Annotated in this window: 57 protein-coding genes and 2 pseudogenes (2 of these 59 only partly in view); 32 read left to right on the top strand and 27 right to left on the bottom strand. The window is 71.6% G+C overall.

Going from position 1 to position 54,308, the window contains the following annotated elements; genetic code table 11:
• Positions 1-1,115 carry the 3' portion of a GNAT family N-acetyltransferase gene (locus ACIQ9E_RS06310; protein ID WP_403702692.1) on the top strand. Its footprint begins 103 nt before the window's first position, so the window shows 1,115 of its 1,218 coding nt (coding positions 104-1,218); its start codon lies off the left edge, out of view; its stop codon occupies positions 1,113-1,115.
• Between the two features lie 28 nt (positions 1,116-1,143).
• On the opposite strand, the gene ACIQ9E_RS06305 is transcribed toward ACIQ9E_RS06310, so the two are convergent.
• Positions 1,144-2,595, bottom strand: coding sequence for a glycoside hydrolase family 26 protein (locus ACIQ9E_RS06305; protein ID WP_403702689.1), 1,452 nt, complete (start codon positions 2,593-2,595; stop codon positions 1,144-1,146).
• A 184-nt stretch (positions 2,596-2,779) separates the two neighbouring features.
• Between ACIQ9E_RS06305 and ACIQ9E_RS06300 the strand changes: the two genes are divergently transcribed.
• Together ACIQ9E_RS06300 and ACIQ9E_RS06295 are read left to right on the top strand one after the other, a co-directional pair.
• Complete coding sequence (locus tag ACIQ9E_RS06300) at positions 2,780-4,168, top strand: ATP-grasp domain-containing protein (protein WP_403702960.1); 1,389 nt, start codon at positions 2,780-2,782, stop codon at positions 4,166-4,168.
• Positions 4,169-4,226: 58 nt separating this feature from the next.
• On the top strand, positions 4,227-5,495 hold the full coding sequence (locus tag ACIQ9E_RS06295; RefSeq protein ID WP_403702686.1) for an NAD(P)-binding domain-containing protein: 1,269 nt from the start codon (positions 4,227-4,229) through the stop codon (positions 5,493-5,495).
• Between the two features lie 50 nt (positions 5,496-5,545).
• Here ACIQ9E_RS06295 and ACIQ9E_RS06290 read toward each other — a convergent pair whose 3' ends face one another.
• Positions 5,546-5,815: a hypothetical protein gene (locus tag ACIQ9E_RS06290; protein WP_403702683.1), complete on the bottom strand. Its 270-nt coding sequence runs from the start codon at positions 5,813-5,815 to the stop codon at positions 5,546-5,548.
• Positions 5,816-6,137: 322 nt separating this feature from the next.
• Between ACIQ9E_RS06290 and ACIQ9E_RS06285 the strand changes: the two genes are divergently transcribed.
• Positions 6,138-6,716, top strand: coding sequence for a DUF4352 domain-containing protein (locus tag ACIQ9E_RS06285; protein ID WP_403702680.1), 579 nt, complete (start codon positions 6,138-6,140; stop codon positions 6,714-6,716).
• A gap of 45 nt (positions 6,717-6,761) precedes the next feature.
• A complete protein-coding gene (locus tag ACIQ9E_RS06280; RefSeq protein ID WP_403702677.1) occupies positions 6,762-7,271 on the top strand; it encodes a DUF5949 family protein in 510 nt (169 codons plus the stop codon).
• Between the two features lie 21 nt (positions 7,272-7,292).
• Here ACIQ9E_RS06280 and ACIQ9E_RS06275 read toward each other — a convergent pair whose 3' ends face one another.
• Positions 7,293-8,564: a cytochrome P450 gene (locus tag ACIQ9E_RS06275; protein ID WP_403702674.1), complete on the bottom strand. Its 1,272-nt coding sequence runs from the start codon at positions 8,562-8,564 to the stop codon at positions 7,293-7,295.
• Between the two features lie 221 nt (positions 8,565-8,785).
• Between ACIQ9E_RS06275 and ACIQ9E_RS06270 the strand changes: the two genes are divergently transcribed.
• The 3 genes from ACIQ9E_RS06270 to ACIQ9E_RS06260 all read left to right on the top strand — a co-directional run bounded on the left by ACIQ9E_RS06270 (position 8,786) and on the right by ACIQ9E_RS06260 (position 10,786).
• Positions 8,786-9,286, top strand: a complete 501-nt coding sequence (locus ACIQ9E_RS06270) for a hypothetical protein (RefSeq protein WP_403702670.1) — start codon at positions 8,786-8,788, stop codon at positions 9,284-9,286.
• Positions 9,287-9,414: 128 nt separating this feature from the next.
• Positions 9,415-9,885, top strand: coding sequence for a tyrosinase family oxidase copper chaperone (locus ACIQ9E_RS06265; protein ID WP_403702667.1), 471 nt, complete (start codon positions 9,415-9,417; stop codon positions 9,883-9,885).
• A 40-nt stretch (positions 9,886-9,925) separates the two neighbouring features.
• Complete coding sequence (locus tag ACIQ9E_RS06260; RefSeq protein WP_403702957.1) at positions 9,926-10,786, top strand: tyrosinase family protein; 861 nt, start codon at positions 9,926-9,928, stop codon at positions 10,784-10,786.
• An 87-nt stretch (positions 10,787-10,873) separates the two neighbouring features.
• On the opposite strand, the gene ACIQ9E_RS06255 is transcribed toward ACIQ9E_RS06260, so the two are convergent.
• Positions 10,874-11,128 carry a chaplin gene (locus ACIQ9E_RS06255; RefSeq protein ID WP_403702665.1) on the bottom strand — a complete coding sequence of 85 codons (255 nt, stop codon included), beginning with the start codon at positions 11,126-11,128 and terminating at the stop codon, positions 10,874-10,876.
• A gap of 164 nt (positions 11,129-11,292) precedes the next feature.
• Here ACIQ9E_RS06255 and ACIQ9E_RS06250 point away from each other — a divergent pair, with 164 nt between their 5' ends.
• Entirely contained in the window at positions 11,293-11,538 is a 246-nt protein-coding gene (locus ACIQ9E_RS06250) for a hypothetical protein (RefSeq protein WP_403702663.1), read from the top strand.
• A gap of 451 nt (positions 11,539-11,989) precedes the next feature.
• Here the strand turns inward: ACIQ9E_RS06250 and ACIQ9E_RS06245 are convergent, their stop codons facing one another.
• Positions 11,990-13,606, bottom strand: coding sequence for an amidohydrolase family protein (locus tag ACIQ9E_RS06245; protein WP_403702660.1), 1,617 nt, complete (start codon positions 13,604-13,606; stop codon positions 11,990-11,992).
• A gap of 16 nt (positions 13,607-13,622) precedes the next feature.
• Entirely contained in the window at positions 13,623-14,900 is a 1,278-nt protein-coding gene (locus ACIQ9E_RS06240) for an amino acid deaminase (protein ID WP_403702657.1), read from the bottom strand.
• Between the two features lie 254 nt (positions 14,901-15,154).
• Here ACIQ9E_RS06240 and ACIQ9E_RS06235 point away from each other — a divergent pair, with 254 nt between their 5' ends.
• From ACIQ9E_RS06235 to ACIQ9E_RS06205, 7 genes are all read left to right on the top strand, one after another.
• Positions 15,155-16,141: a sugar kinase gene (locus ACIQ9E_RS06235; protein ID WP_403702954.1), complete on the top strand. Its 987-nt coding sequence runs from the start codon at positions 15,155-15,157 to the stop codon at positions 16,139-16,141.
• Positions 16,138-16,890, top strand: coding sequence for an IclR family transcriptional regulator (locus tag ACIQ9E_RS06230; RefSeq protein WP_366254833.1), 753 nt, complete (start codon positions 16,138-16,140; stop codon positions 16,888-16,890). The genes ACIQ9E_RS06235 and ACIQ9E_RS06230 overlap by 4 nt, the downstream gene beginning before the upstream one ends.
• Positions 16,891-16,944: 54 nt before the next feature.
• Positions 16,945-17,355, top strand: a complete 411-nt coding sequence (locus tag ACIQ9E_RS06225) for a RidA family protein (RefSeq protein WP_006346964.1) — start codon at positions 16,945-16,947, stop codon at positions 17,353-17,355.
• An 819-nt stretch (positions 17,356-18,174) separates the two neighbouring features.
• Positions 18,175-19,659: a GntP family permease gene (locus ACIQ9E_RS06220; protein WP_403702951.1), complete on the top strand. Its 1,485-nt coding sequence runs from the start codon at positions 18,175-18,177 to the stop codon at positions 19,657-19,659.
• Between the two features lie 188 nt (positions 19,660-19,847).
• Complete coding sequence (locus ACIQ9E_RS06215; protein WP_403702653.1) at positions 19,848-20,492, top strand: CatB-related O-acetyltransferase; 645 nt, start codon at positions 19,848-19,850, stop codon at positions 20,490-20,492.
• Between the two features lie 52 nt (positions 20,493-20,544).
• Positions 20,545-20,898: a VOC family protein gene (locus tag ACIQ9E_RS06210; RefSeq protein ID WP_403702650.1), complete on the top strand. Its 354-nt coding sequence runs from the start codon at positions 20,545-20,547 to the stop codon at positions 20,896-20,898.
• 130 nt (positions 20,899-21,028) lie between these two features.
• On the top strand, positions 21,029-21,286 hold the full coding sequence (locus ACIQ9E_RS06205; RefSeq protein WP_403702647.1) for a hypothetical protein: 258 nt from the start codon (positions 21,029-21,031) through the stop codon (positions 21,284-21,286).
• Between the two features lie 142 nt (positions 21,287-21,428).
• Here ACIQ9E_RS06205 and ACIQ9E_RS06200 read toward each other — a convergent pair whose 3' ends face one another.
• From ACIQ9E_RS06200 to ACIQ9E_RS06175, 6 genes are all read right to left on the bottom strand, one after another.
• Entirely contained in the window at positions 21,429-22,565 is a 1,137-nt protein-coding gene (locus ACIQ9E_RS06200; RefSeq protein WP_403702644.1) for a serine hydrolase domain-containing protein, read from the bottom strand.
• Positions 22,566-22,897: 332 nt separating this feature from the next.
• Entirely contained in the window at positions 22,898-23,569 is a 672-nt protein-coding gene (locus tag ACIQ9E_RS06195; RefSeq protein WP_403702642.1) for a nucleotidyl transferase AbiEii/AbiGii toxin family protein, read from the bottom strand.
• The gene (locus tag ACIQ9E_RS06190) at positions 23,566-23,934 is read right to left on the bottom strand and encodes a hypothetical protein (protein WP_403702639.1); all 369 of its coding nucleotides are present in this window, start codon (positions 23,932-23,934) and stop codon (positions 23,566-23,568) included. Before ACIQ9E_RS06190 ends, ACIQ9E_RS06195 begins: the two co-directional genes overlap by 4 nt.
• Positions 23,935-24,471: 537 nt before the next feature.
• Positions 24,472-25,119 carry a hypothetical protein gene (locus ACIQ9E_RS06185; RefSeq protein ID WP_403702636.1) on the bottom strand — a complete coding sequence of 216 codons (648 nt, stop codon included), beginning with the start codon at positions 25,117-25,119 and terminating at the stop codon, positions 24,472-24,474.
• Entirely contained in the window at positions 25,112-25,327 is a 216-nt protein-coding gene (locus tag ACIQ9E_RS06180) for a hypothetical protein (RefSeq protein WP_403702633.1), read from the bottom strand. The genes ACIQ9E_RS06185 and ACIQ9E_RS06180 overlap by 8 nt, the downstream gene beginning before the upstream one ends.
• A complete protein-coding gene (locus ACIQ9E_RS06175) occupies positions 25,324-25,626 on the bottom strand; it encodes a hypothetical protein (protein ID WP_403702631.1) in 303 nt (100 codons plus the stop codon). Before ACIQ9E_RS06175 ends, ACIQ9E_RS06180 begins: the two co-directional genes overlap by 4 nt.
• A gap of 543 nt (positions 25,627-26,169) precedes the next feature.
• Between ACIQ9E_RS06175 and ACIQ9E_RS06170 the strand changes: the two genes are divergently transcribed.
• The 3 genes from ACIQ9E_RS06170 (at position 26,170) to ACIQ9E_RS06160 (ending at position 28,591) form a co-directional block, all read left to right on the top strand.
• Entirely contained in the window at positions 26,170-27,255 is a 1,086-nt protein-coding gene (locus ACIQ9E_RS06170) for a tetratricopeptide repeat protein (protein ID WP_403702629.1), read from the top strand.
• 167 nt (positions 27,256-27,422) lie between these two features.
• Positions 27,423-27,899 carry a hypothetical protein gene (locus ACIQ9E_RS06165; protein WP_403702948.1) on the top strand — a complete coding sequence of 159 codons (477 nt, stop codon included), beginning with the start codon at positions 27,423-27,425 and terminating at the stop codon, positions 27,897-27,899.
• A gap of 74 nt (positions 27,900-27,973) precedes the next feature.
• The gene (locus tag ACIQ9E_RS06160; protein ID WP_403702627.1) at positions 27,974-28,591 is read left to right on the top strand and encodes a GNAT family N-acetyltransferase; all 618 of its coding nucleotides are present in this window, start codon (positions 27,974-27,976) and stop codon (positions 28,589-28,591) included.
• Here ACIQ9E_RS06160 and ACIQ9E_RS06155 read toward each other — a convergent pair.
• From ACIQ9E_RS06155 to ACIQ9E_RS06135, 5 genes and pseudogenes are all read right to left on the bottom strand, one after another.
• Positions 28,512-28,904: pseudogene (locus tag ACIQ9E_RS06155) on the bottom strand (transposase family protein); the annotation flags it as partial. The gene ACIQ9E_RS06160 and the pseudogene ACIQ9E_RS06155 sit on opposite strands and share 80 nt — an antisense overlap.
• Before the next feature lie 35 nt (positions 28,905-28,939).
• Positions 28,940-29,353, bottom strand: a complete 414-nt coding sequence (locus tag ACIQ9E_RS06150; protein WP_403702624.1) for a hypothetical protein — start codon at positions 29,351-29,353, stop codon at positions 28,940-28,942.
• 264 nt (positions 29,354-29,617) lie between these two features.
• Complete coding sequence (locus tag ACIQ9E_RS06145; RefSeq protein WP_403702621.1) at positions 29,618-30,373, bottom strand: class I SAM-dependent methyltransferase; 756 nt, start codon at positions 30,371-30,373, stop codon at positions 29,618-29,620.
• A 723-nt stretch (positions 30,374-31,096) separates the two neighbouring features.
• A complete protein-coding gene (locus tag ACIQ9E_RS06140) occupies positions 31,097-31,312 on the bottom strand; it encodes a hypothetical protein (protein WP_366254845.1) in 216 nt (71 codons plus the stop codon).
• Positions 31,309-31,620: a hypothetical protein gene (locus ACIQ9E_RS06135; RefSeq protein WP_403702618.1), complete on the bottom strand. Its 312-nt coding sequence runs from the start codon at positions 31,618-31,620 to the stop codon at positions 31,309-31,311. Before ACIQ9E_RS06135 ends, ACIQ9E_RS06140 begins: the two co-directional genes overlap by 4 nt.
• Positions 31,621-31,867: 247 nt before the next feature.
• On the opposite strand from ACIQ9E_RS06135, the gene ACIQ9E_RS06130 reads away from it, so the two are divergent.
• From ACIQ9E_RS06130 to ACIQ9E_RS06115, 4 genes are all read left to right on the top strand, one after another.
• Positions 31,868-33,178, top strand: a complete 1,311-nt coding sequence (locus ACIQ9E_RS06130) for an XRE family transcriptional regulator (protein WP_403702616.1) — start codon at positions 31,868-31,870, stop codon at positions 33,176-33,178.
• Positions 33,175-33,729 carry a GNAT family N-acetyltransferase gene (locus ACIQ9E_RS06125; RefSeq protein WP_403702613.1) on the top strand — a complete coding sequence of 185 codons (555 nt, stop codon included), beginning with the start codon at positions 33,175-33,177 and terminating at the stop codon, positions 33,727-33,729. Before ACIQ9E_RS06130 ends, ACIQ9E_RS06125 begins: the two co-directional genes overlap by 4 nt.
• A gap of 149 nt (positions 33,730-33,878) precedes the next feature.
• On the top strand, positions 33,879-34,652 hold the full coding sequence (locus ACIQ9E_RS06120) for a glycosyltransferase family 2 protein (protein ID WP_366254852.1): 774 nt from the start codon (positions 33,879-33,881) through the stop codon (positions 34,650-34,652).
• A gap of 48 nt (positions 34,653-34,700) precedes the next feature.
• Positions 34,701-35,075 (top strand): hypothetical protein, encoded by a 375-nt coding sequence (locus ACIQ9E_RS06115; protein WP_403702608.1) that lies wholly within the window; start codon positions 34,701-34,703, stop codon positions 35,073-35,075.
• A 12-nt stretch (positions 35,076-35,087) separates the two neighbouring features.
• On the opposite strand, the pseudogene ACIQ9E_RS06110 reads toward ACIQ9E_RS06115, so the two are convergent.
• Positions 35,088-35,285: pseudogene (locus ACIQ9E_RS06110) on the bottom strand (LysR substrate-binding domain-containing protein); the annotation flags it as partial.
• Between ACIQ9E_RS06110 and ACIQ9E_RS06105 the strand changes: the two are divergent.
• Positions 35,274-35,702, top strand: a complete 429-nt coding sequence (locus tag ACIQ9E_RS06105) for a hypothetical protein (protein ID WP_403702945.1) — start codon at positions 35,274-35,276, stop codon at positions 35,700-35,702. The pseudogene ACIQ9E_RS06110 and the gene ACIQ9E_RS06105 sit on opposite strands and share 12 nt — an antisense overlap.
• Positions 35,703-35,798: 96 nt before the next feature.
• On the opposite strand, the gene ACIQ9E_RS06100 is transcribed toward ACIQ9E_RS06105, so the two are convergent.
• The 8 genes from ACIQ9E_RS06100 to ACIQ9E_RS06065 all read right to left on the bottom strand — a co-directional run bounded on the left by ACIQ9E_RS06100 (position 35,799) and on the right by ACIQ9E_RS06065 (position 45,110).
• Complete coding sequence (locus tag ACIQ9E_RS06100; RefSeq protein WP_403702605.1) at positions 35,799-37,034, bottom strand: cytochrome P450; 1,236 nt, start codon at positions 37,032-37,034, stop codon at positions 35,799-35,801.
• The gene (locus ACIQ9E_RS06095; RefSeq protein WP_403702602.1) at positions 37,031-38,296 is read right to left on the bottom strand and encodes a cytochrome P450; all 1,266 of its coding nucleotides are present in this window, start codon (positions 38,294-38,296) and stop codon (positions 37,031-37,033) included. Before ACIQ9E_RS06095 ends, ACIQ9E_RS06100 begins: the two co-directional genes overlap by 4 nt.
• Positions 38,296-38,919 carry an ATP/GTP-binding protein gene (locus ACIQ9E_RS06090; RefSeq protein ID WP_006346947.1) on the bottom strand — a complete coding sequence of 208 codons (624 nt, stop codon included), beginning with the start codon at positions 38,917-38,919 and terminating at the stop codon, positions 38,296-38,298. The genes ACIQ9E_RS06095 and ACIQ9E_RS06090 overlap by 1 nt, the downstream gene beginning before the upstream one ends.
• The gene (locus ACIQ9E_RS06085) at positions 38,900-39,256 is read right to left on the bottom strand and encodes a DUF742 domain-containing protein (protein ID WP_006346946.1); all 357 of its coding nucleotides are present in this window, start codon (positions 39,254-39,256) and stop codon (positions 38,900-38,902) included. Before ACIQ9E_RS06085 ends, ACIQ9E_RS06090 begins: the two co-directional genes overlap by 20 nt.
• Positions 39,253-39,678, bottom strand: a complete 426-nt coding sequence (locus tag ACIQ9E_RS06080) for a roadblock/LC7 domain-containing protein (protein WP_403702598.1) — start codon at positions 39,676-39,678, stop codon at positions 39,253-39,255. The genes ACIQ9E_RS06085 and ACIQ9E_RS06080 overlap by 4 nt, the downstream gene beginning before the upstream one ends.
• On the bottom strand, positions 39,675-41,093 hold the full coding sequence (locus ACIQ9E_RS06075) for a sensor histidine kinase (protein ID WP_403702595.1): 1,419 nt from the start codon (positions 41,091-41,093) through the stop codon (positions 39,675-39,677). The genes ACIQ9E_RS06080 and ACIQ9E_RS06075 overlap by 4 nt, the downstream gene beginning before the upstream one ends.
• Positions 41,094-41,723: 630 nt before the next feature.
• Positions 41,724-43,076: a M14 family metallopeptidase gene (locus ACIQ9E_RS06070; RefSeq protein WP_403702592.1), complete on the bottom strand. Its 1,353-nt coding sequence runs from the start codon at positions 43,074-43,076 to the stop codon at positions 41,724-41,726.
• 339 nt (positions 43,077-43,415) lie between these two features.
• A complete protein-coding gene (locus ACIQ9E_RS06065; RefSeq protein ID WP_403702589.1) occupies positions 43,416-45,110 on the bottom strand; it encodes a chitinase in 1,695 nt (564 codons plus the stop codon).
• 748 nt (positions 45,111-45,858) lie between these two features.
• Between ACIQ9E_RS06065 and ACIQ9E_RS06060 the strand changes: the two genes are divergently transcribed.
• From ACIQ9E_RS06060 to ACIQ9E_RS06025, 8 genes are all read left to right on the top strand, one after another.
• Positions 45,859-46,767: a hypothetical protein gene (locus ACIQ9E_RS06060; RefSeq protein ID WP_403702942.1), complete on the top strand. Its 909-nt coding sequence runs from the start codon at positions 45,859-45,861 to the stop codon at positions 46,765-46,767.
• Between the two features lie 240 nt (positions 46,768-47,007).
• The gene (gene cpaB, locus ACIQ9E_RS06055) at positions 47,008-47,721 is read left to right on the top strand and encodes a Flp pilus assembly protein CpaB (protein WP_403702586.1); all 714 of its coding nucleotides are present in this window, start codon (positions 47,008-47,010) and stop codon (positions 47,719-47,721) included.
• Between the two features lie 7 nt (positions 47,722-47,728).
• Positions 47,729-48,982 carry a CpaE family protein gene (locus tag ACIQ9E_RS06050; RefSeq protein ID WP_403702583.1) on the top strand — a complete coding sequence of 418 codons (1,254 nt, stop codon included), beginning with the start codon at positions 47,729-47,731 and terminating at the stop codon, positions 48,980-48,982.
• A complete protein-coding gene (locus ACIQ9E_RS06045; RefSeq protein WP_403702580.1) occupies positions 48,979-49,491 on the top strand; it encodes a TadE/TadG family type IV pilus assembly protein in 513 nt (170 codons plus the stop codon). Before ACIQ9E_RS06050 ends, ACIQ9E_RS06045 begins: the two co-directional genes overlap by 4 nt.
• A 200-nt stretch (positions 49,492-49,691) precedes the next feature.
• On the top strand, positions 49,692-50,399 hold the full coding sequence (locus ACIQ9E_RS06040) for a TadE family protein (RefSeq protein WP_403702576.1): 708 nt from the start codon (positions 49,692-49,694) through the stop codon (positions 50,397-50,399).
• 55 nt (positions 50,400-50,454) lie between these two features.
• Positions 50,455-51,798, top strand: a complete 1,344-nt coding sequence (locus ACIQ9E_RS06035; RefSeq protein WP_403702939.1) for a CpaF family protein — start codon at positions 50,455-50,457, stop codon at positions 51,796-51,798.
• A 193-nt stretch (positions 51,799-51,991) separates the two neighbouring features.
• Positions 51,992-52,933, top strand: coding sequence for a type II secretion system F family protein (locus ACIQ9E_RS06030; RefSeq protein WP_403702573.1), 942 nt, complete (start codon positions 51,992-51,994; stop codon positions 52,931-52,933).
• A 13-nt stretch (positions 52,934-52,946) separates the two neighbouring features.
• Entirely contained in the window at positions 52,947-53,846 is a 900-nt protein-coding gene (locus tag ACIQ9E_RS06025; RefSeq protein ID WP_403702570.1) for a DUF5936 domain-containing protein, read from the top strand.
• A gap of 354 nt (positions 53,847-54,200) precedes the next feature.
• On the opposite strand, the gene ACIQ9E_RS06020 is transcribed toward ACIQ9E_RS06025, so the two are convergent.
• Positions 54,201-54,308, bottom strand: partial view of a hypothetical protein gene (locus tag ACIQ9E_RS06020; protein ID WP_403702972.1) — the 3' portion only. Its footprint extends 45 nt past the window's final position; only the last 108 of its 153 coding nucleotides appear in the window; the start codon falls outside the window, past its right edge — the gene reads right to left on this strand; its stop codon occupies positions 54,201-54,203.

Raw genomic sequence — 54,308 nt, 5'->3', positions numbered from 1 at the left:
GCTGCTCCACCGCCACCCCCTTCCAGAGCCACGCCTGGCTGGAGTCGTGGTGGCTGTCCTACGGCACCGGGGGGCGGCTGCGGATCGTCCTCGTCCGCCGCGGCGGACGGCTGGTGGCCGCCGCGCCGCTGATGCTGGTGCACCGGCCCATGCCGCTGCTCGTCTCCCTCGGCGGCGGTATCTCCGACTACTCCGACATCCTCGTCGACGACGCCGACGGTACGGATCCGGCCGCCGCCGACGCGGCCGTCGACGCACTGGAGCGCGGGCTCCAGCGCGCCGCCCGGCACGCGGTGATCGACCTCCGCGAGGTCCGGCCCGGCGCCGCCGCCGAGAAGCTGTACGCGCGGTGGACCGGCGCCCGGGCCCGGCTCACCGACTCCGTCTGTCTGGAACTGCCCGCCGGCCCCATCGAAGAGCTGGTCAAACGGCTCCCGGCGGCCCGCGCCCAGCGGGTGCGGGCCAAGCTGCGGAAGATCGACGCACTGGAGATCGAGGACATCACCGTCGGCGAGGACGGCGTCCCGGAGGCCATGGGGCATCTGCTGCGGCTCCACGAACTCCAGTGGCGGGGACGCGGGGTGACCGTGGAGCATCTGCGGCCCCGGTTCGCCGAGCACCTCGTCCGGGCCACCCGCCGCATGGTCCGCGACGGCGACGCGGCCCTGACCGAGTACCGGCTGGACGGGGAGGTCGTCGCCGCGAGCGTGGCCCTGCTGTCGGGCCGGTTCTCGGGCGGCTATCTGTACGGGGCGGACCCCCGGCTGCGGGAGCGCAAGGTCGACGTCACCACCATGCTGCTGCGGCACGACGCCGATCTCGCGGCCGGTACCGGCCGCCGGGTGATGAGCCTGCTGCGCGGCAAGGAGCCGTACAAGAACCACTGGCGCCCCGAAGCGGTCACCAACCAGCGGCTGCTGCTCGCCCCGTACACCCTGGAACCGCTGCTGAAGCTGCATATGTCACGGGCCGCGCTGCGGGACCGGGCCGCGGCGACCGTCGGCGAACGGTTCCCCGCGGCCCGTGAATGGCGCGACCGGCTGAAGGACTGGCGGTCGGCCGTCGGCAGCCGTTCAGCGGTCCGCCTGCGCGCCCGGCGCCCGGTGGACCGCTGAACGGGTCCGCCGGGCCGGCCGGGCGGGCTCAGCGACCGTCGGGGCGGGGGTTGGGCCGGTCCTCGGGCCAGGGGACCTTCACACAGAACTTCCCGCCCGGGGCCCAGGAGTCCGTCCAGGGGGAGAACGGGACCTGGAAGCACCAGTCGACCTTGCCGAGCCGTCCGGGTGCGACGGGCGGGACGGTCGGGACGGGCAGGCTCGGCACCGGCACGGGAACCGTCGGGGTCGGCGCCGGGGGCACGGTGGGCTCCTCCGGCTCCGGGGGCGGGTCGGTGACCACCGGCGGCACCGGCACCGTGGGCTCCGGCGGCACGGGAGGTGCCGGGGGTGCCGGAGGCGCTGTCGGTACCGGCGGGACGGGCGGTACGGGCGGCACGGAAGGTGCCGGGGGTGCCGGAGGCGCTGTCGGTACCGGCGGGACGGGCGGCACGGGCGGTGTCGGTACGGGCGGCACCGGCGGGACCGGCGGGACCGGCGGCACCGACGGGCCCGTCTGGTTGTACAGCCGGGTGCGGAACACACTCGACGATTTGGGGTTGCTATCACACTGCCAGACGCCGTGCGGACAGTAGTCCGTGATGGTGTGGTAAAGCGGCCGGTGCTGCTCGATCCAGTCCAGCATCCCCCGCATGTATTCAGGGTTGTCCCCGTTGCGGAACAGCCCCCACTCCGGGTACGAGATCGCCTTGCCGTGCTCGCGCGCGAACTCCACCTGGGCACGGAGCCCGTACGGCGCCGACGCCTGCTCCTCGAAGGTCCGGCCCGGTGCCTGGTCGTACGAGTCCATCCCGATGATGTCGACCACCTCGTCGCCCGGGTAGCAGGCGGTCCACGGCACCGCGTCCTGCCCCCGGTTCGGCGCGAAGTCGAAGCGGAAGGCCTGGCCCTCGACCGAGCGCATCGCCGTCACGATCCGGTTCCAGTACGTCTTCCACGCCTCCGGATCCGGTCCGCAGCGGTGCGTGTAGGTGATGCCGTTCATCTCCCAGCCCAGGACCAGGACGGTGTCCGGTACGCCGAGGTCCACCAGGCGCCGGGCCAGCGCCCTGAAGTGTTCGTCGTACTGCCCCGACGCGCCCGCCCGCAGCAGCGTACGGACCTCGTGGTCCGGCACCCGGGCCTCGTTCCGCTCCAGCATCGGCACATTGAGGACGAACATCCGGTCGTCACGGGCGCGCCGCCAGCGGGCCCAGTCGTCGAGGAAGCCGACCTGCCCCTCGATACCGGCCCACCGGTCGCCGGGCAGATAGGTGTGGCCGACCCGCAGCTCCGCACCGCCGAGCCACCGCGACAGTTCGGCGATACGGCGCGGACCCGCCGAGCCGTAGTCGACGTACGCGCCGACGGCGGCCGGGCGCCCGGACTGGTCCCCGGCCCGGGCGGCACCCGCCGCGCCCGCGACGGCACCTGTGGAGACCAGCAGACTCGCGGCGACCGTTCCGATGGTAGTGCCGGTGAGACGGCGCCTTCGGGTCATGGCTCCTCCTGGGGCAGAGCGGTGATCTGGCGGCCCGTCGGACTGACGCTCTGTCCGGTCCCGTCCGTCGTATCCGGCCGTAGGAAGAAAGTCCTACGAATGAGCGGTCCGGGCGACCTCCGGTAGGCCATTCGCGATCATCACCGCGTTCCGCACGACCATCCAGGTGAAAGATGTGACGTCCATGCCACCGTTCGACGCCGGGGTTCCCGCGCTGGTGCTGCGCCTCGACCGGAACCCCTTTCACCACGGGACCCTCGGGGCCGTCAGATCCCTGGGGCGGGCCGGGGTCGAGGTGCACGCCGTCGTCGAGTCGGCGGCGAGCCCCGTCGTCCGCTCCCGGTATCTGCACCGGGCGCACTTCGTCGCCCCCGGCGCGGTCCGCCCGGACGGCACCGGCTTCACCGAACTGCTGCTGCGGGTCTCGGAGCGGATCGGCCGGCCCGCCGTACTGATCCCGATGGACGATCTCGGTGCGATCCTCACGGCCGCGCACGCGCCCCGACTCGGTGCCCGCTATCTCGTGCCCGACCAGGCCCCGGGGCTGCCGGACGCGCTCGCCGACAAGTCGCTGCTCGCGGAGGTGTGCGGGCGGGCGGGTGTTCCGCATCCGGAGACCGTGGTGCCCGGCAGCGCGGCCGAAGCCGCCGGGGCCGTGGGCGCCCTCGGGCTGCCGCTGGTCGCCAAGTGGAGCCGCCCGTGGCTGCTGCCGGCGGGGACCGGACTGCGCAGTACGACCCTGGTCCGCTCGCCGGGCGCGGCGGGGGCGCTGTACGAGCGGGGCGCGGACAGCGGGGCCGGTCTGCTGCTCCAGCGCCGGCTGCCGGACGTGCCGGACGCGGACTGGTTCTTCCACGGCTGTTTCGGTGCCGGCGGCCGGCTGCTGGCCGGGGGCACCGGCCGCAAGGAACTCTCCTGGCCGCCGCGCGCCGGACTGACCGCCAAGGGCCGCTGGCACCCCAATCAGGAGGTGGCGGCGATCGCCCTCGGGCTGGTGGCGCACACCGGCTACCGGGGCGTCATCGACCTCGACCTCCGGCGCGACCGGACCGGCGGCACCTACCGGCTGCTGGACGCCAACCCCCGGCCCGGGGCGCAGTTCCGGCTCTTCACGGCACCCGACGGTACGGATGTCGTGCGGGCGCTGTACCGGGATCTGACCGGCCAGGTCCCGCCGCCGCCCGGGGAAAGTCCGGGCCGGGTCTTCGTCGCCGAGAACTATGCGCTGCTGTCGGCGCTGACGGCCCGCCCCGCCGCACGGCGCCGGGCCGGCACAGAACCCGCAGCCCCGGCCCCTCGTGCACGTCCCGCAGCCCCGGCCCCTCGTGCACGTCCCGCAGCCCCGGCCCCTCGTGCACGTTCCGCAGCCCCGGCCGCCTTGCCCGCCCTGTCTGCGCTCTCCTCTCCATCCGCCTTGTCCGGCCTCGGACGGCTCGGCCACGGGCCCGGTATCGAGTCCGCCTGGTTCGCCGGGGACGATCCGCTGCCCTTTGCGGCCATGGCGGGCGCCTGGCTGGGGCGCGGGCTGACCAAGGGAGTCCGCCGGGCTCGCGCGGTACTGCACCACCCCTGAAGGCCCCGTCCCCGTCCCCTCATCCCCTCCCCACCCCTCACCCAGGAGGAAACGCACCATGTACGACGTGGCAGTCATCGGCGCCGGGCCCTACGGGCTGTCGGTTGCCGCGCATGCGGCCGCCGCCGGAATGCGGGCGAAGGTCTTCGGCCGGGCGATGGAGTCCTGGCGGGACCATATGCCCGAGGGGATGTACCTCAAGTCCGAGCCGTGGGCGTCGAATCTGTCGGATCCGGCCGGTGCGCGTACTCTCGCCCGCTACGGCGCCGAGGCGGGTTTCCCGACCGAGCACGGCCGTCCGCTGCCGATCGGAGCCTTCACGGACTACGGGCTCTGGTTCGCCCGGCACGCCGTGCCCGGTCTCGACGAGCGGATCGTGACCCGGATCGCGGCGGGCGGCGACGGGTTCACCGTCGGAACCGCGGACGGCGAGAGTGTCCGGGCCCGTACCGTCGTCGTCGCCGTCGGGGTGCTGCCGTTCGCCCGGATCCCGGGGCCGCTGGCGAAACTGCCGCGGGAGTACGTTACGCACAGCACCGGCCACCACGATCTGAGCGGCTTCCGCGGCCGGGACGTCACGGTCGTCGGCGCGGGCCAGGCGGCTCTGGAGACGGCGACACTTCTGGCGGAGGGCGGCGCCCGGCCCCTGCTGGTGGCGCGGGCGGGGCGGGTGAACTGGAACACCGTCCCGGTACCGGAGGACCGGCCGCTGCCGCGGCGGCTGCGGACCCCGCTCAGCGGTCTCGGCTCCGGCTGGCGGAGCTGGATCTACTCGGAACTGCCCTGGGCCGTAAGGAGACTGTCCGACGCCCGGCGCGAGCACATCGCCCGCACCGCACTGGGTCCGGCGGGCGCCTGGTGGCTGCGGGAGCGGTACGAGGGCCGGGTCCCGGAACTGCTGGCCCACCGGATCCGCGGCGCCCGGCTCCACGAGGGCCGGGTCCGGCTCGCCCTGGACGCCCCCGGCGGCCCGGTCACCGTCGACACCGCCCATGTGGTGGCCGCCACCGGATTCGTCCCGGACCTCGACCGGCTCACCCTTCTCGACGCCCGGCTCCGCGCCCGCCTGTCCACGCTCGGCACCGGCCGCGCCCCGGAGCTGAGCCCGTCGTTCGAATCGTCGTGCCCCGGCCTGTTCTTCACGGGCCTGCTGAGCGCCCCGGCGTTCGGCCCGTCGATGCGCTTCGTCCACGGAGCGACGTACACAGCCCCGAGAATCCTGACGGCCCTCCACCACCACCTCCGCCGAACCCCCCGCCCGGGCCGGGTCCCGGCCCCGCCCCAGCCGCCTTCCGCCGCCCGGCGGGATCGGGTACGGGAGGGCTGAACCCCGGCCGGGCCCGCCCGGACAGGGGGGCCGGGCCGGGTTCCCCCGGGTCAGGCCGGGTGGAACCAGGTGCCGCGCAGGGGTGGGGGCGGGGGGCCGGTGAGGGGGTCGTGCGGGGGTGGGAAGCGGGTGGTGCGGGCCCATTCCAGGTCCGGGCCGCCCGGGAGGGTGCGGTTGGCCTCCGACCATTCGCGGAGCAGCTCTTCGTAGATCGGGGTCGTTCCGGCCGGTGGGGCCGCCGGGTGGGCGTGGGTACCCGGGTGAGGGGCCGGGATGGTCGGGACGCGCTGCCATCGGGGAGTCGAGGATGTCCTTGCCATACGACAGCAAACGGGGGCTCACGGGACGAAGTCACTGTCGGCATGCCTGCGCGGAGTAGCGCAGGAACGGTTTTTCGAGGCGTAGGGGTGTGAGCCGGTACCCGGGGGCCGCCATTCCGCGCCCCGGCGCCGGAAGAGCGCGTAATCGGCTGTACGGAGACGGCGCGTGCGCCCCCAAAAAGGGCGCTGGGCGCACGCCGGTGGGGTGTGGATGGCGCGGTGGTGTGCACCTGGGCCGACACGAACCCGGTGGGGCCCCGAATGGCCGTCCTCGGGGCGTCAAGGCCGTGATCATACGGAAAACGGCCTGGATGAGGGGATCATGATGCGACGCAAGGCGCTGCCGTTTCTGCTGTCGGTCTCGGTGCTCGGCAGTGGTCTGACCGCCTGCCAGGGCGCGCCCGTCGAGAGTGCGGATGCCAAGCAGGTCCATCCGGCCGCGACCGCCCGGCCTGCCGGGGGCGCCCGGGGCGCGGCGCTTCTGGGCGACGCCGTCGACCTCGGCGGACGGGCCTCCGGTGAGCATCTGCGGATGTCCGCCACGGCGTACGTCGACCCCGCCGTGCCGGTCCGGAGGACGGGGGTGCCCGTCTCCCGTCCGGCGGAGGGGATGCGCCGGGTCGGGATCCGGGTCGCCCTGCTCAATGTCGGCGGCAGCTCCTACGATGCGAGCGGTACGCGGACCTGGGTCACCGATACGGCCGGAAAACGCCATCCGGCGGTATCCGGCGGGGAAATCACCACCGGGCTTCCGGTGAAATGGAACATTCTTGCGGCGGGTGATTCTGTCGAGGGCTGGCTGCTGTTCGATGTGCCGGAGTCCGCCGCTCTCGGCCAATTCCACTGTGACCTCGGAAAATCGGTCGTCGAGTGGCGGCTTCAAGCTCCGCCGAGCAGGTGAACGCCGAGGGTGGACGGGGGTTCCGGGGCACTAGGGTGCCGAACCATGACGACAGCCAACACTGCCACCTCCGCCAAGAATTCCGTCGACCGCAGTCATTTGGGAACGCTTTCCGTACTCGCCTGGACCGGTGATCCCGAGGCCGGGCACGATATGCCCTATCTCCTCGTCTATTCCCTCGGTGACGGCGCGGGCAGCGCGGAGGAGGGCGAGGCCGCCCTGCTCGGAATGATCGCGGATTGCGGGGCCAAGGCGGGAGATATGTCCGATGCCACCTCGGCTTCGGTGACTTCCCCGGTCCGGCTGCTGGTGGAGGCCGGACAGGCCGTCCTCAACATGCCGCACCTCAGCGCCCAGTGCCCGGCTCCGCCGGAGTGGCTGGCGGCGGCCGACGGCCGGGGCCACGCCCATGTCATCATCGCCAGCCGCCCCTGGCCCGAGGCCAAGCCCGGCGAGCAGATCACCGAGGAGAGCCTCCAGACCTACCTCGGTGACGAGGAGACCCTGCTGTCGTCCGCGCATATCCTGGTCCGCGTCTCCCAGCTCCGTTCGTAACGGCCCCGAGGCGGTTCGCCTTCACCGCCGGGCGGTGAAGGCGAACGGCAGTGCCCGAACCCGGTTGTCGAAACTGGACGCGACCAGTTCCGCCGGGCCCGTGGCCCGCAGGCCGTCCGTCCGGGCCAGCAGTTCACCGAAGACCGCCTTCATCTCCTGGCGCGCCAGATGCGCGCCCAGGCAGTAGTGCGGTCCACCGCCCCCGTACCCCAGATGAGGGTTGGGCGACCGGGTGATGTCGAAGACGTCGGGCGATGCGAACACCGCCTCGTCGCGGTTGGCCGACGCGTAGAACAGCACCACCTTGTCGCCCGGACGGAGATCGCGTCCGCCGACCCGGCACTCGGCCGCCACCGTCCGCCGGAACTGGATGATCGGTGTCGAGTGCCGGACGATCTCCTCCGCTGCACCGTCCCCGTACCGCTCGATGTCCGAGGCCAGCAGCTCCCGCTGCTCGGGGTGTTCGCCGAGCAGGACCAGACCGTGCGCCAGGGCGTTGCGCGTGGTCTCCACCCCGGCGACCAGCAGCAGCGAGAAGAACGCGCCCAGCTCCCGGGCGTTCAGCGCCCGGCCGTCGACGTCCGCCGTGACCAGCGCCGAGATCAGATCGCCCGCGGGCTCGCGGCGGCGCTCCCGCGCCAGCCGGCCCATTACGCGCTGGAGGTGTGCCAGGGCGCGCAGCCCCCGTCCCGGCATCCGCAGCCTCCGCCGGCCCACGCCCACGTTCTGCGACGCCTCGTCGATCCGGCGGGCGATCTCCCGCCGGTGGACCTCCGGGATGCCCATCAGATCGCAGATGATCTCGAACGGCATCCGGGACGCCACCGCCGCCACGAAGTCCGCCGGCCGGTCCCGGAGCATCTCGTCCACGATCCGCGCGGCCACCGCGCGGATGTTCTCCTCGGCCGCCGCGAGCAGCCGCGGGGTGAACGCGCGGGCGACGATCCGCCGCAGATCGGCGTGGTCCGGATCGTCCATGTTCACCATGGAGTTGCCGAACAGCGCCTTCACCCAGGCCGCCGGTTCGGGGGTGGTGACCCCGGGGGCGCTGGTGAAGGTCCGGGGCGTCCGGCTGGCGTGCTGGACATCGGCGTGCCGCACCAGGGCGTAGAAACCGCCGGGCCCTTCGGGGGCGCCGAAGCGGACCGGCGCTCCGAGGGACCGCAGCGCGGCGAAGGCCGCCAGCCGGTCGGGGCGGGGCAGCGTCCAGAACGCCGGATCGGCGAGATCGAAGGGCCCGCGGTCGCCGTCGGGGCCGGATGTGCGGATACGGGCGGGGGCCGGGGTGTTCATGGCCTGTGCTCTCCTCGGGGTCGGACCGGCCGGGCGGACTCCCGCACCGGGACCGCCCCCCATATTCCCGCTGCCCGCGGCCCCGTTCCGCAGGGCAGGGCCCTGCGGTTGCTGCATTCGGGGGAACTTTGTCCCGGCCCGGTCGCCGCGGTCGTTCTCCGGACGCGGTTGTCGCAACCGGCACGATGAGAAGACGAGAAGGAAGAGGAGCACAACCACCCATGAAGTCGACCACCAGGTGTTCAGTCGCGGCGGTGCTGGCGTGCATGGCATCGGCCGTCGGGGCGGGCTCCGCCGCCGCCGTGTCCGTTCCGGTCACCCTTCCGCTGGAGAGCCTGGAAACGGTCCTCCCGGTACCGGCGCCCGAGTTGAGCACCGGCGTGCCCGTGCCGGTGCCGGGCGCCCCGCAGGCTCCCGAGCATGTCGCCGGGCGGATGCTCCCGTACGGAACGCTCCCGCAGATCCCGCTCAGCAGCGAACTGCCCGTGACGGAGCTGGGGGTACCCGTGACGGAACCGCTCGGCGAGGGCACCCTGGGGGTCGCACAGGCCACGTCCGAGGCGGGGGAGCTGTCGCTGGCCACCCCCGGCGCCTCCCTGGGCGCCCCGCTGTCGGCGCCCCGGCCCGAACTGTACGGACAGCCCGAACCGGTCCTGCCGGAGCTGGCCCTGCTCACGCCGGAGTTCCGGGGAGCACCCACGGCGGGCGTGCTGTACCACTGACGCCACCACCGGACCTGCCGGTGGTATCGGCCGGGCGGGACGGTCCACCCGGAAGGGGAACCCTTTCGCCGTCCTCTCGTTGACAGGGTCCGTACCCCTGTTCCCCGCAGACCGTGAAGGGCCGCCCCATGCGCATCCCCGACCGCCTCGGCACCAACGCCACCACCAGCCCCGGCCGTTCCGGTGCGGGCCTGCCGCGCCGGCTGGCGCTCCGCGCGCTGTTCACCGCGGCGGTGGTCGGGGGGACCGCCGGGGCGCTGGCGCCGCTGCTCGGCACCCTGCGCCCCGGCCCCGGGGCGGCCGGGCCCGCCGCGCTGGAGCGGTTCTCGGAGACGTACCGCGGCCGGCGTATCGAGGGCACGGCGACGGTGCTGGTCCCGGCCCGCGGCGCTCCGGCGCACGGCCCGGCGGGGCACGCGGGTGCGCTGCCGACGGTGGAGGTACGGATCGACGGCAGACCGCTGCACATCATGCGGCGCGCCGACGGCAGCTTTATGAGCCTGGTCAACCACTACGAGTCCTTCCCGACGCTGCGGGAGGTCGCCCGTGCCGCCGTCGACGAACTGGGAGCGGCGCAGCTGGCGGTGCACCGTGGCTGAGTCTCCCGTGGCCGGGGCGCCCGCGTCCGGCGCGCCCGCGGTGCCCGTCCGCAAGAACCAGCGCGATCTGACCGCGGCGGAGAAGAGGCGCTTCGTGGACGCGGTGCTGGAGCTGAAGCGCCGCGGCGCGTACGACGAGTTCGTCCGGATGCACGGCGAGTTCTATGTCACGGACGGCGAGCTGCGGCCCCGGGCCGCGCATATGACCCCGTCGTTCTTCCCCTGGCACCGGCGCTATCTGCTGGAGTTCGAGCGGGCGCTCCAACGGATCGACGAGCGGGTCACCGTCCCGTACTGGGACTGGACGCTGGACACCTCGCCCACGTCGTCCCTCTGGGCGGACGACTTCCTCGGCGGCACCGGCCGGACGGGCGACCGCCAGGTCACCACCGGTCCTTTCGCCTACGGGAACGGCAACTGGACGGTCAACTCGCGGGTGGTGGACGGCCGGTATCTCACCCGTGACCTGGGCCGCCCGTCCGATCCGCTGACGCTGCCGACGAAGGAGGACGTCGAGCGGGCCCTCGCCGATCCGGAGTATGACGCTCCGCCGTGGGACTCCACGGCGCGCAGGGGTTTCCGCAACGCCCTGGAGGGCTGGGCCGCAGGCAGTCCGGAGCGTTGGCGCACACACAACCGGGTGCACCGCTGGGTGGGCGGGCTGATGCTGGGCGCCACCTCGCCCAACGATCCCGTGTTCTGGCTGCACCACTCCTTCGTCGACCTGCTGTGGGAGCGGTGGCGGCGGACGCATCCGGAGTCGGGCTATCTTCCGGCGGCGAAGCTGCCCCGGGGCGACCGGCAGCACAACCGGGTCTTCGCGCTGGACGAGCCGCTGCCGCCGTGGGACGTGGCCCCCGCCGAGCTGCTGGACCACACGCGCTGGTACCGCTACGGGTGAGCGGCGCCCGCCGGTGCACAGGCCGAGGGCCCCGGTCCGCCGACGGAGGTCGGGGAGCGGGGCCCTCGGGCTCGGGGAATCCGGGGATCAGTAAGCGCCGCCGCCGGCGTTGACGCACTGGTTGCCGAACGTCGGGTTCAGCAGGCCGATCACGTCGATCGTGTTGCCGCACACGTTCACGGGGATGTTGATCGGAACCTGGACGACGTTGCCGGAGATGACGCCGGGGGAGTTGGCGGCGGCACCGTGGGCTCCGGCGTCAGCGGCGGCCATGCCCGCGCCACCGGCCAGCAGGGCGCCGGACCCGGCGATGACGGCGGCGGCCTTCGCGATACGCGACATCAGTAGTTCTCCTTGCAGAGTCTGAGCATCGGCCGCGGAACTTGCGGCCTTCACGTTGACAACGCGGTACCTCGTAGGTGGTAACGGATCTTCGGTGAACTGATCGTCTGTGCGAGTGGTGTCCGGGCCGTGACCCCCGCGGGGGTCGGGCCGTTGCGCCGGGCATGACGAACCGAAGCAACCACCGACACCGCAAGCCCTCCCGTGCGCTCACCGCGACCGGACTCGCTCTGGCCGCCGTGGCGGCGGCGGGTGCGGCGACCGCGGCCCACGCCGCCCCCGCCGAGGCGACCGCCACGTCCGGCGGCGAAATCGACCGCAATCTGCTGAAGCCCCCGCCCGGCGGGGTGCTCGCCCCGGTCGCGGACGCGGCGTCCTCCCTGGCCCAGGGCCGTCTCCCGGGCGCGTAGCCCTTCCAGGGGGGCGGAGGATTCTCCGCGGGGCGCGCCCCGGGGCTTTTGACGCCAGAGTGCCTCTGGGCCGAGGGCGCGGGGGCGCGGGGGTCCGCCCCCACGCCCTTCGGGCATAGGGGCGCTGGGGGTTCCCCCATGCCGTTCGGGCATAGGGGGCGGAACTGCGCGAGCGACCGTCCGTCCGTGACGGATGGCCGGCAGCGTGCCCTCATCGCGCCGGGTGCGTCCCGGACCCCCGCCCCGGCAGGAAACGCACCCTCACCGCGCCGGGCGCGCCCCGAGCCTCCGGCACCCGCCGGCGCCGGGCGCACCCCGGTCTCAAGCCCCCTGGAGGGAGCGGGCGGCCCCCGACCTCAAGCCTCCCGGGGGGATCCGTGCCGGTGCCCCGACGGCGGTGGGGCCCCGGCACGGACGTCTCGGTCGCTCGGCATCTCGGCGTCTCGGTGGCTCAGTCCACCGGCCGGCGCCGGACCGAGCGGCCCGCGAGGACATCCGTACGGACACCGTCCTCGATGACGAAGCGGCCGTCGATCAGGACGTACGGAATGCCCGTCGGAAGGGTCCGCGGCGTCTCGAACGTGGAGCCCGCCGCCACCGTCGCCGGATCGAAGAGCACCAGGTCCGCGCGGTAGCCCTCGCGGACCAGTCCGCGGTCCGGCAGCCGCAGCCGGGCCGCCGGGCGGGAGGTCAGATGCGCGACCGTCTCCTCCAGCGACAGGACGCCGAGGTCGCGCGCGTACCGTCCGAGGTAGTGCGGGAAGGTGCCGTACGCCCGCGGATGCGGTTTCGCGCCCTGGAGGATGCCGTCGCTGCCGCCGGTGTGGACCCGGTGGCGCATGATCGTGCGGACGTTCTCCTCGTGGCCCACGTGCTGGAGGATCGTCGAGCCGAGCCGGTCCGCGATCATCAGCCCGCGGGCGGTGACCCACGGCGCCTCGCCGCGTTCCTTCGCTGACTCCTCGACGGTTTTGCCGACGTACCCGCCGAGCGCCGGGTCGGAGACTCCGGAGATCTCGATGGTCTCCCACTCCATCGGCACCCCGTGGCAGCCGTCGGAGCCGATCTCCTCCAGATGGTGCCGGATCCGCTCCGCGGTCTCGTCGTCCCGCAGCCGCTCCAGCAGTGCGTCGGGGCCGCCTTCGCTCGCCCAGCTCGGCAGGGTGGCGACCAGGGTGGTGGAGCCGGGGGTGTAGGGGTACGTGTCGAGGCTGATGTCGGCGCCCGCGTCCAGCGCCTCGTCGAGAAGGGCCAGCAGTTCGCCCGCCTTCCCCTTGTTGACGCCGAAGTTCATGGTGGCGTGCGCCAGGTGCAGGGCGCAGCCCGCCTCCCGGCTGAGCCGGACCATCTCCTCGTACGCCTGGAGGGCACCGGCGCCGTAGGAGCGGTGGTGCGGGCAGTAGTAGCCGCCGTAGGAGGCGACGACCCGGCACAGTTCGGTCAGTTCGGCCTCGGGGGCGTACATCCCGGGGGTGTAGGTGAGTCCGGAGGACATGCCGACGGCGCCCTGTTCCAGGCCCTCGGCGACGAGCTGCTTCATCCGGGTCAGCTCGGCGCCGGTGGCCGGGCGGTCCTCCCAGCCGACCGCGTACATCCGGACGGTGCCCTGGGGGACGAGGTAGGCGGCGTTGACCGCGATGCCCCGGTCGAGGCGGTCGAGGTATTCGCCGACCGTACGCCAGTCGAAGTCGACGGAGTCGTCGCCGGGTCCGCCGCCGTTCCAGCCGTTGATGGAGCGGCGGACGCCTTCGAGGGTGCGGTCGTCGACGGGGGCGTACGAGAGTCCGTCCTGGCCCAGCACTTCGAGGGTGACGCCCTGGGCGGCCTTCGCCTCGTGGCCGGGGTCGCGCAGCAGTGCCAGGTCGCTGTGGGCGTGCATATCGATGAAGCCGGGGGCGAGTGCAAGACCGGCGGCGTCGAGGACACGGGTGCCGGGGGCGGTGGCGGGGGCCGGGTCGCCCTCGCGGCGGATCGCGGCGATCCGGCCGTCGCGTATCAGGACGTCGGCACGGTAGGAGGCGCCGCCGCTGCCGTCGACGACACGGGTGTCGCGGATGAGGAGGTCCATCGCTGTTCCGCCTGTCTCAGAAGAAGGTGCGGATGAAGTCGGTGACGGTGCCGTCGGCTTCGACCACCGGGATCAGCTGCCACTTGTCGAAGGACGTACAGGGATGGGACAGGCCCATGCCGATCCAGTCCCCGACCTCCAGTTCGGCGTCGGGAGAGGTGCGGACCCAGCCGTGCTGGTCGGAGAGCCCGCTGATCTCGATGCCGTCGGCGGGGCGGATCTCGCCGGTCCGCGCGGACCGGACCACCTGGGCCTCGGGGAGGTCGAGATCGTACGCGGCGTCCCGCTTGCCCGCGTTGAGGAAGGCCTGCCCGGGTCCCGGCCGGGAGACGACCTGGGCCCAGAGCCGGAACGCGGGCTGGAGCGCGCCCTCGTCGGGAACCCGGTTGAAGGGGGTGAGATGGCGGTAGTGGCCGTCGTCGTGGGAGACGTAGGCGCCGGAGCGCAGCAGCTTCAGCACCGGGCGGGAGAGCGCCGGGATCTCCGCGAAGACGTCCGCGACGGCGTCGAACCAGGCGGAGCCGCCCGCGCTGATCACCACATCGGCGCTGTCGGCGAACCGGCCCTCCCGGTCGAAGGCCCCGGCCAGCGCCACGAGGCGGCGCAGCCAGGCGCGGACCCGCTCGCCGTCGGCTTCGGGCACCTCGCCCTCGTATCCGGCGACGCCCACCAGCTTCAGCGTGCCGGTGGCGGCGATCGCATCGGCGACGGCGGCGCACTCGGCCTCCGTACGGGCTCCGGTACGGGCGCCCTCCCCGGCGCCGAGTTCGACGACGACCTCGACCGGGCGGCGGGCCCCGGCCTCGGCCAGGGCCCGGTCCATCAGCTCGACGCCGCGCACCGAGTCGGCGTAGCAGACGAAGCGGAAGTCGGGGTCGCGGTCCAGCTCCCCGGCCAGCCAGCGCAGCGCGGCCGGGTCGACGACCTCGTTGGCCAGGAAGATCCGCTGGATGCCGTGGGCGCGGCAGACCCGGGCCTGGTGGGGGACGGCGACGGTGATGCCCCAGGCGCCGCGCTCCAGCTGGCGGGCGAAGAGCTGGGGGGACATGGACGTCTTGCCGTGCGGGGCGAAGGCCAGGCCGTGGCGTTCCGAGTAGGTCTGGAGGAGGTCGAGATTGTGCTCGACGGATGCGGCCGAGAGCGCGAGGACGGGGGTGGTGAAGCCGCCGGTGAACAGGGAGCGGCGCTCGGCCGCCAGCTCGGCCACGGTCAGCCCGTCGGCATCCGGCGGCAGCGCCTTGAAGCGGTGGTCGACGCGCTCGTGGCGGAGCTGGCCCAGCGGTTCGGCGGGCATGGGGTCGCCTCCTCGGTTCGTACTCGTGTCGTACTCGGTTCCTGCGTTGCATTGTCTGCAACGGTCATTGCGTATAACGCTTGGTGCTGTCTAACATCCGGCCCAGCGCCGGGTCAATGGACCCGACGGCCCCAGACCCCGCGAGGAGCCCCAGGGTGAGCAGCGTGAACGGCCCCGACCTCCCGGCACCGCCCGGTGCGGCCGGTGCGGCCGGCCCGGCGCCGGTGACCGAGGTGACCTGCCTCGGTGAGTCCATGGTCACGTTCCTCCCCACCGTGCCCGGACGCCTCGCCGACGTCCCCGCCTTCACCCGCGCGATCGGCGGCGCGGAGTCCAACGTCGCCTGCGCCCTGGCCGCCGCCGGACACCGCACCGCCTGGGTCAGCCGGGTCGGCGCCGACGGCTTCGGCGACCATCTCGTCGCCGCCGTCGCCGCCTACGGGGTCGACACCTCCGCCGTGGCCCGCGATCCCGGCCGCCCGACCGGCGTCTACTTCCGCACCGCCACCGACCGGTCCGCCTCCGGCCACGAGGTCGCCTACTACCGCGCCGGGTCCGCCGCCTCCGCGATGTCGCCCCGGACCGTCCCGTACGCCCTGGTCTCCCGCACCCGTGTCCTGCATCTCTCCGGGATCACCGCCGCCCTCTCCGCCGACTGCCTCGCGCTCCTGCGCGAACTGATGCTTTCCCGCGAAGAGCGCCCCCTGATCTCCTTCGACGTCAACCACCGCCCCGGACTCTGGCGGGCCGCCGAAGCCGGACCGGTGCTCCTCGGTCTCGCCCGCGACGCGGACCTGGTCTTCGTCGGCGAGGACGAGGCCGAGACCGCCTGGGGCATCGGCGGGCCCGACGCGATCCGCGCCGCCCTGCCCGAACCGCGGACCCTGATCGTCAAACAGGGCGCCGCCGGGGCCACCGCGTACGTCCGCGGCACCGACGGCGCCGACACCGCCGTCTTCGTCCCCGCGCCCGCCGTCGAGGTCGTCGCACCCGTCGGCGCCGGGGACGCCTTCGCCGCCGGCTACCTCTCCGCCACCCTGCGCGGACTCCCGCCGCGCGACCGGCTGCGCCACGGCCATCTCACCGCCGCGGCCGCCCTCACCGTCCCCGGCGACGTCGGCACACCCCCCGGCCGGGACCGCGCCGACCGGCTGGCGGCCCTCGACGACACCGACTGGGAGAGACTTCGTCTCGGCCCCGGCTGGACCTCAGCCGCGGATGAGGAGGTACGTACGCCATGAGCCAGACCGTCGACCGCGCGCTGAGCATCCTGCCGCTGCTCGCCCAGGGACCCGCCGACCTCGGACAGGTCGCGCAGCGCCTCGACGTCCACAAGTCCACCGCGCTGCGCCTGCTGCGTACCCTCCACGACCACGGGCTCGTCTTCCGGCAGCAGGACCAGCGCTACCGGCTCGGCGCGCGGCTCTTCGCCCTGGCCCAGGAGGCCATCGAGAACCTCGATGTCCGCGAGATCGCCCACTCCCATCTCGTCACCCTCAACGAGCAGATCGGGCACACCGTCCACCTCGCCGTGTACGAGGAGAACGAGGTGCTCTACATCGACAAGGTCGAGAGCCGCTACCCGGTCCGGATGTACTCCCGGATCGGCAAACCGGTCGCGATCACCGTCGCCGCCGTGGCGAAGCTGCTGCTGGCCGACCTCTCCGAGTCCGAGCGGCGCATGATCGCCGAACGGCTCGACTACCCCATGTACACGTCCCGTTCGACGCCGAACGCCGCCGCCTTCCTCAAGGAGCTGGCGACCGTACGCGAACAGGGCTGGGCCACCGACCTCGGCGGCCACGAGGAGTCCATCAACTGCATCGGCGCCCCCATCCGGGGCGCGGGCGGCAAGGTCGTCGCCGCGATGTCGGTCTCGGCGCCGAACGTCGTCGTCACGGCCGAGGAACTGCTCACCCTTCTCCCGCTGGTCCGCCGGACCGCCGACGCGATCAGCCGGGAGTACTCCGGGGCCGTCACCCCGCACTGAACCCACCCGTCCCTCCCCGAATCCCACGGGCACCGACTCCCACGAGGAAAAGGCATGACCGAGAAGACCGCGATCACCCCCGCCACCCACACCGCCCCGCCCGCGAAGTTCTCGCACGGCGTGAAGAAGGGCAACATCCTCCAGGTCGCCGGCCAGGTCGGCTTCCTGCCCGCGGTCGAGGGGCAGCCCCCGACGCCGGCCGGCCCGACCCTGCGCGAGCAGACCCTCCAGACCTTCGCCAACGTCAAGGCGATCCTGGAGGAGGGCGGCGCGTCCTGGGACGACGTGATGATGATGCGCGTCTACCTGACGGACGTGGACCACTTCGCCGAGATGAACGAGATCTACAACGCCTACTTCGAGGAGCAGGGCCTGAAGGCGCCGGCGTCCGCCCGTACCACCGTGTACGTCGGTCTGCCGGCCGGGCTGCTCATCGAGATCGACGCGCTGGCCGTCCTGGGCTGACGCATCCGGTCCGGCGGGGGCGCGTCGCCACGCGTTCCCACCGGACCGGCGGGTGGCACCGGTCCGGCCCCCTGTACCGGCCGGTGCGCCCCGGTGACCGGGTCGGGTACGGCCGGGTGCTGCGGTGGTCCGTAGGCCGCGGGCGTCCGGTCCCGCCGTACGGCAACGGCTGCGACAGGCCGCGGGCGTCGGGAACCGCCCGGCACCACCACGATCACCACGGCTGTACGCCCGCAGGCATCCGGTACCGGCCGGGCCACCGATCCGGCCGGTGCCGGATGAACCGCCTGCGGACGGCCGGGTCCGGACAGCGGCGCCGTCCGCCCGCAGCGCGGGCCGGGCGGGACTGCGCGGATACGGCCCGGGGCCGGCCGGGGCGGAACCGCGCGCCCGCGCCCGCACCCGCCACCGGCGGGCCGCCCCTGAACGGTCCTCCGGCGGCGCCCCGTTCGGCCCGTGCACCCCTGCGCACGGCGCTGTAACCCTGCCCCCTCCGCAGGTCCCGGGAGACCCCCGTGGACCGCACCCCGGCCCGGCGGCCATCGCTTCCGGGCCCCGCGAACGACACCACCTGCCCTATCCGGCGCTACGGGATCACGTCGCTCGCACTGATCACACCAGCAACATCAGCAACACCAGTAGCTCTCGGCTCTCGGTGGTCATCCTTCCGGAAGCCCCTCAGCGCACCCCCGGCTGGAACCCCTGACGTACCACCGCACCACCGGACACGGTCCGGCCTCCGCACCCCCTGCCCGCGGAGCGCCGTACCGCGGTCCGCCGTACCCGAGAACCCCTCCACCGACGTAAGGGTTTGTCGTGTTGCCAACCACCGCCATAGCCGCCTCGGCGCCCGCCGCCGAGGCACCGCCCCACACCGGAGGACTCCTCCTCCTCATCGACGGCACCGCCGGTCTGCTGACCGTCGCCGCGCTCGGCATCGTGCTGCTGCTGGTGCTGATCATCAAGGTGCGGCTCCAGCCGTTCGTCGCGCTGCTCGCCGTCTCCATAGCCGTCGGCCTCGCCGCCGGTCTCTCCGTCACCGAACTCTTCGGCACCATCCAGCGCTCCGCCGCCACCTCGGTCATCGAGACCGGAATGGGCGGCATCCTCGGCCATGTCGCGATCATCATCGGCCTCGGCACCATGCTCGGCGCCATCCTGGAGGTCTCCGGCGGCGCCGAAGTCCTCAGCAAGCGGCTGCTGAACCTCTTCGGCGAGAAGCGCGCCCCGCTCGCCATGGGTGTGACCGGTGTGATCTTCGGTATCCCGGTCTTCTTCGACGTCGGCATCTTCGTCCTGGCGCCGATCGTGTACGCCGCCGCCAAGCGCTCCGGCAAATCGATCCTGCTGTACGCGATGCCGCTGCTGGCCGGTCTCTCCATGACCCACGCCTTCCTGCCGCCGCACCCGGGTCCGGTCGCCGCGGCCGGGCTGTTCGACGTCTCGCTGGGCTGGGTCATCCTCATGGGCGTCGTGGTGGGCCTTCCGGCGGTCGCCGCCGCCTGGGTCTTCTCGGACTGGATCGGCCGGCGCATCCACGTCGACGTTCCGCAGGACATGCTGGAGGCCGCCGAGGAGGCCAAGGCGACGGTTGCCGCCGAACGCGCCGCGGAGGGCCGGAGCGCGCCCGAGTCCGAGGTATCCCTCGCGACCGTACTGCTGATCATCGGTACGCCGCTGGTGCTGATCCTGGCCGCCACGTTCTCCTCCATCGCGCTGGACGAGTCCACGTTCCGCTCGGTCGTCGAGTTCTTCGGCAACCCGTTCGTGGCCCTGACCATCGCCCTGGTGATGGCGTACTACCTGCTGGGCATCCGGCGCGGCTGGTCCCGCAAATCGCTGGAGCAGGTGTCGACCTCGTCCCTGAAGCCGGTCGGCAACATCCTGCTCGTCGTCGGCGCGGGCGGGGTCTTCGGCGCCGTCCTCAAGGCGAGCGGCGTCGCGCAGGCCCTCTCCGACACCTTCGAGGACGTCGGCCTGCCGATCATCGTGCTGGCCTATCTGATCTCGCTGGTGCTGCGGGTCGCGCAGGGTTCGGCGACGGTCGCGATCGTGACCACCGCGGGCATCGTGCTCCCGCTGGTCGAGAACGCCGACCACTCGCAGGCGTTCCTGGCGCTGGTCATCATGGCGATCTCGGCGGGTTCGATCTTCGCCTCGCACGTCAACGACGGCGGCTTCTGGATCGTCGCGAAGTACTTCGGCATCTCGGAGCGCGACACCCTCAAGTCGTGGACCGTGCTGGAGTGCGTCCTGTCGGTCGTCGGTTTCGCGGTCGCCGCGCTGCTGAGCCTGTTCGTCTAGAGCCCCGCCGCCCCGGGCCCCGGTCGGCGGGGTCCGGGGCGGCGGTCCGTCCGGAGGACGGGACGGGGGCGGGGTGCGGGGGTCCCGGGGCCGTTGCCGTCCGGCCGACTCCGGTTCCGTGAAAAGTGCTTGCGGCGGTCCGCAGAATGGATGTGATCGTCAACCGCCGCCGACCGAAAGCGATCCCCATGAACCGCGTTCCCGCGGACCCGACGGTGCTCCACCCGTTCCCCGACCAGCCGCGGGTGGTCCTGCTCAAGCCTCTGGTGACCTCGCCGCTGATCGAAGCCGGGGAGTACTCCTACTACGACGACCCCGACGACGCGACCGCGTTCGAGACCCGCAACGTCCTCTACCACTACGGGCCCGAGAAGCTGGTCATCGGGAAGTACTGCGCGCTGGGAACCGGGGTGCGGTTCATCATGAACGGCGCCAACCACCGTATGGACGGCCCCTCCACCTTCCCCTTCCCCATCATGGGCGGCTCCTGGGCCGAACACTTCGACCTGATCACCGGCCTGCCCGGCAGGGGCGACACGATCGTCGGAAACGACGTCTGGTTCGGCTACAACACCATGGTCATGCCCGGGGTACGCATCGGGCACGGCGCGATCATCGCCTCCGGATCCGTCGTCGTCGACGACGTCCCCGACTACGGCATCGTCGGCGGCAACCCGGCGCAACTCATCCGTACCCGCTACAACGACGACGACATCGCCCGCCTGCTCGCCCTCGCCTGGTGGGACTGGCCCGCGGATCACGTCACCGAACACCTCCGGGCCATCATGTCCGGCACCATCGGCGACCTGGAGGAACTCGCACCCCGGAGCTGAGCCGCGGATGCGTACCGGTCCTCCCGCACGGCCGCAGGTCTAAGCTCTGCGGATGACCTTGGAATGGGAGCAGGTAATCGTCCACTCGGTGGATCCGGCGGCCTTGGGCCAGTGGTGGGCCGACGCGCTGGGCTGGGTGGTGGTCCACTCCTCCGACGACGAGTTCGAGATCCGCCCCGCCCCGGACCGCCTGCCGGGCCTGGAGTTCGTCCGGGTCGACGAGGCCGGGAAGGCGAAGAGCCGGCTGCACCTCGACTTCCGGCCCGACGACCAGAAGGCCGAGGTGGCCCGGCTGGTGGCGCACGGCGCCCGGCGGGTGGACATCGGCCAGGGGGAGCGGTCGTGGGTCGTCCTGGCGGATCCTGAGGACAATTTGTTCTGTGTGCTCCAGCGGCGGCCTCAGTAGCGGGTCTCCGGTCCGGCCGACCGGTGCGGGCGGCACCGAACGCGCTCTCCGGCCCCTGCACCGGAAAACCCCATCCGCGGTCGGCGGCGCATGAGTACAGTCGGCGCACCGAACAGGACGAGGAGCCCGGGTGAGCCCAGAAGAGAAGGATCCTTCCGGCCGCGGCCGGAAGGCCGTGGCCATCAGATGGACACAGGCCGGGCTGCTCGGACTCGTCGTCGTGCTGTTCGCTGTCGGCATCGGGGAGCGGGAGCCCGGCGGGGGTTCCAGCTCGGTGATGTTCGGCCTGACGGCCGCCTCGGCACTCGCCATCGGAGTGCTGGAACGCCATCGGGCCCGATCCGTCCGGCGCTTCCGGCAGCGGCCGCCGGGTGCGGCCGCCGACTGAACGGCTTCCGCCGGTCCCTGCGCGACAGCGCGACGAGGCCGACCGCCACCGGGCGCCGACCAGAACGCATACCGCTCCCCGAGGGCCGTCCGGGGCGGCCTCGTACGGCCCTCGGCGCGTATCACCGGTCCGGTGAACGCCTTTACCGGCCGAGTGCCCGGACCACCGACTTCAGCAGGCCCTCGTTCTCCGGGGCCGTACCGCCCGGGAAGGCGAACCGGCGGCGGGTGTAGGCGTAGGCGAAGCCCTGCCGCGGGTCGGCGAAGGCGAGGGAGCCCGCGGCGCCGCTGTGGCCGTAGGAGTCGGCGCCGAGGAAGGAGAAGCGCAGGCCCATGGCGAGGAAGCCCAGGCCGAACGCGTCCGGTTCCCCGTTGACCAGGTCGTTGCCTTCGGAGTGGATCCGGGCGAACTCGGCGGCCGTGTCCGGCTTCAGCAGCGGGCTCCGGCCGTCCAGTCCGAACGCCGCCGCCGCGTACATCCCGGCCAGTCCGCGCGCGGAGCCGATACCGGCCGCCGACGTCTGCCCCTTGGCCCGTACCGTGCGGGAGTTCGGGAAGTCGTACAGCTCGACGGGATCCGCCACATGCTGGTTGAAGGCGATACCGGCCAGGCTGTACGGGCCGTGGGCCCCGGCGTCCAGTTCGGCCTGCTGCTCCGGGGTCGGCAGCATCGGGAGGACGGTGACATAGCGCGGCTCCTCGGACTCCGGGAGGCCCAGCCACATATCGAGGCCGTACGGGGCGCGTATCCGCTCCTCGTACCACTCGTGCAGGGTGCGTCCCGTGGCCCGGAACACGACCTCTCCGACCAGCGCGCCGATCACGAACCCGTGGTAGCCGAAGAACCGCCCCGGCTGCCAGAACGGGCGCTGCCCGGCGAGGCGGGCCGCGATCGCCCGGTCGTCGGCCAGCTCCTCCGGGGTGAAGCCCGCGTCCAGGCCGACCACTCCGGCCCGGTGCGCGAGCAGTTCGCGCAGGGTGACCCCGCCCTTCCCTTCGGCGGCGAAGTCCGGCCAGTACGAGGCGACGGTACGGTCCAGGTCCAGCAGACCGTCCTGGACCAGGAGCGCGGTCACCAGATAGGCGGCGCCCTTGGTGCACGAGAAGACGCCGATCAGGGAGTCTGCGGTGACCCCGTCCGACCACAGATCCACCACCCGCTCACCGCCCCGGTGCACCACCAGCTGCGCGCCCGGCTCGTGCTCCTCGCCCGCGAGGAAGGCGGCGAACTCCTCCCGTACCCCCTCGAAACCGGCGGTGACCGTGCCGTGGACTGCCATGGACCCTCCCGAACTGCCGTACGGATCTTGTGCCTGGCGACAACTTGCCTGCGGGTGGCAACTATTCCCGGCGTCGCCAGTCGGCCGAGGGCGGGATCTGCGGTGTCACATGATGAGGGCAGGGACCATCGTCCGCATGGACGATCTGTCTCTCGGCGTTCTCGACAACGGCGAAATCCCGATCGAAACAGCCGACTGAAGCACACCGCTGGTCGCCGTCATGCCCCACGGCGCAGTGATCCGCACCCACCACAGTCCTGCGCGCTGCTGAAACGGGCCGGCGCGGAACCGGAAACTGATCTCCGGAGCCACTGCCCCGAGTCATGGGAGGGTCAGCAGTCGTCCGGGTCGTCCTCGGCCTGAAGCCGGGCGGCGAGGTCGTCGGCCCATTCGAGGGCCCACGCGCGCAGGTCTGCTGTCTGTTCGGGGTTGAGGCCGTACTCGGCGAAGTCCTGGTCGTCCCACCACTCGGCTCCCGTGAGGCGGTCGCGCAGGTCGTGGAGGCTGAATTCGAAGCGGGCGTGGCGGCGGCCGAGGTTTTCCAGATCCGCGGTGGAGCGGTGTCGCATCGCGGCGTGGACGTCGATGAGGTCGCGGACCGCGCCACGGTCCGCGAGCGCGCGGACCTTGGTGCCGATGACGTCGTCCAGTGAGAGAACGGGACCGTACTCGGTGAGGGCCGGCGGTGCCCAGAATGCTTCCTTGAGGATGTCGACCTCGCACTCCTCACCCGTGGCGGGGTCAGTGGTGATGAGCCGGCCCGACAGGGGGCCGGATTCGATGTGGCGGACGCCCCAGCCGCGCTCGGCCAGACCGTCGCCGACCGCGCGGATGATCTCGTCGATGGGGGCCGGGTTCTCGGTGGCCACGTCCAGGTCCTGTGAGAGCCGGTCGACCAGCCCGTGGGCCTGCACGGCGTACCCGCCGGTGATCACTAGCGGATAGGGCGTACCGATGGCGAGGACATCGGCCAGGAGCCGACGGTGCAGGTCAGTGAGGTTCACGCGGCGGTCGTGGCCTTTGCGGTGATGAGTTCGGGGAAAGCGTTCTCCCAGACGTCCCTGATCGGGCGGCTGATCAGCGTGCGCAGCACGGGCCACTGCTGGACGAGCAGGTCCCGGTTGAGGAAGTCGATCAGGTCTTGGCGCTGGCCTTCGGCCAGGACGGTGCGGTACAGGCCCATCCGGGAGCGCGGCTGTGCCAGCCCGTAGGAGCGGCGGCCCGACCAGACGACGTGCAGGGGCAGGTCGACCGATCCGTGGGTGGGCCCGGTCAGGTCGTCGAGCCGTTCCGGCAGTCGCTGTGCGTACTGCGCACACAACAGATCGAACGCGTCCGGTAGGGGAGACGAGAGGGGCTGCACGGTCATGCCTTCAGTATCGCCCGGCGGGTGGCGCAGGTACTACGCCGTGCAGGTGCTCGGGCGGGTGGCTTGCACGGAGGGGGTTGTTGTGTGGTTGTGCGGAGTCGGGCATCGGCCCTGCCGCCGGTGCGGTCCGGGAGAGGTAAAAACCCGCCCGGTTCTGCGATACCTAGGCATGGTCTGTGATCTTTTGTTCGTATAGGGGGATTTTCTTATGCTGGGTGCGAGTCCGGCGCTGGGTCCGGGGGAGGGCGGGTGGTGAGTGCCGTCAGGTTCGTGAGGGTCGGGCTTCTTCGGCCGGCCGGGCGGGAACACCCGAAGGCTGGGTGGTGCGCGGCTGGGTCCGCGGCTGCTGCGGCTGCGGTTCGCCGGGCCTGCTTCCCCGCTGACCGGCCGAGCGGAAGGGAGCCCGGTGCTTGTCGGCCGGTCCCGCTGAGCGGCCCCCTGTGGTCGGGGAAGTGAGCCGACGGAATCGCTGCTCGTCCCTGCGGGTTCAGCGCGCGACAACTGATGAGCCTGGTATGGGAATCGTGCTGCTGTCGTTCATGCGTCGCCGGAGGCCGAGGTGAAGCCGAGTAGGTCGATGGGCGTGCAGCCCGTGAGCCGGATGACGGCGAGATCCGCGAGCAGCCAGGGCAGGCGGGGGTCTCCGTACGGCAGTTGGACCGCGTCCTCCGCGGGGAGCAGGGCGGGTGTGTGGAGGGCGCCCCGGTAGCCCCAGGGCCGGGGGCGGCGCACCCGGAGCGCCGTATGGCCACCGGCGAGGGCCGGACACTGCTCCAGGGCCAGGACCGCGCACGGCTCCGGGCAGACGGGCGGGGTGATCGTCAGTACGTCCTCCGGGTCGCCGTCCGGGGGACCGGCCAGCAGCCAGAGCATTCCGCGCGGGGACCGGGGCGGGGGCTCCCCGCAGACCTGGCACAGCAGCCGGGCGAGGGCGCGGCGCTGGCGGCGGGGGTCGAGCTGCTCGTACAGGGGCCGGCCGGCTGCGTCGGTGGCGCGCCGCCCCCGGCCACGTGCCAGCAGGACCCCGTCGTCAGTGCGGTCGTGGACGGATTCGTCGCGGTACGCGATCCCGCGCCCCCGCAGGCCCAGGACGAGCGGCTCGGGCAGGACGGGCGCGGCGGACGAGGGCGTCACCCAGGGGACGATCCGGCCGTGGAAGCGGGGGAGGCCGTCCGGGTCAGTCACGGCAGCCTCCGGAACGGTTCAGTTCGCCGGGTACGGGCCCGGGGGAGCAGCCCGTGGTGTCCTGCGGGCAGACGTACCGCACATATCCGGGCCCGCCGGCCCGCTCGACGTACCCGGCCTCGACCGGGGCGGTGGTGGTACGCCCGCAGACGCAGCACACGGCGGAGCGCGGTGCAGGTGGCGGGGCGAGCAGGCTCTCCGTCCTCACCGCAGCCACCCCCACCCGGGTCCGGGCCGCGCGGTTCGCACGGCGACGGGCCGGACGAGAACGATGCCCTGCGGAGCGACGTACAACCGTCGCGGGGGCTGCGGCCCGTCGGGGACGGTCCGGGCCCGGAGCGCCTGTTCCCTGGCCAGGAGGAGGGCTTGGGCTTCCTCCTGGCCGGGGGTGGTCCAGGGGCGGGTCCACGGGTCGACGCGGGGCGTCGGGAACATTTCGGGCTGTACGGCCTCGAGGTGAACGGCGGTGTGTCGGTCGGGCATCGCGGGTCGCAGTATCTCTGTCATGCGATCTGCGAAACGGGTCAAGATGCCGGCGATAGCATCACGCATACGGATGATCAGCTCCTCGAAAGCTGTTTGGTCCGAGCCCTGGCAGACCGTGGCGACGGTCTGTCAGGGCGTTTTTGATGGGCCACGATCGGCGCAGGACGCGACTTCGGTAGCGGGTGATGTGCTCCGGGAGAGTCGGTGCCCAGGACCGCAACGGCGGCGTGGAATGCAGTCAACTGGATAGCGGAAGGGCTCGGGAGGCCCCACCATGTAACCCCGTGTAGTCCTCCGTAACCCATGCGTTCAGGGAGAGAGATCCCCATGACGGACTCGGGCTCGACCCTTGCGGACCTGATCCGTCAGGCATGTGCGGAACGGGGCTGGGGTCCCTCCAAGCTCGCCCGCGAACTCGGTGTCGCCGCCGGGCGGGGTCCGGGCGGCATGACCCGTCAGTACGCCCGCAAACTGCTGAGCGGGGACCGTAGCCCCGGACCTCATTGGATGCCGTATGTCCTTGGAGTGTTACAGCTCGAACCTCCGACCGAATCGCCAGGTGTGGTGGCCGATCAGCTGGATACCGTGGCCTCGATTCTGGCTCTCGGAAGGAGCGGAAAAGTGGATCGTCGGGACTTCCTGACCGCTTCGGGCAGTGGCGTGCTGTCATTTCTCGGTGTTCCGGACACGGAAGCCGTCACCCGACGGGTCCAGACGGCCGGGACGGGAGCGGTCAGAGTCGGGCGCGGCGAGGTCGAGGCCATGGGGCAGATGATCAAAGTCCTGGGCGACAGCTCCGCCGAGTACGGCGGTGGACATGTACGTCACTTGGCCATCGGCTACCTCACCGACAATGTTGGCCCCTGGTTGGACGGCCGTTACACGGAGGCGGTCGGACGCGAGCTGTACGCCGCCACGTCACGGCTCGCGCATCTGATCGGATGGATGAGTCAGGATCAGGACGACGAGGCCACCGCGCAGCAGTACTACGTGCATGCCTATCGTCTCGCCGGCGAAGCGGACGATCCCGAGGTCGCTGCGACGGCGCTGCGCGGACTGGCTGTTCAGGCGATGGGCCTCGGGCCCCGGCACTACGCCAGGGCCCTCGCCCTCGCGGAGAAGTGCGTCGAGACCGCGCGGGAAGTGAGCGACCCGCGAGTATCCGCCTACTACCGGTCCACGCTTGCCGAGGCTGCTGCGCTCGACGGTGACCATCAGCTCGCGACCCGCAGTCTCGTGGCATCCAGGACGGACATCGAACGTACTGCCGACGCCCCTACGGGAACGTCGTGGGCCTCGCACTTCACCATCGGCCGGTGGTCCCACTCGTCGGGCATGACGCTGGCCCGTATGGGGGATCTCGGCGCCGCGCAGCGCCAACTCCAGCAGGCCCTTGCGGTCCACGGTCTCGACCGGCGGCGCAGCCGCGCCAATGTCCTGGGCCACCTGGGCACGCTGCATCTGAGGCAAGGGGATTTCGACGGTGCCCTTACTGTCTGGTCGCAGTTCCTGGACGCCGCTGAAGGGGTGCAGTCGGCCCGGATCCGCGACTCCGCCCATGATCTGCGGCTACGGCTGGCGCGCTATCCGGACGACCACGATGCGCGGGCGCTGTCGGAGCGGGCCGAGCGTTTGCTGTCGTTGCCATAGGTCCATTTCATCGGGTGTCCGTCCGTCGCTGGGGATGCGAGGCCGTTGCCTGTGTTGTAAAGCGGGTTGTCGACCGTGCGCGTAGTTTGCGTCACTTTCCCTGCCGCAGGTGGTCAGAGAATCCAATGAACGCCTTTGTGGCGTCTTTTTGCAGGAAGGTGAATCGGATGCGTCTTGGGATCACCGGGCATCGTGGGCTGAACCCAGAAGTCGAGACGGTGGTGAAGATCGCATTGCGGGAGAGGCTGGCGGCCTTCGACGCAGATGAGCTGGTCCTCGTTTCGTGCATCGCCGACGGGCCCGACGCATGGGCCGCCGAGTTCGCGCTGGAACTCTCAGGGCGGATCGAAGTCGTTGTGCCGGCGTCGGAGTACCGTGGCGCTCTTCCGCAGGACCACCACCCGACGTACGACCGACTGATCTCCGCGGCATCGGAGCTGTACAGCACTGGCATGACGGACTCGTCCGAGCAGGCACATATGGCCGGTAGCAGGATCCTTGTGGACCGTGTCGATGCGCTGCTCGCCGTCTGGGACGGGCTGCCTGCCCGTGGCTACGGTGGGACGGCAGACGTGGTGGAGTACGCCCGCAGCAAAAGCGTTCCGGTCGACGTTGTGTGGCCCGAAGGCGCTTCCCGTGACTGACGTCGCCTGACCAAGGGGACCGATGCTTGACCTCACGTTGAACCGGCACACCCCCCGACGCAGCGCGGAAGATCATGCCCGAGCTCACCGCGGTGTATGCCGAGGTCTATGACGTACCGCCCTATGTTGGTGACCCGTTCTTCTCCGTCGAAGCCTTCGAACAGCGACTCACCGCTGCCTTCGACATGAAGGGTTTCGAAGTCGTCACAGCACGTCTGGCCACCGGCACGCTGGTCGGATACGTCCACGGTGTCACGCTCATACGAGACCGGGCGTCGTGGACCTCCGTGGAAGACCTCCTTCCCGACGATGCCAAGCGCGCTGCCGACAGTGGTGACATCTTCTGGCTGCGGGAGCTGATGGTGTTGCCAGAGCACGGCAATCAGGGCATCGGCCGAGCTCTCCACGACGAGATGGTGAAAGGCCGTTCCGAGTCCTGGACGACACTCACGTGCATCATCGACAACGAGCCCGCCCGCAGCGCCTATCCGCGTTGGGGCTACGAGGTCGTTGCCCGGCAGATCAAACACGCCGAGGAATCGCCGGTCTATGACCCCATGCTGCTCGGCCCACAGAGCGACCGATGGCTCATCTCCTCCCGACTGCGATCACGGAGGTGGAGTATCGGTAATTCTTGGACTTCTCGGCGATGGTGTGATCGCGGGTGGGCACCAGGGTGCCGTCCACGATAAGCACGGTGTCCTGGCGAACCGCTTGCGGGGCTGCAGCGCGAGAGACGGGCCGAGGTGGTCGATGATGCGGTCGGCCGCGGACTTCGAAACGCCGGAGAGCGGTGCGATGTGGCGCGTCGTCAAGTTCGTCCGCCAGTAGGCCGTCACGAGCAGCACCCGGTCCTCCAGGGAAAGAGACCACGGGCGGTCCTTGCGGACCGGATCTGTACCTTCGCGACGCAGAGGGGGCACCAGCTTGCCGAACGAACGCCGGCTCAGCCCGGTGAGTGGGGGCTGTTCAGGACGGCTCAGACGCCGTGATCACACCAGCCACAACAAGATCATCTCACCCGTGATCAGAGGGGCGCCTCAGATGCAGACGCTCAGCCGCAGGCCAAGCAGATGGCGTAGACGAGCAGAGGCGCCAGAAAGGGTTCCGAGCCTCCTTACTTCATCCACCTCAAGCTCCGACCGGTCGGCGAGAGCGAGTACGGCGGCGTAGGGCCGCTCGCCCTCATCGAGCTTCGCTGCAACGGCTTCGAGGACAGCTCGAAGAACGACAGGGTTCGCACTGGGATGGTCTGCGAGCAGGCGAAGAAGCTTGTTGTCGTTCCAGACGCTGTCGCGGGCCGCGCTCAGTACCTTGAGGGCTTCGGGCGGCGTGTGGGGATTGGTGGCCAGGGCTTGCCAGACAAAAGGGTACGGACACTTCGCGAGACGCTGCAGGACAAAGCTGTCTCTCTCGGTACGTGCCAGTGCGAGGTAGTCGGCAGGCGTGGGCACGAGGATGGCCTCTCAAGATGGTCGAAGCCGCCATCCTGCCACTGGACCTTCGTCGCAGCGGACTCCGGGCCGGTCATGACCCACCTGTCTCGACCATCACTTACGGGACAAGTCTTACACTGCCCCCCCGGATCTAACGCCGTCTGGTCGATGAGCACCCCTCGTCCGAGGCATTGCGTTGACCACTTGGACCCGCACCGAGGAGAGGGCGCAAGCGTCCTGCGAGCAACCGTGAGGTCCGGCCAGGGACTGAGAGTCCGGTGTTCATACCTTGCTCGCGACCACCATGTAGTTCTCCGCCTCAAGATCGAACGTGCTCAGTTCCGTCTGGAGTCCGACCCGGTGCAGATCGACTTCGAGTTCCTCGTACCGGTAGGGCCAGCAGGACAGCAGTTCCGAGCGGACAAGAACCAACCCCGTCGCATCGACTTGCGCGATCGCAATCTCGATGTGGTGCTCCTCCTCCCAATGCGGCGCAATCTCCCAGCGGTAGACCACGACGGCATCGCGACCGTTCCGGCGGACGAGTCTGTCACCGATCTCCAGCCGGGAACCTCTGGCCCTCACGAGTTCCCAAGTGCGGGATGTGAGTACCAAGCGCCCGCCGGGGCGCAGAAGCCGTGACATCGACTCCAGCGCAGCACCCCTGCCCGTCGCACCCGTGGCATGGTGAAGCGAGTTGCCAACGCAGAACACCATGTCGAACGTGTTGTCCTGGAAATGATCGGGCAACTCTTCCCAGCTCGCCCGTAGGGCCCGTACGGACACCCCGAACTCCTCGGACAACTCCGCAGTCCGACGAACCATCTTCTCACTGGCGTCAGTTGCGACAATCTGCATGCCGCGGCTGGCGAGGCCAACCGCCAACTGGCCCGTTCCGCAGGAACAGTCGAGGATGTGAGCGTTCGACGGCAGGAGATTGAGGATGTCGTCGTACGATGCAGCGAACTCGGCTGGAGGCAACTTTGCATCCGAGATGAGCCATTCGTACACCTCGGCGAGCACGTCATAACCGGTCACAATCACTACCTCCGTCACGCGGCAGACTCACGGTAGGACGTCAGTCCATCAGCGCAGCGAGCCGGGCACCAGTGCTTTTCACGGTCAAAGTCTGTCGTCACGACGACATGCGAGCCGGTGCCGTATGAGGGCTGTCCGTACAGGTTGGGGGGGGCGGCCGGGGTGGGTGCCGCGTCCGCACCCGCCCGTGTACTCGCACCGCCGGCCGGCGCGTTCCTTGATGGTCTTGAAGATCTCCGGCCAGTCGGCGGGATACCGGTCGCTGTTCTCGGGCCGGATCGGCACGGGGCACCATTCCGCGTCGTCGAGTTGGTGGGGGACGGCCCCGGCCGCCCGAAGTTCGCCCAGGTCGGGGACCGAGCCTCTGCCCGCCGCTGGATACCCGCGCGTACCCGATCCTGGTCTCAGTACGGACGGGCGGCTCGCCGACGAGGAGTTCGGGGTGGCTGGACGGCTCCGGGAGGACAGGGCCGTGGTGCGAGGCCATGCTCGACACCGACCCGCCCGGCAGGAAGAGGTGAATGCCCCCGGGGTCGGCGAAGTGCGCCGACAGAGTCACCGCTTGTCTCTGTGAGTTCAGTGTGGTCGTGGACGGATTCGTCGCGGTATGCGATTCCGCGCCTCCGCAGGCCCAGGACGAGCGGCTCGGGCAGGACGGGCGCGGCGGACGAGGGCGTCACCCAGGGGACGATCCGGCCGTGGAACCGGGGGAGGTCGTCCGGGTCAGTCACGGCAGCCTCCGGAACGGTTCAGTTCGCCGGGTACGGGCCCGGGGGAGCAGCCCGTGGTGTCCTGCGGGCAGACGTACCGCACATATCCGGGCCCGCTGGCCCGCTCCACGTACCCGGCCTCGACCGGGGCGGTGGTGGTACGCCCGCAGACGCAGCACACGGCGGAGCGCGGTGCAGGTGGCGGGGCGAGCAGGCTCTCCGTCCTCACCGCAGCCACCCCCACCCGGGCCCGGGCCGCGCGGTTCGCACGGCGACGGGCCGGACGAGAACGATGCCCTGCGGAGCGACGTACAACCGCCGCGGGGGCGGCGGCCCGTCGGGGACCGTCCGGGCCCGCAGCGCCTGTTCCCTGGCCAGGAGGAGGGCTTGGGCTTCCTCCTGGCCGGGGGTGGTCCAGGGGCGGGTCCACGGGTCGACGCGGGGCGTCGGGAGGGGAGTGACCGGGGGTGTGGAGGGCTGTATCCCCCGGAGGCGGTGGGCGATACGCGTCAACAGGTGGGCGATAGCATCACGCATACGGCTGATCAGCTCCTCGAAAGCTGGTTGGTCACAGCTCCGGCAGGCCGTGGCGACGGTCTGCCGGAGTGCTTTTGAGCCCCGTTCCGTCGACCAACGGAAAACAGAGCTGAATGGTCCGGTTCGAGGAAAGCGGCTTGCCGCAGGAGCGGGCCAGGCAATTCCGCCGCCCGGTGTTCAAGGCGAGACCGGAAAATTTTTACCTACAGGCGAGCACGCTCGGTGTGCGCAGGGCTACCTTGGGCTGATGGTGCAGCCGGAGAACGCCCGCTTCGCCGCCCGTCTGAAGGCCTCAGGGCTGTCACAGGACGAGCTGGCCGAGCGGCTGAATGCGCACATTGAGGACTTGACCGGCCGCCCCGGGAGCATTACCTCCCGTCACATCCGCAACTGGCTCACCGGGAAGACAAGGTGGCCTCAGGAGCGTCAGCGGATTGCTTTGCAAGCGGAGTTCGGATCCGATGCATATGAGCTGGGTTTCATGCCGAGAAACAGTGCAGGGAGCAAGGTTTTACCGGCCGGAGCTTTAGCGAACGCAGATCCGGAGGACATCTTGAAACGCCGCCACTTCACTGTCGTGGGTGCCGCTGCTCTCGGAGGGGCAGCGCTGCCTTCCCCCGTAGCCGCCGCAGGCCCGTTGCCCCGCATCGGCATGGCGCAGGTCGACGCCTTGGAGGGGGAATTCGATCAACTCGTTCTGGATGAAGCCGCTTCGGGCGCTACAGCACGGTTGGAGGCTCAGGCACTGGCATTCAGTGAGCAGGCGCTGACGCTCCAGACGTCAGGAGGCATGCTGCCCGAGCGGGTCCGGTCCCGGATCTACTCCCTGGCGTCGTCCTTCGCCGGTTTCGCAGTCTGGGCTGCCGTCGACCGCTGCCGACCGGAACGTGCTCACCGCTATGTCGGCCGTGCCCTTACCCTGGCCAGGCTCTCCGGACGTGCGGAGGCCGAACTCCGGGTCTGGAGGAACGTCTCCATCCTCGCGGGTCAGAGAGGCGACGACAACGAGGCCATGGCGGCGGCTCAGATGGCCCGTGATTCCTCCGCCTGCCGCCGAGACCCCCTGCTTGCCTCCATTACCTCCGTCCGCCTCGCCTCTGTCAGCGCCGGGGCTGGGAATGCTCTGGCCGGGCGGCGCGCACTCGACCGTGCCCACACGGCCTTCCAGCAAGCCGATCACGCCGCGCAGCGTGACAGTTGGTGGGTGTTCTACGACGCGGCCGAACTTCACGGACTGTCGGCCCTGACCTTGATGAAGCTCGGCGAGCACGAGGAGGCGGAAGCCCATCTGCACCGCACCCTCGCCCTCCTCCGTCCCGAGTACCGCCGTAATCGCGCGTACTACACAGCCCACCTCGCCCTCACACAGCTTCGCCAGGGAGACGCCGAGACGGCGTGCGGCACGGCGTTGACGGTCATCTCCGACCCGACCGCGCTCACCGGCCGTACCCGTACGACCCTTCGCCAGTTCGATCACGGGCTGACCCGTGTCGCCCCCGGTGCCCGCTTCGCCTCCGAGTGGACCGACCGCTTCCAAATCCGGAAAGGACATCCGTGACTATCGAGTTCCGCCGCATCGACGCCGATGGTCTGCCGACTGTGCGACAGACCATCCTCGACATCCACGCCGAGGTCCGGCACCAGGACTTCGGCCGTACCAGGGACTTCGACTCCGTGGCCCGGTTCGACGAGCGTCTGAGCGCCTATGCCTCCCGGCCCGGGTGGGCCGCCGTCCTTGGTTACGACGCAGGTGAGCCCGTCGGCTTCTGCTTCGGTATGACGCTCGCCGCCGACACCCGCTGGTGGCGGAGCATGACCGAGCCGGTGCCCGAGGACGTCGTCCGGGAGGACGGCCGCCGTACCGCCGCACTCAACGAGATCGTGGTCCGCAAGCGCTGGCGCGGCACCGGGACCGCCCGCCGTCTGCATGACACCTGGCTGGCCGGGCGGACCGAGGAGCGGGTGACTCTTCTGGTGGATCCCGCGGCCGGGAGCGGCAAGGTGCAGGCCGTCTACGAGAGCTGGGGGTACGAGAAGCTGGGCGAGCAGCAGCCGTTTCCCGACTCGCCGCGCTTCGCTGCCATGATCCGGCCGCTCCTCGCCGGCTGACCGGCGACCGCGGGCGTCTTCAGTGCCGCTGAGAGCCCGGCCGGAGGCCGTACGCGGCCCTGACCAGCGCAAACCATCTCCGTGCAGCCCCTGCCCCATCGCGGTGCTTGAATGGACCCGTCGTTCCCTGTCCGGCAAGGAGAAGCGCTGTGCCCCTGGTGTCTGTCGTGATGCCCGTCTACAACTCGGCAGCCACTCTCGGCGCAGCCGTCCGATCGGTGCTCACCCAGACGCACACCGACCTGGAACTGCTGATCACCGACGACCAGTCGACCGACGGCTCCATGGACCTGCTCCGCGAGTTCGCCGAGCAGGACGAGCGCGTGCTTCCGGAGACGGCTCCCGAGCAGGGTGGTGCGGGACGGGCCCGCAACCTTGCGATCGGGCGGGCCCGCGGGGACTACATCGCCTTTCTCGACAGCGACGACATGTGGCTTCCGGAGAAGACCGAGAAGCAGCTCGCCTTCGCCGCGGACGGCGACGCGCCGCTGACCTTCACCTCGTACTACAAGATGGCCGCCGACTACGACGGCGAGAGCACCGACTGGGTCCCGAACGGGCGGGTGGTCCGGGCGCGGCCCCATGTGGACTACCGCGCGATGCTGGTCCGCGACTACATCGGCGCCCTCACCGCCATGTACGACCGCAACGCCCTGGGCACCCGGCTGATGCCGGAGATGCGCAAGCGGCAGGACTACGCCCTCTGGCTGTCGATCATGCGGGACGGCGCCGACGCCCGGGGGCTGGCCGAGCCGCTCGCGGTGTACCGGGCCCAGCAGGCGGGTTCCCTGTCCTCCAACAAGCTCTCCCTCGTGCAGTACAACTGGGCCCTGTACCGCGAGCACGAGCATCTGTCCGTGCCGCGGGCGACGCGGGCGCTGGCCGGTGCCGTCTGGCAGTCCCTGCGCAACTCACGTATCTAGGAAACCTGTTCCGGCGGGCTGTCGGAGGCTCCTCCTACACTCCCGCGCATGTCGTTCTGGATGCACCTCGTGAAGATCAGCCCCGCCCATCTGCCCGCGATACGTGAGCAGCCCGGTGTGCTGCTGGACCTGTTCTCCGAGGACGGGGACGCCGAACCGCCCGCGGGCTTCGACCGGGCCGCGGACCTTCTGGAGTTCCAGTTCTTCCCCGAGGAGGAGAACGTCGACCACCACCACTGGCTGAGCACCGTCCACCGCGTCGGTGAGGCCCTCGGGGAGGATTTCGACCACGGCGATCTCTTCGCGGTCGGCCCCGGCCAGGTCGCGGCCGTCGTCGGTATGCTGCCGGGCGGCAGCCCCGTGAGGGCGTTCTTCGCCGGCGCCGCCAGGGAGGGCCGGGCGGTTGTCGGGGGGCTCGGCTGAGGCGGTCCCGGATCAGCCGTTCCGGACCGACCGCAGCAGCTCCTCCAGCTCCCGCGCCGCCGGCAGCGGTACCGCCGGGCGGGCCGTGTGGATCGTGCGGCGGAGCGCCGGGTCCGTCAGGGGGCGGAGCACGATGTCCGCGGGGACGGCCCGAGCGGCCAGGGACGGGACCAGGGCCACCCCCAGACCCGCCGCCACATAGCCGAAACGCAGGCCGGTCTGCGGCTGCTCGCCCTGCTGATCGCCGTCCTCGTGGGCGCCCTGATCTGGATCCGGCCCGAGAACTCCGTGCCCAAGGGCGCGGTACCGGTCGCCGTACTGCTCGGCGTGTACGGGCTGCGCCGCGCCTGGCGCACGTTCCTCGCCCGGCGCGGGGGCGGCCGGTGCCATCTCCGCCCGGACGGCCTGGTCGTGACCGGCCCGTCCGGGCGGATACGGGACGGGGTGTCCTGGGCGAACGTCACCGGCATCAAGCGGATGAGCAGCGCGGACCTGCTGATGTGCTTCCACCGGTTCGGGATCGGGCGGCGCGGCACCTCGCCCCTGGTCCTGGTCGCGCTGGGCGCGCAGCCCCCGCTGGTCGCGGCGCTGGAGGCCGAGGCCGCGCGGAACGGCCTCCGGGGCTGAAGACCCGCGCGGCCGCCCATGTGCAGGACGAACAGGGCCGTACGGGAAGTCCCCGTACGGCCCTTGAGACGTGTCACCTGCCTCGGAGCGGCCGTATCAGCCGTTCAGCAGGATCGGGAACGACTCCAGGTCGTTCTGGGTCATCACCGGCATATTGCGCAGCTCGTCCGCCGGGACCGCCAGCCGCAGATCCGGGAAGCGGGCGAAGAGCGCCGGGAGGGCGATATTGGCCTCCAGCCGGGAGAGGGCCGCGCCGGGGCACATATGGGGGCCGTGGCCGAAGGCCATATGGCGGATGGGCGTGGCGCGGGTGATGTCGAACGCGTCCGCCTCCGTGCCGTGGCGGTCCCGGTCGCGGCCGATCGCCCGGTACGAGATCACCACGCCCTCGCCCTGTCCGATGACGAAGCCGTCGACGTCGATGTCCTCGGTGGCGAAGCGCATCAGCAGGTGGGTGGTCGGCGGGTCCCAGCGCAGGACCTCCTCGACCACCGTCTCCCACGGGATCTGCCCCGAGCGGACCAGTTCGAGCTGGTCGGGGTGGGTCAGCAGGGCCCGTACCGCATTGAGGACCAGGCCGACCGTCGTCTCGTGGCCCGCGCCGATCATGTCCTTGAGGTTGCCCATCACCTCCAGCTGGGTGAGCGGCTCGCCGCCCTCGTCGGCGAGGATCAGGGCGCTGGTCAGATCGTCTCCGGGGGCCGCGCTCTTCTCCCGTACCAGCTCCGTGAAGATCTCCGTCAGTTCGTCGACGGCGGCCAGCCGCTCGTCCTGCGGGGTGAGGAGGGAGAAGAAGGCCTTCCAGAGCCGCATCTGGCGCGGGATCGACTCGTCCGGGACGCCCATCAGATTGCAGACGACGCTCATCGGCAGCGGCTGGGCGAAATGCGGTTTGAGGTCGACACGGCCGTCGGCGTCCGCGTGGCCGGGGAGGGCGTCGAGCAGCTCCGCGGTGATGGACTCCACCACGGGCCGCATCGACTCCACCCGGCGCGCGGTGATCGCCTGGGCGGTCTTCGCCCGCAGCCGCCGGTGCTCGGCGCCGTCCACCGAGAACATCGAACGCCCGGTGTCGATCATGCCGACCAGCGGCCACTGCCGGTCGATCTCCCCGGACTGCCAGAGCTTCCAGCGGTTGATGTCCTTGACCAGCCGGGCGTCCGTGAGCAGCCCGCGGGCCACGCTGTGCTCGGTGACGGTCCAGGCGGGCGCGCCCAGCAGGTCGATCCGGACGAAGGGGCCCGACTCGCGGAGATAGGCGGTCTCGCCGTTCAGATCGCGGACGAAGGGGTCGATCACCAGGGAGGGGGAGGGGGCGGCCGTAACGCTCATAGCTGGTCTCCAGTGGGACGGATGGGCGTGAACCGTACGGGGATCGCCGTCATTCCGCGGAGGAACGTGGAGGGGCGGCGGACCAGGGTCTGCGCCGGTACGGCGAGATCGACGTCGGGCAGCCGGTCCAGCAGCACCTCGATGGCGGTACGGGCGATGATCTCCGCGATCTCCTGGGCGGGCAAGGGGCAGCGGTACTCGCCGTGGCTGAAGGAGAAGTGCGCGCTGTTGCCGCCCTGCGAGGGCGCGAACTGCTGCTGGATCAGCGGGTCCGCGTTGGCCGCGGCCAGTCCGAGCATCACCAGGTCGCCCGCGCGGATCTGCTGTCCGGCGAGCAGGGTGTCCCGGGCCGCCCAGCGGCCCGCGAGGATCTGGGTGGGGGTGTCCTCCCACAGCACTTCGTTCATCGCCTGGCCGACGCTGTGCCGGCCGCCGCCGAGCGCCGCGGCGAACCGGTCGTCGGTGAGCATCAGCCGGATGGAGTTCCCGATCCAGTCGGCGGTGGTGACGAACGCGGCGCCCATGACGTCCTTGACGTTGAGCGCCACCTCCTCCTCGGTGAAACCGTCCTGCGCCAGCATCCAGGAGGTGATGTCGTCGCCCGGCTCCACCCGCTTGTTCTTGATGAGCTGGTGGTTGAGCGCCAGATAGTCCTGGTGGGCGCGCATGGCGCCCTCGCCGCCGTCCACCAGCTCGCCCAGCGCCCGCGCCACCGCGGTCCCCTCGGGGTCCGTGTAGCCGAGGAGCCGGGCCAGCGCCAGGACCGGCAGCGGTTTGGCGAACTCCGACACCAGGTCCGCCTCGCCGCGCGAGCAGAACGCGTCGATCAGCCGGTCCGACAGCTGCTCGCAGGTGTGCCGCAGCTCGAACGGGTCCACGCTCTCCAGCGCCGGCACCACCAGCGAGGCATGCCGCCGGTGGGCCTCGCCCGCCGTGAAGTAGATCGACGGCTGGGGCTTCTGGATCATCGGCAGCAGCGGCCAGTCGTCCGGGATGTTCGGCCACTGGTTCCACAGGCTCACATCGCGCGGGAACAGCTCCGGGTCACTGGTGACCTGGTGCATCTCGTGGTAGTTCACGATCAGCCAGGCCGGGATCCCGCCCGGCAGCTCGACCGGGACGACCGGACCGTGCTCGCGCCGCATCTCGCGGTAGAGCTGGTGCGGTTCGGTGTGGAAGCGGGGGCCGCTCAGGGCGACCGGGGCGGTGCCGGCCGGATGCGCGGGGCAGCGGCTCTCCCGGGCGGGTTCGGGGGTGGTCATCAGGCCGTCTCCGGAGTGCCGACGAGTGCTTGCAGATGCTCGACCAGGGCGATCAGCACCTTCTTGCTGGAGGAGCGGGAGCGGGCGTCGCAGTCGATCAGCGGTATGTGCGGATCGAGGTCGAGCGCCTCCCGGAGCTGCTCCGCCGAGTGCGGCGGGCCGCCGAAGTCGTTACGGGCCACGATGAACGGGGTCCCGTGGTGCTCCAGCCGGTCGATCGCGTACCAGGAATCGGCCAGCCGCCGGGTGTCGACCAGGACGACCGCGCCGAGGGTGCCGCTGAACAGCCGGTCCCACAGGAACCAGAAACGCTCCTGGCCGGGGGCGCCGAACAGATAGAGCACGGTGCGCTCGTCGAGGCTGATCCGGCCGAAGTCGAAGGCGACGGTGGTGGCCGACTTCTGCGGTACGGCCCGCAGATCGTCGACGTCCCGGCTCGCCAGGGTCATCGTCTCCTCGGTGTTCAGCGGACGGATATCGCTGACGGAGCGGACCATGGTGGTTTTGCCCACGCCGAAGCCGCCGACGATGACGATCTTCAGTCCGTTGTCGGCCGTACTGCTCAGCGGGGTACGGGACGAGGCCGGGCGCGCTTCGGCGAGGTCAGAGTTCGCGGAGTCCAACGAGCACCTTCTCCAGGGTGGCGTGATCGGGAAGCCGCGCCGGGCCCGCCAGGGTGCGCGGATGGCGGACGGTGATCCGGCCCGCGTCCAGCAGATCGGAGAGCAGGATCTTGGTGATGCTGACCGGTAAGCGCAGTTCGGCCGCGATCTCGACGACCGCGACCGGCAGTGGGCAGAGCCGCAGGATCGCGGAGTGCTCCGACTGCATGCCCCGGGCCGGTTCGCATTCGGCGACGATCAGGGTCACCAGGTCGAAGTCGTTCCGGCTGGGGCGGCTGCGGCCGCCGGTCAGGGTGTACAGACGGTCCGGGTTCTCGTCCCGGGCGGAGCGGATCACTGCGCCGGGACGTGTTCGGCGGACCGGGGCGGGGAGCTGAGGTGTTCGCCGAGCTGCTCGACCAGTTCGAGCATGTTGTGGCCGACCAGCCCGGCGTCGGCGTCCTCGGCGGCGATCACCGCCACATGGCTGCCCTCGCCCGCTTCGGCGATGAAGAGGATGCCGCCGTAGAACTCGGTCATCGACTGGCGGACGCCGCCGGAACCGTCGCCGAACTCCACGGACGCGCCGTGGGAGAGGCTCTGGATACCGGCGGAGATCGCCGAGAGCTGGTCGGCGCGGTCCGCCGAGAGGTCGGCGGTGTGGCAGAGCTTCAGGCCGTCCCGGGAGAGCACGAGCGCGTGCCGCGCGCCGGGCGTGCGTTCCAGCAGTCCTTCCAGCAGCCAGCCGAGGCCAGCCGCGCCGGTGGCTGATGCGGTCATCGGTCGTCCTCCGAAAGGGGGGTCGAGGGGGGTGTGGTCGCACCGGCGCCGGGGCCGGTGTGCTGTTCCTGGCCGGTCACCGCACGCCGGAAGGCGCCGAACCGGGCTCCGGCGCCCGCGGACTGCGGGCGGTTCGTGCCGCCGCCGTCGCGCGGTGCCGCGGAGCTGGGCAGCCCGTCGGGGTGGGTGGCGGCCAGGGTGCGGCCGCGCCGCCGCTTGGGCAGCTCGGCCACGGGCGCCGGGACGGCGCCGGGGTCGGTGGCCGGGGCGAAATCGTGGTCCTCCCGGGTCCGCTGTCCCGGGAGCGCGCCGAAGTCCGCGGTACGGGCGGAGCCGCCGCCCGCGGGGGTCGTGGTGCGGGTCGCCGTGCGGGTGCGCCGCAGCCCCGCCGGGACCTGCGGTTCGTCGGGGCGGCTGCGGGTGATCAGCTCCTGGGGGATCATCACGACCACCCCGGTGCCGCCGATGGCCGACGGCCGGAACGAGACGGTCAGCCCGTGCTTACGGGCGAGCCGGCCCACGACGGCGAGGCCGAGGCGGGTGCCGGTGAGCGTGGACAGGTCGCCGGACTCGCCGGAGACCGCGCGTTCGGCGCGGCGCAGGGCCGTCTCGCCCATCACCAGACCGCTGTCCTCGACGGTGATCACGGCTCCGGCCGGGACCTCCGCGACATAGCCGTGGACATCGGTGGTGGGCGGGGAGAAGTTGCAGGCGTTGTCGAGGAGTTCGGCCAGGACGTGCATGACGCCCTCGGCCGCGTGGCCCGCGACAGCGATGTCAGCGACCGAGCGGATCCGGACCCGCTGATAGCCGGCGACCCGGCCCATGGCGCCCCGCAGGATCGACTCCATGGGGATGGGCTTGGCCCAGCGGCGCCCGGAGCGGGCGCCGGAGAGGACGGCGATGCTGTCCGCGAGCCGGCCCGCCTGGGCGGTCCGGTGGTCGAGGTGGAGGAGGTCCGCGAGGACGTCCTCGTCGTCGTGGCGGTGCTCCATCTCGCGGAGGTCCGCGAGCATGCCGGTGGTCATGGCCTGCATCCGGCCGGCCGCGTTGGCGCAGGCCGCCATGGCCGCGGCGCGCCGCTTCTCCCCCAGTCCGGCCTCCCCGACGGCGGCGATCCGGCGCCGTTCGCTCCGGTCGGCCTCGTCGGCGATCTGGCGCAGCACCCGCTGGTAGGCGGGGCTGTCCGGGGCGGGTACGGCGGCGAGCGCCGAGCCCGCGCGGGCACCCTGGCGGATGGCGGACATCAGTGCGGGCACCGTCTGGTCGGCGAACCGGTCGGCGGCTGCTGCGAGATCGGCGGCACGGGCGCCGGCGCGACGGGCCCGGTTCCGGTACACGAGTGCCACCGCGACTGCGGTGGACAGTAAAAGGGCGGCAACGACGATGACGCCGCCTGCGCCGGACAAGGCCATCAACTGCTCCTCGTGCACAGCAGACCTGTGCGAAGTGGTCAACTCCGGGGACCTTATAGAACAGTTGGCGGGTTCACCACCGGCAACGGTCGCCAATCTCCTTCATGGACGCTCGGTAAAAGGCGACACGCGGGCGCGCTGCATAAAATTCCGGCCAGTTTTTGGCAAGGGGGGAGGCGCGCGGGGCGGGATTTTCCGGGGGTGCGGGCGGGACTCCGGGATCTCCGTCGGCACGATACCGCCGTGCGGCGGGCGACCTGTGGTGAAGAGGGGGCGTGCGGGAGGTGAGGTACGCAGGCGGGTGCGGGAGCGCGCGGGCGCCCGTCCGCTTGCGGGGGGCGCGGGATGCACGCTGCCGCGCGCCCGGGCGGCGGAACCGGCGGATATCCGCGTGGGGGTCCCCTGGGGCGGGTGGTGCCGTGACCGGGCGCGCGCCTCCGGGCGGTGGTGCCGGGGCGGGGGTACGGGACCGGCCGCCCCGGCCGGGGCGGGTGCGGCGTCCCGGGCGGACCCCCGGGGAGCGGCTGTGTGCCGGACCCCGGTGTACGGAGCCGGGCGCCCGGACCCCCGGGGCGCGGGGGTCCGGACGCCCGGCTGCCGGGCTCCCGTCACTCCGGGGTCACCCCGGTGTCAGCAGTACTGCGCCTCCTTGCCGATGGAGCGGTACATACAGTCCGAGTTCTCCAGCAGTTGCAGTACGGCGTCCCGGTTGCGGCTGGTCTCCCGTTCGATCACCTCGTCGGGCGGATAGAAACCACCGCCCGAAGCGGTCCTCGGGAACAGTTCGAAGGTGTAGCCGAAGATCCGCTGGTCGCCCCAGAGCCAGTCGTCGATCGACCCGTCGGTGATGTACAGGTCGCTGGACTGCTGCGGGGTGAAGCCGTTGCTGGCCGCCATCTTCTGGCCGACGGCCGCGAAGGCGTTGCGGTCGTCCTGGGTCATACCGGGGCCGGTGTCGGAGTAGGTGTAGCCGTACGGCCAGAGCACCAGCTCGCTGTAGGTGTGGAAGTCGATACCCGTTTTGATCTGCTGCACCCCGCCGACGACCCGGGTGCGCACGAAGTCGGCGACGACCTTCACCTCGGGCGCGGACTCCGCGGCCCGGCCGCGGTACGTCTCGGACGAGGGGCTGGTGGAGGAGCCGCCGCAGCAGCCCCAGCGGTAGTTCCAGTTGCGGTTGAGGTCGGTGCCGACCGCCGTGGAACCGGTGTTGGGCTGCCGGTTCTTCCGCCACATGCGGTAGCTGCCGGTGGCGATGTCGTACTCGCTGCCGTCCGGGTTGATGCTCGGGATCACCCAGATCTCGCGCCCGTTGACGGCGTTGGTGATCCGCGAGTCGGTGCCGTAGTCCTCGGCGAACTCGCGCAGCAGATAGAGCGCCATCTCGACGGTGAGGTGCTCGCGCGCGTGCTGCTGCGAGGTGAACAGCACCTCGGGCTCGTTCTCGTCGGTGTTGACGTTGTCGCTGACCTTGATGGCGACGATATCGCGGCCCTGGTAGGTCCGGCCGATCACCCGCTTGCTCATGATGCCCGGGTTGGCGGCCACGCGCTGGTCGATCGCCGCCGTCATCTCCGCGTAGTTGTGGTAGCGGGAGTCGGCGGGCGGGAAGTCGAGGGGGCGGACATCGGCCCCGGCGGCCGCCCGGGCGCCGGGCGCCGGCAGGGCGGTCAGCCCGTACCCGAGGGCGCGGAGCTTCTTCGCCTGGGCCGGGGTGGCGCTGACGACGACCGCACGGGTGTCGACCTCGTCGATCGCCACACCGGTCGCGGCGAGCCTGGTGCGTGCCGCCGCTCCGGTGACGTCGGCGACCTGGTACTGGGTGATGGTCTCCGCGGCCGCCGCGGCTGCGGCCGCCTTGTCCGCCTTGGGGTCGGGTGGTGCGGCGTTTGCGGTGAAGGGCGCGGTCAGCGCGATGGCCAGCAGGGCGGTGACCGCGGCGTTCCGTCTGCCACGGCCGCTGCCGCGTATGCGTAGGCGCATGCTGTCTCCTGGAAGGTGGGGGTGGAACAGAAATGCGACGCCGGTGGTGCTCTGCGTGGGCACATGGTGGTGCCGTGACATGGTCAGGTCAAGACGGCGTCGGCGGGGGGCCGTGCGGAGGAGACGGCGGTACGCCGGAGAGCGGCAGGTCCGGGGTGCGGGCGGTGGCGCGGGGACGGCGGGAACGGGCCCGGAACGCGCGACAGCGCCACCGGGACAGGTCGGTGGCGCTGCCGCTGGTTGTCGTACGACCTTCGGCGTGGGGTTGGACGGTCGGTACGACTGGTCGGGCGGTGTTACGGAAGGACCGGATGCTGCTGTGTCACGGAAGGACAGGTGTTACGGAAGGGCGTCGACATGCGGTCCGACGACGCCGGACCAGGCGTTGCCGGCCGTGGCGTCCCAGTTGATGGACCAGGTCATCGCGCCGCGCAGGCCCGGCCAGGCCTGGGCCGGCCGGAAGGTGCCGCAGTTGGTGAGCCTGGTGAGGCAGTCGAGCGCCGCGGTCACCGTGGACGGCGAGACATAGCCGCCGCCCGCGCCCCGCGGGGAGGCCGGGACCCCGATGCCGACCTGCGACGGGTCGAGACCGCCCTGGATCTGGATGCACGCGAGGGCGGTGAGGAAGTCCAGCGACCCCTGCGAGTAGACCCGGCCGTCACAGCCGAGCATCGCACCGCTGTTGTAGTACTGGGTGTTGACGACCGTCAGGATGTCCTTGACCGCCAGCGCCAGCTTGAAGTACTCGGTGCCGGTCGACTGCATGTCGATGGTCTGCGGGGCCATCGTCAGGACCATCCGCGGGCCCGCCTTGGCGGAGAGCTGGCGGAGCGCCTTGGTCAGATAGGTCGAGTTGATGCCGTGTTCGAGGTCGATGTCGATGCCGTTGAAGCCGTACTCCTGGAACAGTGCGTAGGCGCTGTTGGCGAAGGCCGTGGCGGACGCGTCGCTGTTGATGGTGACGTTGCCCAGCTCACCGCCGACGGAGATGATGACCGACTTGCCCGCCGCCTTCTTGGCCGCGATGTCCGACTTGAACTCGGCGACATTGGCGTAGCCGAGTGCGGAGCTGAGGTTGAAGGTCAGCTCGCCGGGCGTGGTCGTGGAGTCCGCGAAGGCGACCGCGATGATGTCGTACTGCGGGCTGACGTCCCGCAGCTTCTGCACCGTCGCGCCGTTGTTGAAGTTCTGCCAGTAACCGGTCACCGCGTGCCGCGGCACCGGCGGAATGACGTCCTCCAGCAGGGTGCGGACGTTCACCGGCGGGGACGAGACCGCGGACTCGCCCGCGGTGTTGGCGGCCGACACCGTGAAGCTGTACTGGGTGTTGGGGGTCAGCCCGGAGATGGTCGTGGAGGTCGAGGCGACCGTCTGGACCTTCGTCCCGTTCCGGTACACGTGGTACTGGGTGGCGCCCGGCGAGGCGTTCCAGCTCAGCGGGACGGTCGTGGTGGTCGGCGAGCCCGCGGCCAGGCCTGCCGGGACAGCCGGGATCACGGGCGGCTCCTCGCCGCCACCGCCGCCGTCGGGGCCGAAGACGCTGAAGTCGTCGACGTAGTAGGCGGACTGGCCGTACCAGCCGTGGGTGTAGACGGTCACCGAGGTGGTGGAGGCGCCGGTGCGGAAGGTGGTGGAGAGCTGGTTCCAGCCGGTCCCGCCGGGCGACCAGGTGGACACGTCGGTGGTGCCGGTGCCGGTGGCGCCCAGATAGACGAAGCTGCCCTGGACATAGGCGCTCAGGGTGTACGTCGAGTTGGGCTTGACCGCGACGGTCTGGCTGCACCGCGCGATGTCCTGGCCCGCCGGGGTGCCCTTGAGGGCGCCCGCGCCGGTACGGACCGGGGTGGAGGTGGCCGAGCCGTTGCCTCCGGTACAGCTCCAGTTGGCCAGTCCGGTCTCGAAGCCCGGGTTCTTGGCGTTGTTGATATCGGCGGCCTGCGCCGGGCCCGCGGCGCCGAGGACGGTGAGACCGGCGCCGACGGCCAGCGCCAGGGTCGCTCCGAGCCATTTGCGCGGACGTCTGGTGGATACCACGTACTGCCTCCGGAAGGTGTGGGGGTTGGAGGTACTTGGACGGTGCCGGTGCGTGGGGTGGGGGGATCCGGGTGGGGGAAGCCGGGTGATCAGGTGGGGATCAGGTGGACCGGGGTAACAGGGGGCGGTGAGACCTGAGGGAACGCAGCGGGAACGGGGGGAGACCGCTCGGCCGCCGGGCAGGACCCGGGGCGAACGGGCCGAACACGTGAACACAGGGAGGAACGGTGGTGCCGCTGTGCGGGCGGCGAATCCGCCGTTGGCGTAAAACTGGTCCAGACCAATCGGGTTGTCAAGACCTCTGTCAGCGATTCGTCGATCCCGCCCGCCCCGGCCGCCCCGCGCGCGACCGGCCGGGTCCCGTCCCTCCGGGGGCGATTTTCGGCCGAATCCACGACGGGCGGCCGGGACCGGGGCCGAACGGCCCTTGCGCCGGAGGGGACCTTCTGCCGTGGGGCACCGCCCGGGTCCGCCGGGCGGTCCGGGGCCCCGAGCTGGACCGGAGCCGGTGGATCGGTACCGTAATGCCGCCATTCGTACGGCCGTGTCCTGAGCGGAGCGTGCTCGGGGCGGGGCGGTGAGTTCCGGCGGGGTGTTCTCTGGCCCCCGCCTCGTGGCTAAAGTGCTGATGCAGGAGCAGCAGGCAGTACGGAACCGCGGTCACGGACCCCCGTCGACCGTTGTCGAACGGGGAACCAGCGTGCCGACCGCAATAGCTGTCACCAGCGCAGATCTGGTGCTACCGCCCATGGACGCGCATACGCCGACGGCGGCGCAGCTCCCGTCCCCCGACGAGGCTCCGCTCGACGACGCCGTCCGGGCGGCCGGATTACTTCTGGAGCAGTACGGCCATGTCGTCGTGGCGTACCCCGCCTCCCTTCCGGTCGCCCATGAGCGCCGGCTGTACACCGTCAGGTCCATGCTGGAGAGCCACCGGCTGGCGCTGGTCAAACTGGACCTCCCGCCGCTCGCCACCGCCGTCGTCGTCCGCCAGCTCCGCCAGTTGTCGATCTGCGACTTCGGCCCCGGAGTCGTCGCCTCCGCCGCGCGGCTGCTGTCGCACTACGTCCACGCCGGGGCGCTGCTGCACTCCGTGGCCAAGCTCGACCGGGTCCCCGTCGGGCTGAAGTCGCACGCCAAATCATGGGTGCCCGGGGCCCAGTTCGCCGTACTGGCGAGCCCCGCCCCCGAACTGATCAGAGTCGGCTCGGGCGGACAGTCCGACACGCCGCTGCTCACCGGACCCGATTTCGCCACCCGGATGGTGCTCGCCCGGGGCCAGGCCCAGTCGGATTGGGTCAACGGCACGCTGGCACCCCACTGGCAGGCGCAGGGCGTCGACGAGGTGCCGCTGCCCGCCGCGTCGCCCGGATGGTGGGGCACGCCCAAACTGGTGGAGTTCGCCGCCTTCCTGCCCGATATCGCCATCCTGTACCAACTCGTCTCGTCCGTCCGGCGGGAAGCGTGTTCCTGGTGCGGTATCGAACTCATCGGCGACCTCTGCGGATTCTGCGCCGCGCCCGCCGCCGCCGTGCCCGTCGCGTCCCTCCCACCCGGTGGCCCTGGTGGCCTCGGTGCTCCCGGCGGTGCTCAACAGCCCGACCGGGGTCGGTTCCTTCCTTCCGGTGTCCTGGGCCATGGAACACCGGCGGGCTGACCCCGCAGGCCTGCCCGGAGCAGGACCGTCCGTGCGAGGGGCCGGCGGACCCGATGGTCCCGCCGGTCTCCTGCACGCCGCCCGGTCCGGCCCGGGCCCCCGGTCCGCCGCCCGCGACCGTGCTGCCCGCGACCGTCCCGCCCACCGTCCCGCCCGCGACCGTCCCGTCCGGTATGCCGCGCCCCTTCCCGTCCGCCGTACCTTTCTGCCGTCCTTTCAGCGAACGAGGTTCCCCAGCCCATGAATTCACGCCAACGCCGAGGCGTCATCCTGCTCACGATCTCGGTCCTCTGCGCCCTGGCGGCCTTTGCCGGCGTGATCGCCGTGATCGGCGATGTGAATTCCAAGGTCGGTCCCGAAGTGACCGCGTACCGGGTGAAGACCGAGATCGCGCCCTACTCCGCGCTCCGCGCCGACCAGTTCGAGAAGACCAGCATCCCCGAACGCTGGCTCTCGGACAGCGCCGTCACCGATCTCGACGGCATCGGCGGACGGATCGCCGTCACCACCCTCCGCAAAGGCTCCCTCCTCCAGGAGGACATGATCGTCAAGCGGCCCGCGCTGGCACCCGGCGAACAGGAGATCGCGATCATGGTGGACGCCGCGACCGGAGTCGCCGGCAAGATCACCCCCGGTGATCTGGTGAATATCTTCGCCACCTTCGAGGGGCGCCGGGAGAGCGACCCCGACGAGTCCCGGATCATCGTCTCCCGCGCCCGGGTCATCGACGTCGGACGGCTCACCCCGATCACCGCCAAGGGCGACGAACGCCGGGACGCGGCCCGTGAGGCCGTGCCGATCACCTTCGCCCTGAACACCGCCGACGCCCAGCGCGTCGCCTACGCCGAGTCGTTCGCCGAGAACGTCCGGCTCGCGCTCCTCGCCAAGGGCGGCCCGGGGGCACTCAGGCCCGGCGACAGCACGTACACCCTCGACGAAGACAAGAACAGGTGAGTGCCGGATGACCACACGCATCCTCCCGGCCGTCGGCGATCCGGACGCGGCCAGGGCCCTCACCACCCTGCTGAGCCAACTCCCCGGCGCCGAACCCGCGCTCCCGGTCGCGGACTCGGGGAGCCTGCTCGACCTGCTGGCCCGGCTCGCCGCCGAATCCCTCGACGAACTGCCCGAAGTGGTGCTGGTCCACGAGCGGATCGGCCCGGTCCCGGCGCTGGAGCTGATCCGGGAGATCGGGCTGCGCTTCCCGGCCGTCGGCGTCGTCCTCGTCACGGTCGACGCGGGCCCCGGGCTCTACTCGGCCGCGATGGACTCGGGTGCCCGCGGGCTGATCGGGCTGCCGCTGTCGTACGACGAACTCGCCCAGCGCGTGCAGTCGGCGGCCGGCTGGTCCACCGGCGTACGGCGGCATCTCGGGCACGCCGGGGAACTCGTCGCCGGACCCGGCGGGCGGGTCGTCACCGTCAGCGGGGCCAAGGGCGGGGTGGGGACGACCGTCACCGCCGTCCAGCTCGCGCTGGCGGCCCGCGCGTCCGGCCGTACCGTCGCCCTGGTCGACCTCGACCTCCAGTCCGGGGACGTCGCCTCGTATCTCGACGTCCAGTTCCGGCGCTCCATCGTCGACCTGGCCGCCATCCAGGACATCTCGCCCCGGGTCCTCCAGGACGCCCTCTTCGCCCACCAGACCGGCCTGGGGCTGCTGCTGGCCCCCGCCGAGGGCGAACGCGGCGAGGACGTCGGGGACCGGGCCGTACGCCAGATCCTGCACGCCCTGCGCGGACGCCACGAGATCGTGGTCGTCGACTGCGGCACCCAGATGACCGGGGCCAACGCGGCGGCCGTCGAGACGGCCGATACGACCCTGCTGGTGACCACGCCGGACGTGGTCGCGGTACGCGGCGCCAAGCGGATGGTCCGGCTCTGGGATCGGCTCCAGATCCGCAAGGCCGAGGAGACCGTCGTGGTGGTCAACCGGCACACCCGGGCCACCGAGATCCAGCCGCCGCTGATCGAGAGGATCACCGGGACCCGGGTCGCCCGCTCGACGGTGCCCGCGGGCTTCAAGGAGCTGCAGCCGGTGATCGACGCGGGCCGGATGCAGGATCTGGAGGCCCGGTCGGCGGTGAAGCAGGCCCTGTGGGCGCTCGCCGGTGAACTGGGCCTGGTCCGGGTGCCGGAGGAGGCGGTGGCGCAGAAGACGGGCCGCCTCCGGGGCGACCGGGGGTCGATCGGACTGCGGCGGGGGCGGTCGAGGTGACAGCCCGCCGGGCGGGGCGGGACGGCCGGGGGCGGCCGCGATCCCGGCCGGGGTACGGCCTGGGGCGGCCGCGACGCCTGCTGCGGTACGGCTCCGACCGCCCGGGGACGGCGCGCGGAACGGTCCGGGCCCTGGCCGGGGCGGTACGGCGGTACGGCGACCGGGGCCAGGCGGTCATCGAGTTCACCGGCACGATTCCGGTGATCCTGCTGACCATCGGGCTGCTCTGGCAGGCGGCCCTCACCGGCTACACCTTCTCCCTCGCCGGGAACGCCGCCGACGAAGCGGCGCGGGCCGGCGCCGTGGGCGGCGGGTCCGCCTGCGCGGACGCGGCCCGCCGGACCCTGCCCGGCAACTGGCAGGGCGCCGAGATCAGCTGCCGTACGGACGGGGAGCTGTACCGGGCGACGGTACGGCTCCGCGTCCCGGCCTTCTTCCCCGGCGGCGCGGACCTCCCGATCCCGGTCTCCGGAGACGGCGCGGCCCTCGACGAACGGAGCGACCGATGACCACGCGACGGCCTCCGGCCGGGGACGGCGCGGGCCCCGTGGGCCCGGTGGGCCCACGGCGGACCACCGGCCCGGCCGCCGGCCCGCGCCGGACCGCCGGAACGGAACGGGGCCTGCCGAGCGGTCCCCCGCCTGCGGGCGGGGCTCCCGGACCGGGTCGTCGCCCCGCGGAGCCGGGCGACCCGCCCGCGGCGGGGTCCGTGGACGGGCATCCGGGCCGGGACGGCCGTACGGGCTCCGGCGGGCCCACCGGCCCCGTCTTCCGTACCGGCCCCGTCTTCCGTACCCGCTCCGTCTTCCGTACCGGCCCCGGTGACCGGAACCGGGTCCGGTGGGGGCGCCGGGCGCGTGGTCCCGCCGTCGACGGGCTCACGGACGGACCCCGAGCGGGTGACGGCGGTATCGAACCGGCTCCGGCCCGGCTCCGGCGCGGGCGCCGGGGGAGCGGTCCTGCCGGCGACGGGGTTCCGGCCCGGATCCCGGGCGGGCCCCGGGCGGGTGACGGTGCCGCCGAACCGGCTCCGGCCCGGGGCCGGGCCGGGCGCCGCCGGGTCGTGCGGGACCGCGGACAGGCCGCCGTCGAGTACGCCGGGGTGCTCTCCCTCCTCGTCTTCGTCGCGCTCGCCGCCATCCAGATCGGGCTCGTCGCCTACACCGCCCAGCAGGCCGGCACCGCCGCCCGCACCGCCGCCCGGACCGAGGCCACCCCGGACGGCACCGGACGCGGCCCAGCGGCCGGCCGGGCGGCGATCAGCGGCTGGCTGGCGGACGGCGCCCGCTTCGACCCCGGCGGCTGCTCCGGCGAGGACGACGAGGTCTCCGTGACCGCCGTCGTCGAGGTGCCGTCGCTGCTGCCGGTCTTCGACTTCGACCCGGCCGTGAGGACCGTGACCATGCCCTGCGACTGACCAGCCCCCCGTCCGTACCCCTGGATCCACCCGTACCACCTGGGAGTTGACAGACATGAGCCTGCGGGCGCGCATCAGCAGCCCCGAACCGGCCGACGGCCGGGGTGAGGTCAACCGGCTCGTCGCCGTCTACCGCGCCAAACTGCTGGAGGAGATCGACCTCGCCGAGATGTCCGCCCTCGCCGCGGCCGACCGCCGGAACCGGCTGGAGCGGGTCCTCGGGCACATCATCAGCCGCGAGGGCCCGGTGCTCTCCACCGCCGAACGCAGCCGCCTCATCCGGCGCGTCGTCGACGAAGCCCTCGGCCTCGGCATCCTCGAACCGCTGCTGGAAGACGCCTCGGTCAGCGAAATCATGGTCAACGGCCCGGAGCAGGTCTATGTCGAGCGCGCCGGCCGGCTGGAACTGCTGCCGATGCGGTTCTCCTCCACCGAACAGCTGATGCAGACCATCGAACGCATCGTCTCCACCGTCAACCGCCGGGTGGACGAGGCCAACCCCATGGTCGACGCCCGCCTCCCGTCCGGCGAGCGGGTCAATGTCATCATCCCCCCGCTCTCCCTCAGCGGCCCCATCCTCACCATCCGCCGCTTCCCGCGTGCCTTCACCCTGGCCGAGCTGATCGGCGCCGGTTCGCTGGACGAGCAGATGACCCTGCTGCTCGCCGGATTCGTCCGCGCCAAATTCAATGTGATCGTCTCCGGGGCCACCGGCACCGGCAAGACCACCCTCCTCAACACCCTCTCCGGACTGATCCCCGAGGGCGAGCGCATCGTCACCATCGAGGACTCGGCCGAACTCCAGTTGCAGCAGAGCCATGTGATCACCCTGGAGAGCCGGCCGCCGAACGTGGAGGGCAAGGGCCGGATCACCATCCGCGACCTCGTCCGCAACTCCCTGCGGATGCGCCCCGACCGGATCATCGTGGGAGAGGTCCGCGGCGGCGAGACCCTCGACATGCTCCAGGCGATGTCCACCGGCCACGACGGCTCCCTCGCCACCGTCCACGCCAACAGCGCCGAGGACGCGCTGATGCGGCTCCAGACCCTGGCCTCGATGTCCGAGGTCGAGATCCCCTTCCTCGCCATCAAGGACCAGATCAACAGCGCGGTGGATGTGATCGTCCAGCTCACCCGGCACGCCGACGGCTCCCGCCGGGTCACCGAGATCGCCGTGGTCGACTCCTTCGGCCGGGAGGAGTACCGGATCGTCTCCGTCTGCCGTTTCGAGGCCCTGCCCATGTCGGCCGACGGCCGGGTGCACGGCCGGTTCGTCTACCACCCGGTGCCGCGCCGGGTCGCCGAGCGGCTCCATCTGCGGAACGAGGTGCTCCCGCTGGTGTTCGGCGTGGCGGACAGCGTGGCGCAGCTCGCCGTGCGGGAGACGCGGACCCTGTGATGCCGATCCGGTACGACACCGGGCCGCCGCGGCGCGGCCGTGAGCGGTTCCGCGGACACCGGCAGCCCGGCGGACGACCGCAGCCCGGCGGGTACCCGCAGCCCGGCCGGGACCCCGCCCGGGGCCGGGGCCCCGCCCCCGCCGCTCCCGCCCCCGTTCCCCTTCCCGTCGACGCAGAAGGTGCCCGCCCCCGATGAACACCCTCCCGCTCCTCAGCCTCGCGGCCGTCCTGCTCGCGGGCGTGGCCGGGGTGGTCGGCGTCCACTACTGGTCGGCCGGCCGGGCCCAGCTCCATGCCCTCGTCGAGCGCATGTCCCAGACCGGACCACCGCCCGAAAGCTCCGGCCGGCGCCGCCGGTTCCCCGGCCTCGACCGCCGGATCCGCCGGACCCGGTTCGGCCGCGGACTGGAGCGCCGGATCAGGACGACCGGACTCGACCTCACCCCCGGTGAGTACGTGGCGGCCACCGCCGCCCTCCTGGTCCTGGTCTACGCGGTCGTCGCCGCCGTCTTCACCCCCTTCTTCGGGGTGCTCGCCGCCTTCGCCGCACTCTGGGGCGCCGAATCCTTCCTCGGCTGGCAGCAGGCCAGGCGCACCGAGGCGTTCATCAACCAGCTCCCCGAACTGGCCCGGGTGCTGGCCAACGCCACCCAGGCCGGGCTCGCGCTCCGTACCGCCCTCGCCATGGCCGCCGACGAACTCGACGATCCGGCGGGCGCCGAACTCGGACTGGTCGCCGACCGGCTCTCGGTCGGCCAGAGCCTCGACGACGCCCTCGCCGAACTCGGCGAACGCCTCCCCTCCCGGGAACTCGTCGTCCTCGTCACCACCCTCGTCCTCGCCAACCGGGCCGGCGGCCAGGTCGTCAGTTCGCTGCGGAACCTCACCCAGACACTGGAGGAGCGGAAGGAGACCCGCCGCGAGGTCACCACGATGCTCTCCCAGATCAAAGTGACCGCTTTTGCCGTCCCCCTCCTCGGCTTCGGCTTCCTGCTCATGATCAACGGCATGTCGCCGGGCGCCCTCGACGAGATGACCGGTTCCTTCGTCGGCCAGACCGCCACCCTGGTCGCCGTCGGCCTCTACGTCCTCGGCGGGCTGCTGATCCGCCGGATCTCCCGCATCCAGGTCTGAAAGGGGTAATACGATGGCTGAACTGTCCGGACTGCTCCTCGCCGTACTCCTCGGACTGTCGGTGTACGGGATCTTCCACGGCATCCGCATGTACCGCGCCGACGCCAGACTCCCCGGGGACCTCGTCCTCGCCCTGGAGGTCGGCGCCACCCGCACCACCGCCGTCGGCTCCGGAATCGACCGGCTCGGCATGCGCTACGCCGCCGCCGTGCTCAACGCCATGGGCCCCAAACGGGTCGACGCGCTGCGGCGGCGGCTGGACGCCGCGGGCAACCCCGGCGGGCTGACCGTCGACCGCTACGCCGCCCGCCGCGCCGTCTACGGCGGCCTCGGGCTGCTCGCCGCCCTCTCGATGCTGCTGCGCGGCGAATACCTGGTCGCGGTCCTCGCCCTCCTCTTCGGGCTCACCTGGACCGATGTGATCATCCGGGCCGCGATCCGCCGCCGCCGCGCCGATATCGAGCGCACGCTCCCCGACTTCCTCGACGTCCTCGCGGTCGTCGTCTCCGCCGGGCTCGGGTTCCGGCAGGCGCTGGAGCGGGTGGCGGACAAGTACCGGGGGCCGTGGGCCGACGAGATCCGGATCACCCTGCGCCAGATGGACATGGGCGTCAGCCGCCGCGAGGCCTTCGACCAACTGCGCAGACGCAACGACAGCGAGCAGGTGTCGATGTTCGTCACCGCGCTCCAGCAGGGCGAGGAGCTGGGTGCCCCGATCGTGGAGACACTCATCCAGATCGCCAACGACATGCGCCGTACGGATGCCCAGAACGCCCGCCGGGACGCGGCCCGGGCCATCCCCAAGGCCACGCTCGTGGTCACCCTGATCATGCTTCCGGCCACGATGATCCTGATCGTGATGAGCTTCTACTACGGCTCCGGGGTGGACTTCGCCGATGTCCTCGGCGGCTGACCCGGACCCCGAGCCCGACCAGTACGGGAGGAGGCTGCGGCGGTGAACGAGTCCCGAATCCGCGGCGAGTTGGCCCGAGAGTCTTTGCTTTCGCAATCCGATGTGGGACATTCGACGGCGGACCCCGGGCCGTCCGGCGGTCCGCGCACCACCGCGGCGACCGGACCGGGCAGTCGGGAGGGGGACCCCGTGACAGCAGCGTTCCGGCGGGTTCCCGCCCGGCCTTCGGAGCCCCCGGCCGGGCCGCCGCCCGAGGCCGTCTCCGCCGACGGCCGAAAATCGTCTTTGTTTCCCCAACTCGGGCCCCTGGCGGGATGTTGGTGCCCAGGCCCCCTTCGCAACCGTATCGCCGCGTCATACAGTGCTCGCGAGGCCGTCCGCACGGACCGCGAGGAAGCCGTCACGGCGGGTGGCCTCATGGACCGGTACGAGCCGGGCGGGTGTCGTGCCGCCGTCGGCGCC

It is taken from the genome of Streptomyces sp. NPDC094448, from assembly GCF_044763775.1.
Taxonomy (GTDB): Bacteria; Actinomycetota; Actinomycetes; order Streptomycetales; family Streptomycetaceae; genus Streptomyces.
Note: the sequence above shows the minus strand (reverse complement) of the source record. Positions and strands in the feature narration are given on the sequence as shown.

Excerpts from the sequence above, each read along its gene's own strand:
- ACIQ9E_RS06230 (WP_366254833.1), top strand. The coding sequence starts at position 16,138 with ATGAGCCAGACCGTCGACCGCGCGCTGAGCATCCTGCCGCTGCTCGCC.
- ACIQ9E_RS06175 (WP_403702631.1), bottom strand. The coding sequence starts at position 25,626 with ATGACAGAGATACTGCGACCCGCGATGCCCGACCGACACACCGCCGTT.
- ACIQ9E_RS06080 (WP_403702598.1), bottom strand. The coding sequence starts at position 39,678 with ATGACCGCATCAGCCACCGGCGCGGCTGGCCTCGGCTGGCTGCTGGAA.
- ACIQ9E_RS06245 (WP_403702660.1), bottom strand. The coding sequence starts at position 13,606 with ATGGACCTCCTCATCCGCGACACCCGTGTCGTCGACGGCAGCGGCGGC.
- ACIQ9E_RS06030 (WP_403702573.1), top strand. The coding sequence starts at position 51,992 with ATGAACACCCTCCCGCTCCTCAGCCTCGCGGCCGTCCTGCTCGCGGGC.
- ACIQ9E_RS06235 (WP_403702954.1), top strand. The coding sequence starts at position 15,155 with ATGGTCACGTTCCTCCCCACCGTGCCCGGACGCCTCGCCGACGTCCCC.
- ACIQ9E_RS06190 (WP_403702639.1), bottom strand. The coding sequence starts at position 23,934 with ATGACCGTGCAGCCCCTCTCGTCTCCCCTACCGGACGCGTTCGATCTG.
- ACIQ9E_RS06060 (WP_403702942.1), top strand. The coding sequence starts at position 45,859 with ATGGACGCGCATACGCCGACGGCGGCGCAGCTCCCGTCCCCCGACGAG.
- ACIQ9E_RS06280 (WP_403702677.1), top strand. The coding sequence starts at position 6,762 with ATGACGACAGCCAACACTGCCACCTCCGCCAAGAATTCCGTCGACCGC.
- ACIQ9E_RS06210 (WP_403702650.1), top strand. The coding sequence starts at position 20,545 with ATGACCTTGGAATGGGAGCAGGTAATCGTCCACTCGGTGGATCCGGCG.
- ACIQ9E_RS06100 (WP_403702605.1), bottom strand. The coding sequence starts at position 37,034 with ATGAGCGTTACGGCCGCCCCCTCCCCCTCCCTGGTGATCGACCCCTTC.
- ACIQ9E_RS06270 (WP_403702670.1), top strand. The coding sequence starts at position 8,786 with ATGAAGTCGACCACCAGGTGTTCAGTCGCGGCGGTGCTGGCGTGCATG.
- ACIQ9E_RS06215 (WP_403702653.1), top strand. The coding sequence starts at position 19,848 with ATGAACCGCGTTCCCGCGGACCCGACGGTGCTCCACCCGTTCCCCGAC.
- ACIQ9E_RS06070 (WP_403702592.1), bottom strand. The coding sequence starts at position 43,076 with ATGCGCCTACGCATACGCGGCAGCGGCCGTGGCAGACGGAACGCCGCG.
- ACIQ9E_RS06095 (WP_403702602.1), bottom strand. The coding sequence starts at position 38,296 with ATGACCACCCCCGAACCCGCCCGGGAGAGCCGCTGCCCCGCGCATCCG.
- ACIQ9E_RS06275 (WP_403702674.1), bottom strand. The coding sequence starts at position 8,564 with ATGAACACCCCGGCCCCCGCCCGTATCCGCACATCCGGCCCCGACGGC.
- ACIQ9E_RS06225 (WP_006346964.1), top strand. The coding sequence starts at position 16,945 with ATGACCGAGAAGACCGCGATCACCCCCGCCACCCACACCGCCCCGCCC.
- ACIQ9E_RS06115 (WP_403702608.1), top strand. The coding sequence starts at position 34,701 with ATGTCGTTCTGGATGCACCTCGTGAAGATCAGCCCCGCCCATCTGCCC.
- ACIQ9E_RS06250 (WP_403702663.1), top strand. The coding sequence starts at position 11,293 with ATGACGAACCGAAGCAACCACCGACACCGCAAGCCCTCCCGTGCGCTC.
- ACIQ9E_RS06305 (WP_403702689.1), bottom strand. The coding sequence starts at position 2,595 with ATGACCCGAAGGCGCCGTCTCACCGGCACTACCATCGGAACGGTCGCC.
- ACIQ9E_RS06135 (WP_403702618.1), bottom strand. The coding sequence starts at position 31,620 with ATGCGTGATGCTATCGCCCACCTGTTGACGCGTATCGCCCACCGCCTC.
- ACIQ9E_RS06035 (WP_403702939.1), top strand. The coding sequence starts at position 50,455 with ATGAGCCTGCGGGCGCGCATCAGCAGCCCCGAACCGGCCGACGGCCGG.
- ACIQ9E_RS06075 (WP_403702595.1), bottom strand. The coding sequence starts at position 41,093 with ATGGCCTTGTCCGGCGCAGGCGGCGTCATCGTCGTTGCCGCCCTTTTA.
- ACIQ9E_RS06240 (WP_403702657.1), bottom strand. The coding sequence starts at position 14,900 with ATGCCCGCCGAACCGCTGGGCCAGCTCCGCCACGAGCGCGTCGACCAC.
- cpaB (WP_403702586.1), top strand. The coding sequence starts at position 47,008 with ATGAATTCACGCCAACGCCGAGGCGTCATCCTGCTCACGATCTCGGTC.
- ACIQ9E_RS06050 (WP_403702583.1), top strand. The coding sequence starts at position 47,729 with ATGACCACACGCATCCTCCCGGCCGTCGGCGATCCGGACGCGGCCAGG.
- ACIQ9E_RS06165 (WP_403702948.1), top strand. The coding sequence starts at position 27,423 with ATGCGTCTTGGGATCACCGGGCATCGTGGGCTGAACCCAGAAGTCGAG.
- ACIQ9E_RS06290 (WP_403702683.1), bottom strand. The coding sequence starts at position 5,815 with ATGGCAAGGACATCCTCGACTCCCCGATGGCAGCGCGTCCCGACCATC.
- ACIQ9E_RS06200 (WP_403702644.1), bottom strand. The coding sequence starts at position 22,565 with ATGGCAGTCCACGGCACGGTCACCGCCGGTTTCGAGGGGGTACGGGAG.
- ACIQ9E_RS06285 (WP_403702680.1), top strand. The coding sequence starts at position 6,138 with ATGATGCGACGCAAGGCGCTGCCGTTTCTGCTGTCGGTCTCGGTGCTC.
- ACIQ9E_RS06255 (WP_403702665.1), bottom strand. The coding sequence starts at position 11,128 with ATGTCGCGTATCGCGAAGGCCGCCGCCGTCATCGCCGGGTCCGGCGCC.
- ACIQ9E_RS06130 (WP_403702616.1), top strand. The coding sequence starts at position 31,868 with ATGGTGCAGCCGGAGAACGCCCGCTTCGCCGCCCGTCTGAAGGCCTCA.
- ACIQ9E_RS06295 (WP_403702686.1), top strand. The coding sequence starts at position 4,227 with ATGTACGACGTGGCAGTCATCGGCGCCGGGCCCTACGGGCTGTCGGTT.
- ACIQ9E_RS06160 (WP_403702627.1), top strand. The coding sequence starts at position 27,974 with ATGCCCGAGCTCACCGCGGTGTATGCCGAGGTCTATGACGTACCGCCC.
- ACIQ9E_RS06300 (WP_403702960.1), top strand. The coding sequence starts at position 2,780 with ATGCCACCGTTCGACGCCGGGGTTCCCGCGCTGGTGCTGCGCCTCGAC.
- ACIQ9E_RS06265 (WP_403702667.1), top strand. The coding sequence starts at position 9,415 with ATGCGCATCCCCGACCGCCTCGGCACCAACGCCACCACCAGCCCCGGC.
- ACIQ9E_RS06025 (WP_403702570.1), top strand. The coding sequence starts at position 52,947 with ATGGCTGAACTGTCCGGACTGCTCCTCGCCGTACTCCTCGGACTGTCG.